This is a genomic window from Brevundimonas sp. T2-11, assembly GCF_055397675.1.
Genome location: NZ_AP027920.1, coordinates 882213 through 936548 on the forward strand (window position 1 = coordinate 882213; position 54336 = coordinate 936548).

A 54336-nucleotide genomic window follows, 5' to 3' on the forward strand; every position below is an offset into this window, starting at 1 on the left:
CGCGCTGAAGGTGGCGGAGATCGCAGCCGCCTCGCTGATCGGCTGACGCTCTTTTTCTTTCGTCATCCTCCGGCAAGCCGCGCAGCGGCGCAGACCGGGGGACCCAGCGGCGCCGAAGGCGATCCTTGCAATGTAAGCGGCGTGTGGCTGCTTCGCGCTCACGCGCGCCGCTGGGTCCCCCGGTCTCGCTCCGCTCGCCGGAGGATGACGAAAGGGAGCTCACTCATAGAAATCCGCCTCGTCGGGGATGCGGGTGAAGGCGATCTTGGCGCCGATGTAGTCGGGCAGGCCCGCCTTGGGGCCGATGCTGACCGTGTCCTTGCCATAGCGTTTGTTCAGCGCATCCAGCGCCTGCGACAGGCGCAAGGAGGGCGCATCGCCGCCCTGATCCGGGCCGATGTCGAACAGGTCGGCTTCAAAGGCGTCGCGCGCCTTCAGGCCGTGAACGCCCACGCCGACATAGCTCAACCGCCCGGCCTCCAGCTCCGGCTCGACCCGGCGCCACAGGTGGTCCAGCGCGGCCAGCAGGGCGAAGGTGTCCTGCGTCGGGGCGACGGCGCGGTTCAGGCCCGTCGTGTCCCAGCCGCGTCTGGCGCCCTTCGGCCCCATGTCGAGATGCAGGCTGATGCCTGAACCCGTCAGCCCCATCCGCCGCAGCCGCGCGCCGCACTTGACCATCAGCCGTCGCGCCACCGCCCGCGCCTTGTCCGGGGTGCGCATGGCCTGGGCCAACACATGGCTGTGGCTGATGGAGGCGGGCGGCTTGACCGGGGTCGGTTCGCTGTCGAGACCGTGCAGGCCGCGCCAGATGCGCTCGCCCTCGATGCTGTTCCAGATCGCGCGCGCCTCCTTTGCGGTCATGTTCCACAGGCCCGCCGTGTCCGTGACGCCCGCCGCCGCCAGTCGCTCGCGCATCCGCGAGCCGACGCCCGGATACTGCGACAGCGGCAGATGCAGGATGGCGCCGGGCAGTTCATGGGCGCGCAGGATGGTCAGTCCGGCGGGTTTCTTCATGCCGCAGGCCGTCTTGGCCAGAAACCGCGACGGCGCCAGGCCGACGGAGGACCGCAGGCATTCGCCCACATTCTCCATGATCCCCGCCTGAATGCGTCGGGCCAGGGCGACGGCGTTCGCCTCGCGCCGCTCCGGCCCGATCAACTGGCACGAGCATTCGTCGATGGAGCCGACCTTCCACACAGGCACATGGCGATCGATCTCCGCCATGATCTGCTTGTGGACCTCGACATAGAGGTCGGGGCGCGCCTCGGCGACGATCAGGCCGGGACACAGACGGCGCGCCTCGGCCACCTGCATCCCGGTGCGGACGCCGAAGGCCTTGCTCTCATAGCTGGCGGCGATAGCGCCGGTGTATTCGCTGATCGCGGGACGAACGATGACCGGCTTGCCGCGCCAGTCGGGGTTCTGTTGCTGCTCCACACTGGCGAAGAAGGCGTTCAGGTCGACGAACAGCCAGCGCAGGCCTGCGGCGTCATCATCGGGCTGTCGGCCGGGGCGCTCCATAATGCGAACATATCAGGAACATTAGAGTCGGGGGAGTCCGGTGATGGGGGAAAGGCCCGCCCCCACCGCGGTCATCCTCGGGGGAGGGATGGCTCAGTTCGCCGCCGCGTAGGCGTCCACTTCGGCGATGCGCGCCGCCTTGTCGGCCTCGCTCAGGAAGCTGCCTTCGAAACTGTTCCTGGCCAGCTGCGTCACCTGCTTCCGCGTCAGGCCCACGGCGTTCGCCAGCTGGATATAGTTGGCGTTCACATAGCCGCCGAAATAGGACGGGTCGTCCGAGTTCAGGGTGACGTGCAGGCCGCGGCGCAGCATCTCGGGGACGGGGTGGTCCTTCAGGTCCTTGACCACGCAGAGCTTCAGGTTGGACAGGGGGCAGACCGTCAGGGTCATCTGCTCGGCGGCCAGACGCGCGATCAGGGCCTCATCCTCCATCGAGCGGTTGCCGTGGTCCATGCGGTCGATGTGCAGCAGGTCCAGGGCCTCATGCACATAGGCGGGCGGGCCTTCCTCGCCGGCGTGGGCGCACAGCTTCAGACCCAGTTCGCGGGCGGCGGCGAAGACGCGCTGGAACTTGGACGGCGGGTGGCCGACCTCGGACGAATCCAGTCCGACGCCGATGAAGTGGTGCAGATAGGGCTTGGCCATCTCCAGCGTGGCGAAGGCTTCGTCCTCGGACAGGTGGCGAAGGAAGCTGAGGATCAGGCCCGACGTCACGCCCAGCTCGGTCCTGGCCCGGTCCATGCCCGTGATCAGGCCCTCGACCACGACAGCGAAGGGCACGCCCCGGTCGGTGTGGGTCTGGGGGTCGAAGAAGATCTCGGCGTGGCGCACATTGTCGGCGGCGGCGCGCTGGAAATAGGCGAAGGCCAGATCCTCGAAGTCCTGACGGGTCAGCAGCACGGCCGCGCCCGCGTAATAGATGTCGAGGAAGTCCTGCAGGTTCGAGAAGTCATAGGCCGCACGCACGGCCTCGACGCTGTCGTAGGGGATGGCGACGCCGTTGCGCTGCGCCAGCTCGAACATCAGTTCGGGCTCAAGCGAGCCCTCGATGTGCAGGTGCAGTTCGGCCTTGGGCAGGCCGGCGATGAAGGCGTCGAGGGACATGAGGGGAGGCTCCGTAGCGAAGCCTCCCCCTTATCACATTACATCCGCTCGGGCGTCTCGATGCCCAGCAGGCGAAGCGCCGTCTCCAGCTGGTGCAGGGTCGCGGCGGCCAGGGCCAGGCGCGAGCCCTTGGTGGCGGCGTCCGGCGCGACCAGGATCGGGCAGGCGGCGTAGAATTTCGAGAAGCTCTGCGCCAGGCGATAGGCGTGCTCGGCGATCAGGTTGGGCGAACGCTTGTCATAGGCGTCCGCCGTGGCCGCGTCGAAGGCGTCCAGCGTCAGGGCCAGGTCGCGTTCGGCGGCTTCCTCGATGACGATGGGGGCGAAGGCCACGCCCTGTTCCGCCGCCTTGCGCAGCAGGGATTTCACCCGCACGGCCTGATACAGCAGATAGGGGCCGGTCTTGCCCTCGAAGCTCATGAAGCGGTCGAGGTCGAAGACGTAGCTGGTGGTGCGGTTGTTCGACAGGTCCGAGAACTTCAGCGCGGCGACCGCCACCTTGTGGGCGATGTCCTCGAACTCGGCCTCGGGCAGATCGTCGCCCAGTTTGGCCTCGTGCAGACGCTCGCGCGCCTTGTCCGTCGCCATGTCGATCAGGTCGCGCAGTTTCAGGACGCCGCCCGCGCGGGTCTTGAAGGGCTTGCCGTCGGCGCCGTTCATGGTGCCGAAGCCCAGGTGCTCCAGCGACTTTTCGGGCGCATATCCGGCCAGATAAGCGGCGCGGAAGACCTGTTCGAAATGTTCGGCCTGACGCTCGTCGACGACGTAGAGGATCAGGTCCGGGCCGATCGCCTTCTTGCGGTCCAGGATCGTGGCCAGGTCGGTCGTGCCGTACATGGCCGAGCCTTCCGAGCTGATGACCAGCAGGGGCGGGGGCGACGGCGCTTCGATCACCGAGCCGTCGGCCAGCTTCTTCTTGCGCGTCTCGCCGTCGCGGGCGACGTGGACCACCTTGGCGCCGTCGTCCTCGACCAGCAGGCCCTTGGCCTTCAGGTCGGCGATCATCTCGTCCATCAGGGGATCGGCGTCGCTCTCGCCGTTCCACAGGTCGAAGTCGACCGACAGGTCGTCATACTCGCGCTTCAGCGCCTCGCGGCTGACGGCGACGAAGTGCGACCACAGGGCGCGATAGCCGGGGCGGCCGCCCTGCAGTTCAGCCGTCGCCTTGCGGGCGCGATCGCGGAAAGCGGGGTCTTCCTTGGCCTTGCCGGCGGCCTGCGGATAGAGGCGGTCCAGGTCGGCCAGCGTCACCGGCGTCTCGGTCGGGAAGGGGCCGTCGCCCTCGGCCATGAAGGCGTCGGCCAGACCCTCGTCGCCGCAGGCGGTGATGAGCAGGCCCATCTGGAAGCCCCAGTCGCCGAAGTGGGCGTCGCCGACGACTTCGTCGCCGCGCAGGCGGAACAGCCGCTTCAGGCTCTCGCCGATGATGGCGCTGCGCAGGTGGCCGACGTGCATGGGCTTGGCCACGTTCGGGCCGCCGTAGTCGATCACCACCTTGCGCGGCTCGACGCGCGAGGCGCCGGCCAGTTCCTTGTCCGTTGCGACCTCGGCGGCGCGCTGGGCCAGGGCCGCGTTCGACAGCTTCATGTTGATGAAGCCGGGACCGGCGACCTCGACCGACGACAGGCGCGGATCGTTGCCGAGACGCTCGGCCACCCTGGCGGCCAGTTCGCGCGGATTGGCCTTCAGCGCCTTGGCGGCGGCCAGGGCGCCGTTGGACTGGAAGTCGGCCAGGTCGGGACGGTCCGAGGCGGTGACGCGGGCCAGGGCCTTGTCCACGCCTTCGGCGGCGAAGGCGGCTCCGACCGCTTCGCTGAGAGAGGTCTTGAGATCAGTCATGATTCTTAGGGGTTCGGTTGGGTCTGGCCGGCGGTGACGCGGAAGCGGCTGCCCGAGCGGTTGAATTCGGCCATGTCCGGCGTGATTTCGAAGCCGATCAGGACCTCGAAATTATTGCCGCTGGTGGTGGCGTCGGCGCGCGGAATGACGATGGACTGGGCCTGCTGGACCGAGGCCGTGGTCTGGCCTTCGAAATTGACCGGCAGGTCGAAATATTCCTTGGCCAGAACGGCCGAGTTTCGTTCGGTCACCGCCACCCAGTAGCGATAGGTGTGGGCGTCGCCGCTGGCCTGCGCGCCCTTGCCGAGGTTGAACAGCACGTTGAAGTCCAGGCGGATGGGATCGGCTTCGCGATAGACGCAGTCGGCCGAAATGCCTTCGATCTCGCCGGTGAAGCCGACACCGGCGATCGAGGGGCGGGTGTAATCGGCCAGCTCGACATAGCGTGCGGCGTCGTAAAGCACCTTCACGTAGGGGCAGGGTCCGGCGTTGGCGCGACGGCTCAACGGCGCGATACGCATCGGGCGGGCCCGAGGTTCTTCCTGCTGCTGTTGCTGCTGGCCTTGTCCACGCTGACCGCTGCTCATCTGAGCCTGGGCGGAGGGAACAAGCACGGCTGTCATCGACAGGGCGGCCAGGGCAGTGAAGACGCGACGCATCAATTTCATTTCCGGCAAGCGAAAGGGAGCGCGCGACAGTCGGCGCCGACCGGTGCACGCTTGATGCTGATAGCGGCTAAAGCGAGGCGCGGCAAACGCGAGCACGCAACCGGTGGCGGGAAGGGGCGCGAGCGACTAGGTTCCGCCCATGAACGCGCCCGTATCGCCCTCGAGTTTTGATCGCCGTCCCCTGAATGTACGGCTCGCCACGCCGCGCGGCTTCTGCGCCGGGGTGGATCGGGCCATCCAGATCGTCGAGCGCGCCATCGAGAAGTTCGGCGCTCCTGTCTATGTGCGCCATGAAATCGTTCACAATCGTCATGTCGTCGAGCGGCTGAAGGGCATGGGGGCGGTCTTCGTCAAGGAACTGGACGAATGTCCCGATGACCGGCCCGTGGTCTTTTCGGCCCACGGCGTGCCCAAGTCGGTGCCGGCCACGGCGCGGTCGCGTGAAATGCTGTTTCTCGACGCCACCTGCCCCCTGGTGTCGAAGGTCCACGTCGAGGCCGAGCGTCATCATGCGGCGGGGCGGCACATCATCCTGATCGGCCACGCCGGCCACCCCGAGGTCGTCGGCACCATGGGCCAGTTGCCCCTCGGCGCCATCAGCCTGGTCGAGACGGTGGCGGACGCCGAGACCTTCCAGCGGCCCGGTGATCAGCCTCTGGCCTACGCCACCCAGACGACGCTGTCGGTGGATGACACGGCGGACATCCTGGCGGCGTTGAAGCGGCGCTTCCCGGAGCTGCCGGACCCGCACAAGGAAGACATCTGCTACGCCACCACCAACCGCCAGGAGGCGGTCAAGCAACTGGGCGAGGGGTGCCAACTGGTGCTGGTCGTCGGGTCGAAGAATTCGTCCAACTCGGCCCGTCTGGTCGATGTGGCGCTGAAGGCCGGGGCGAGCGACGCTCGTCTGGTCGATGACGCGGGCGATGTGGACTGGTCGTGGTTCGACGGCGTGACCACAGTGGGCGTCACAGCGGGCGCCTCGGCGCCTGAACCGCTGATCGAGGCTCTGATCGACGCCATTCGCGCCCGGTTTGACGCCGTCGTGACCGAGGATGACGGCGCGCGTGAAACCGTCTCGTTCAAGTTGCCGCGTGTCCTGACGGCCTGAGGCACGGACTTCTGTTTTCCTCCCATGGAATGGGGAGGAATGAGGCCACCCTGCTCCAAAACGAAAAGGGCGCGTCCGCCGAAACGAACGCGCCCTGATGCTCTGGCCTTGAGGCCCTGTCTTACAGGCCGGGCAACTTGAAGCGGCTGTCGCGGCGCGTCGTGATCGTGATGCCCTGCTGCCCGCCGGTCAGGGCTTGCAGGCGGGCGTGCTCGGTGCTGGCGTCGATGGTGCGCGTGCCTTGCGAATCCTGGCTGGTGGTCGGCCCCTGGGTCGCGGCGTCGTTCTTGCGCCAGAACATGACGCGGTTGGCCCAGCTTTCTTCCTTGTGGGCCAGGTCGCCGAACTCGTCGTCGACGACATAGCGGGCCAGGGGGTCGGCGCGGTCGGCGCCGGCCTGGCTGACCAGGGCCTGCTCGCCGCCGGTGCGGGTCACGGCCTGGCGTTGGCCCAGCAAAATCTGACGAGCGGCGCTTTCCGGCGCCAGTTCCTGAGGGCGGGGCTGGCCGGGCGAAGGCGGCGTCAGGCCGTATTCCGGCGGCACTGCCAGGGGCGCGCTGGCCACGGTGAGGAATTCGTCGGGCACGACCTTGGCCAGGCCGATGCTCTGCTTCATGCCGGCGCAGGCGGTCAGGCCGAGGGCGGTGGTGGCGAGAAGGGCCACGGTGGCGGCGTTACGGATACGCATAAGGTCAGCTCGGCTCCGGGAGGCGCGCCGTGTGGCGCTGGCTCGGGACGATAACGAAGAGGGGTGATTACGACTTTTCAGGGGCCACGCCAACCTTGGCGCGGCGTTCCGACAGGAAGCTGTCGAGGATCAGCAGGACGACCCCGACCGTGATGCCCGCGTCGGCGATGTTGAAAATCCACGGAAACAGGCCGGTCCCCGAAAAGTCGAGGAAGTCCACGACCCCGCCGAAGCGGATGCGGTCGAAGACATTGCCCAGTGCGCCGCCCATGACCAGACCGATGGCCGCGACCATCAGCTTGCGATCCGAGCGGGTGGCCCAGAAGGCCAGGGCGCCGGCGACCAGAATCGAGAAGGCGCTGAGAATCCAGCGCCCGGCGCCGCCGCCGAACAGGCCGAAGCTGACGCCTGTGTTCAGCACATAGGTCAGGTTGAACACCGGCGGCATGACCTCGGCGATGCGATAGCCGTCCGGAATCTGCGAAATGTGCGCCGCGTCGATGGCGTTCAGGACCATGGCCTTGGTCAACTGGTCCAGAACGATGACCACGAGGGCGAGGCCGTAGGCGGCGTAGGCGAAGCGAGAGATTTTCATGCTGAAAGCCGGTTAGCAGGAAGCAGGGCGAGGGCGAAGAGGGAAAGCGACGACGCCGCCAATGACGGGAAGGGGTCTCTGCGGCCTTTCCCCCGGCGGCGCGGCGGCTATAACCGGCATATGACCCTGCCTCACGCCCTGCCTCGCCTGTCCGCCGTCGCCGATGACTATGACATCCTGCTGTGCGACGTCTGGGGCGTCATCCACAACGGGCGCGAAAGCTGGCCCGTGGCCTGCGAGGCCCTGACGAAGTTCAACGAGAAGGGCGGCCACGTCGTCCTGATCTCCAACTCGCCGCGCCCCTCGTCGGACGTGGTGGCGCAACTGGATTCGCTGGGCGTGCCGCGCAGCGCCTGGAAGGCCTTCGTCACCTCGGGCGACGCCACTCGCGCCGAGCTGGCCCGCCGCGCGCCGGGTCCGGCCTGGATCATCGGCCCCGACCGCGACTTCGTCCTGTATGAAGGGCTGAACCTGACCAGCGCCCATGATGCGTCTGACGCCGCCTTCCTGTCGGTCACAGGCCTGTTCGACGACGCGACCGAGACGCCCGAGGACTATCGCCAGCGTCTGATTCCCGCCGTCGAGCGCGGTCTGGAACTGATCTGCGCCAACCCCGACCGCATCGTGCAGAAGGGCGACAGCATCATCTATTGCGGCGGCGCCATCGCCGACCTCTACGAGGAAATGGGCGGGCGCGTGGTCATGGCCGGCAAGCCCTTCGGCCCCATCTACGAACTGGCCCTGCGCGAGGCTCAGACCTTGATGGGCCGCCCGGTCGATCGGTCGCGCGTTCTGTGCATCGGCGACGGCGTCATCACCGACGTCCTGGGCGCCGCCGAGCAGGCGCTGGACTGCCTCTTCATCGCCCAGGGCATCCACGGCGACGCCGCCAAGGGGCCGGATGGCGCTCTCGATCCGGCGCTTGCGGGCGAATTGCTCCGGGCCGAGACGACCTTCGCCCGCTACGCCGCGCTCGAACTGGCGTGGTGAGGCTCGCCATTTCGTCGCACCTGCCGTAAAGCCCGCACATGGTCGAATACGTCACACAGCATCCGTCGGGCGGCTACATCCTCGACGAACTCCACGTCGGCATGGCTGCCGAGAAGACGGTCCACGTCACCGAGGACCGGATTCGCCTGTTTGCCGAGGCCTCGGACGATTTCAATCCGGTGCACCTGGACGAGGAGTTCGCCTCCAAGACCGCCTATCGCGGCCGCATCGCCCACGGCCTGCTCAGCGCCGCCTTCGGGTCGGCGGTGGTCGGCACCATCCTGCCGGGCGCCGGGTCCATCTATATTTCCCAGACCCTGGCCTTCCACTTCCCGGTCCGTATCGGCGACTCGGTCCGCATCGTCATCACGGTGATCGCGATGGAAGCCGACAGCGCCCGCGTCGAGCTGAAATGCGAAGGCTTTGTCGGCGACAAGCTGATCATGGACGGGGTGGCCGTCGTGCGCGTGCCGCGTCGGCGCAAGCCCTCGGCGCGCTGAGCCTCCGAGGTGGTCGAGATCATCCGCGGCTGGCGCGACCTGCCGGCCTCGCAGCGCGGGGCGGCGGTGGCCGTCGGCGCCTTTGACGGGGTGCATCGTGGCCATCAGGCGGTCATCGCCTCGGCCCGCGCCTCCGCTGACCGACTGGGCGCGCCGCTCGGCGTCGTCAGCTTCGATCCGCATCCGCGTCGCCTGTTCCAGCCCGAGGCCGCGCCCTTTCGCCTGATGACGGCGGACCAGATGGCCCGGGCGCTTGCGCCGCTCGGCGTCGACCGCCTGTATCTGATCCCCTTCGACCGCGAGATGGCGGGGATGACGGATGAAGAGTTCGCCCGTCGCGTCCTGTCCGAAGGTCTGGGAATCGCCCACGCCGCCGTCGGCTTCGACTTCACCTTCGGCAAGGGCCGCTCCGGCTCGCCCGAGGCGCTGCGGACTTATGGCGAGAGCCTGGGCTTCACCGTTTCGGTCACCGACCGCATCGACGACGCCTCGGGCCTGAAACTGTCGTCGTCCGCCGTGCGCGAGGCGCTGAAGGCCGGGGACATGGACCGCGCCGCCGCCATCCTGGGTCGCCCCTTCGCCATCCAGGGCGAGGTGATCCACGGCGACAAGCGCGGCCGCACCATCGGCGTGCCGACCGCCAATATCGCCATGGGCGACTACATGCGCCCCGCCTACGGGGTTTACGCTGTCCGCACCCGCCTGCCGGACGGGCGGGCCATCAAGGGGGTCGCCAACCTGGGCGTCCGCCCCATGTTCGAGATCGAACAGCCCTTGCTGGAAGTCTGGCTGCTGGACTTCGACGAAAGCCTCTACGGCCAGACCCTGGAGACCGAACTGGTCGCCTTCCTGCGCGGCGAGATGAAATTCGACGGCCTCGAGGCGCTGAAGGTCCAGATCGACGCGGATGCGGCGGCGGCAAGGGCCGTGCTGGGCTGAGAGGGCTCCTGTCGACCCACTTGCCGTCATTCCGGGGCGCGTAGCGAACCCGGAACCCAGACGGAAGATATATGTCTCTGCCGGGGGCCATTGGGTCTGGCGTCTGGGCCCCGGATCGTCCCTCCGGGCCGTCCAGGGTGACGGAGGAGGGGGCGGCTGACGACCCATAGCCGACATCATCTTCTCCAAGTAGGTTTGAAGGATGCGCGAAGAATCTAGTGATGCTGCTTTTGCAGCCGCCAAATCGGGACGTGGGCACCGTTGTGTTGGGACATTGGCTCTCGTGGCATTCAGCGATGATTTAGCCACACGAGGAGCGTGGATCGACATCGTCGAGACGTTCGAAATGACGGAAGAATCGGAAATTCCCCGCATCGATCTCGGCATTTATGGCGACCACGGCTGCTATGATCGCCCCGCTGCTGAGAGGCGGGAGCTGGCCGCCGAACGATTGAAGGTGATGCTCGCAGCAGCTTCCAATAGCTCGGCTGTGTTCAGCTTTACGGTTTGGCTTGATTGCGAAGATTGAAGGTCAGTTTAGGCTTGAGCGGCGCCCCTTGACGTCGCCGCCCCTCACGACAACCGGTCGCGGAACTCCGTCCAGTCGAACTCACGCACCATCCGCAGCTCGTCCGTGGCGCTGTTCCACAGGGCGATGGACGGCAGGGGGACGCCGTTGAAGGTGTTGGTCTTCACCATCGAATAGTGGGCCTGATCCAGGAAGGCGAGGCGCGTTCCGGGCACGGGGCGTTCGGCGAAGACGTAGTCGCCGATGATGTCGCCGGCCAGGCAGGACGGGCCGCCCAGACGCACGGTGACGCCGTCCTCGGGTTCTTTCAGCATGGCCGGGCGATAAGGGGCCTCGATCACGTCCGGCATGTGGCAGGTGGCCGACAGGTCGGTGATGGCGATGGGCATGCCGTTGTCGAAGACGTCGAGGATCTCGCCGATCAGGATGCCGGCGTCCAGGGCCACGGCCTCGCCCGGCTCCAGATAGGCGGTGACGTCGTAACGCTGTTGAATGTCGTTCAGGAAGTCGACCAGCTGGTCGATCTGATAGTCGGCGCGGGTCACGTGGTGGCCGCCGCCCAGATTGATCCATTTCACCCCGCCCAGCAGCGGGGCCAGCTTGGGCTCCACCGCCGCCCAGATGCGCGACAGGGGCGCGAAGTCCTGTTCGCACAGGGCGTGGATGTGAATGCCGTCGATGCCGACCATTTTTTCCGGCGTCAGCTGCGACACGGGATAGCCCAGGCGCGAGCAGGGCTGGGCCGGATCGTATTTGGCGACCTCGCCCTCGGAGTGTTCGGGGTTCAGCCGCAGGCCGATCTCGAAGGTCTCGCCAGCCGCGCGGGCCTCGGCGATCAGGTCGGAAAAGCGCGCCACCTGATCGGGCGAGTTGAAGATGACGTGGTCTGACAGGCGCAGGATCTCGGGCAGATCCTCGGCCTTGTAGGCGGGCGAATAGGTGGTCAGCTCGCCCTTGTAGAACTCACGCGCCAGCCGCGCCTCCCACAGACCGGAGGCGCAGACGCCGTCGAGGTATTCCCCGACGACGTCCGCCAGCGACCACATGGAAAAGGCCTTGAGCGCCAGCAGGACCCGGGCGTTGCCCCGGTCGCGCACGTCTTTCAGCGTGGCCAGATTGCGCCGCACCGCAGCCTCGTCCACCACGAAGGCGGGCGAGGCGACGCGGTTCAGATCAAAATGAGCAAAGGCTCCGGGATCGCCGGCCTGGGTTTCCATGTCGTCTTTTTACTCAGGTCCTAGAAAGCGAGCGGAGCGTCCAGCTCTTCCACGGTCCACGGCAGGCCATGCTTGTTCAGCATGTCCATGAAGGGATCGGGGTCCAGCTGCTCCATGTTGAAGACGCCGGCGCCCGACCACTTGCCGGTCAGCATCATGGCCGCGCCGATCATGGCCGGAACGCCCGTGGTGTAGCTGACGGCCTGGTTGCCGGTTTCGGCATAGGCGGCTTCGTGGTCGCAGATGTTCTTGACGTAGAAGGTCTTGGCGACGCCGTCCTTTTCGCCGGTGGCGATGGTGCCGATGTTCGTCTTGCCCTTGGTGATCGGACCCAGCGAGGCCGGTTCCGGCAGCAGAGCCTTCAGGAACTCGATCGGGATGATCTCGCGACCCTGGAACATCATCGGCTCGATCGAGGTCATGCCGATGTTTTCCAGCACTTCCAGGTGCTTCAGGTAGCTGTCGCCGAAGGTCATCCAGAAGCGGATGCGTTTGATTTCCGGGTAGAACTTGGCCAGCGACTCCAGTTCCTCATGGTACATGAGGTACATGTTCTTCTGACCCACGCCCTCGAAATCGAAGGCCTGTTTGTGCGACAGGGCCGGGCCCTCGACCCACTGGCCGTTTTCCCAGTGACGCGAGTTGGCGGTCACTTCGCGCAGGTTGATTTCCGGGTTGAAGTTGGTGGCGAAGGGCAGGCCCGTGTCGCCGCCGTTGCAGTCCAGGATGTCGAGCGTGTCGATCCGGTCCAGCAGGTGCTTCTTGGTGTAGGTGGCGAAGACCGAGGTCACACCGGGGTCGAAGCCCGAGCCGAGCAGCGCCATCAGGCCGGCTTCCTTGAAGCGCTCCTGATAGGCCCACTGCCACTTGTATTCGAACTTGGCTTCGTCGCGCGGCTCATAGTTGGCCGTGTCGAGGTAGTTGACGCCGGCGGCCAGGCAGGCGTCCATGATCGACAGGTCCTGATAGGGCAGGGCCAGATTGACCACCAGGGCCGGCTTCACTGACTGGATCAGGGCCGTGGTCGCGGCGACGTCGTCGGCGTCGATGGCCGCCGTGTCGATGGTCACGCCAAAGCGCGACTTCACGGATTCAGCGATGGCGTCGCACTTGGACTTCGTCCGGCTCGCCAGGGTGATATGCGAGAAGATGTCCGAGTTCATCGCCATCTTGTGGACGGCGACCGAGCTGACGCCGCCTGCGCCGATAACCAGCACCTTGCTCATGTGTGGCTTCTCCTGAGAAGTCTGAAAGGCCTTGGCGACACCGCCGCCGCTATAAAGGGCGGGGCTCTTAACACGATGATGACAGGATCGCTAACGGTCGCGTGTCGCAGGGGTTGCGGGGGTCAGCCCTCGGCCTTCTCGGCGATGGCCATCAGGGCGTTGTGCAGGGACTTGCTCTGGCCGTCGATGACGTCGGCGATGCGCCACATGGGACCTTCCTTGGCCAGCTTCAAGGTCTGGCGCTGTGTCTGGCCGTGGTTGGTGAAAGTCACCTCGGCGGAAGCGATCTTGTCGCCGTCGGGCGTCATCTTCAACGCGGTCAGGGCGAATCCGTCGGCGTCCTGACAGCCGCAGACGGGGTCGTAGTTCAGATAGGGGACCTCGTTCCGGGACTGGGCCTCGCGGAAGTCGACGCCGATCAGGGCGTTCAGGGTGCGGGTATAGAGCGGGTCGCGACCGGGGCTGATCGTCGCCTTGGCGGGATCATTGGCCAGTGGCGCGGCGGCGTCGGCGTAGAGGGCGCGGGCGAAGGCCTCGGCGTTCTGTTCGCCGGCGGCGTAGATGGCGGCGCGTCCCGTCAGGGGCGCTTCGGCGGGGGCGGGCGCCTTGTCCTCTGCCGGGGAGCAGGCCGCCGCCGTCAAGGCCAGCACCGCCGCCGTCATGATGATCCGAGCCCGCATCGCCTGTCTCCCGTCGCTAGAGTGCGCTTCGACTATGGCGCAGGCGCCGCCCGGTCTGCTAGACCGTTTCAACCATGACCGTTCGCGTGATCCGTCCGATTTCGATTAGCCGCCCGGCGTAGCGCCAGGGCCGCAGAGCCCCGCGCACGTCGGGATCGAATATCGCCGATGCCGTTCAACGGCCTTCACGCTAGACTGCGTCCGCGCCGCCTCCTCGGCGCCCGCGCACAAAGACAAAGATTACCCCATGGCCGACGCCACCAACGACACCGCTTCCGACGCTTCCTCGGGCCGCGACTATCGCGACACCGTCTTCCTGCCCGAGACGCCCTTCCCTATGCGGGGCGGCCTGCCCAAGAAGGAGCCGGAAATCCTGGAGCAGTGGGGCGACCTCTATGGCCACCTGCGCGCCACGCGTCAGGCCCAGAAGGCGCCGCTCTATGTGCTGCACGACGGCCCGCCCTACGCCAACGGCGACATCCACATCGGCCACGCCCTGAACAAGACGCTGAAGGACTTCGTGGTCCGCTCGCGCTTCCTGCTGGGCTATGATGTCGACTACGTCCCCGGCTGGGACTGCCACGGCCTGCCGATCGAGTGGAAGATCGAGGAGCAGTTCCGCGCCAAGGGCCGCCGCAAGGACGAGGTCTCGAAGGAAGAGTTCCGCACCGCCTGTCGCGAATACGCCGGCAAATACATCGACCTGCAGCGCGACCAGTTCCTGCGCCTGGGCATCACCGGCGACTTCGCCAACCGCTACGCCACCATGGACTTCACGTCCGAGGCGGCCATCGTCGCCGAGTTCCACAAGTTCAAGAACTCGGGCCAGCTGTATCGCGGCTCCAAGCCGGTCATGTGGTCGCCGGTCGAGCGCACGGCCCTGGCGGACGCCGAGGTCGAGTATCACGACCACGTCTCGCCCACGATCTGGGTCAAGTTCCCGGTGGTCGGCGCGACCGACAGCCACCCGGACGACCTGCTGTCCTTCCGCGCGGCGACGCCCTCGATCGTGATCTGGACGACCACGCCCTGGACCATTCCGGCCAACCGCGCCATCAGCTACGGCCCCGAGATCGCCTATGGCCTGTATGAGGTCACGGCGCTGGAGGAAGGCCTGGACTACGAGCCCTGGGCCAAGCCGGGCGACCGCTTCATCATCGCCGACAAGCTGGCCGAGGACGTGTTCAAGGCGGCGAAGATCAGCGGCTTCACGCGCGTCGACGCCATCAATCCGTCCGGTCTGGAATGCGCCCATCCGCTGGCGGCGCTGGACTCGGGCTACGGCTTCTCCGTGCCCCTGCTGGCGGGCGACCACGTCACCGACGACGCCGGCACCGGCTTCGTCCACACCGCGCCCGGACACGGCGCGGACGACTATGCGGTCTGGCTGGCCCATGGCCACCGCGAGGTGCCGGACACGGTCGATCCCGACGGCGCCTATTATGAGCACGTCCCCCTGTTCGCGGGCCTCAAGGTGCTGGAGACCGAGGGCAAGAAGACCGGCAAGTTCGGTCCCGCCAACGGCGCGGTGATGGAAAAGCTGATCGAGGCCGGCAATCTACTGGCGCGCGGCCGGATGGAGCACTCCTATCCGCACTCGTGGCGCTCCAAGGCCCCGATCATCTTCCGCAACACGCCGCAGTGGTTCATCCGCATGGACGAGACCCTGGACGACGACAACACCCTGCGCGATCGCGCGCTGAACGCCATCGACGCCACCGCCTTCCACCCGGCGGCGGGCAAGAACCGCATCCGCTCGATGGTCGAGGGTCGCCCCGACTGGCTGATCAGCCGCCAGCGCGCCTGGGGCACGCCCCTGGCCATGTTCGTGGACAAGCAGACCGGCCAGCCCCTGCACGACCCCGAAGTCGACGCCCGCATTGTCAAGGCCGTGGCCGAGGGCGGCGCCGACGTCTGGTTCTCGGCCCCCGACGCCGACTTCCTGGGCGCGCACGATCCCGAGCGCTTCGAGAAGGTCACGGACATCCTCGACGTCTGGTTCGACAGCGGTTCGACCCACGCCTTTACGCTGGACCCGCGCACCGCTGAGCACGGCTACACCGGCGACCGCCCGTCGCACTGGCCCGCCGACCTCTATCTGGAAGGCTCGGACCAGCACCGCGGCTGGTTCCAGTCGTCGCTGCTGGAAGGCTGCGGCACGCGCGGCCGCGCTCCGTTCAAGGCCGTCCTGACCCACGGCTTCACCCTGGACGAGAACGGCGAGAAGCAGTCCAAGTCGCGCGGCAACACCACCGATCCCCTGACGGTCATCAAGGAGTCGGGCGCCGACATCCTGCGTCTGTGGGTGGCCTTGGTCGACTATTCGGACGACCAGCGCATCGGCAAGCAGATCCTGCAGACCACGGTCGACGCCTATCGCAAGCTGCGCAACACGGTCCGCTATCTGCTGGGCGCGCTGAACGGCTTCGACGAGGCCGAGCGCCTGCCTTGCGACCAGATGCCGCCGCTGGAGCAGTTCATCCTGCACCGTCTGCACGAACTGGATGGCCAGGTGCGTCAGGCGTATGAGGAATATCGCTTCCAGGACGTGATCCGTCCGGTGCTGGAGTTCTGCTCGGGCGATCTGTCGGCGCTCTATTTCGACGTGCGCAAGGACAGCCTCTACTGCGACCGTCCCGACAGCGTCCGCCGCCGCGCCGTGCGCACGGTGATGGACGAGGTCTTCAGCCGCCTGACCGCCTGGTTGGCGCCGCTGACGCCCTTCACCATGGACGAGGCCTGGACCACCTGCTTCCCGGAAGCCGGCACCAACTGCGCCCGCGTCATCCCGGAAACGCCCGGCCAGTGGCGCAACCCGGCCGAAGCCGAGCGCTGGGCCGGGGTCAACACGGTGCTGGAAGTGGTCAACGAGGCGCTGGAAGCGGCGCGCCGCGACAAGCTGATCGGCGGGGCTCTGGACGCCTGGCCGGTGGTCACGGCTCCGGCTGAACTACTGGCCCCGTTCGACGGTCTGGACGCCGCCGAGGTGTTCCGCACCTCGGGCGCCGAGCTGGTGGCTGGCGGCGACGCCGTCACTGTCGAGGTCAAGTTGGCCGACCATCCCAAGTGCGCCCGTTCCTGGCGCCGGGTGCCGGACGTCGGCTCCGACGCCGACTTCCCCGACCTGTCGGCGCGCGACGCTGACGCCGTCCGCTGGCTGGACGCGCAGAAGGCTTAAGGATCAGGCCCCTCCGTTCCGACGGAGGGGCCTTTTTCTTGGGTATGGCCCCCCAAATACCCGCTCATCCCCGCGGAGGCGGGGATGAGCGGAAATGTCATGCCGCGTCATGAAAGATCAGCCCCAGGGTCATCCGCTTGCCCGCGCGCACGGTGCTGACGCCGTGGCGCATCTGGACGCGATAGTCGCCGCGCGTTCCAGCGACGGGCCGGTCGCGCGCGGCGAAGATGACGGCTTGGCCCTGTTTCAGCGGCACGACATGAGCCTGTGACTGGGAGCGGGGCTTCTGCTCGACCAGGACGAACTCGCCGCCCTCGAACTCGGCCGGATCGCTGAGCAGGATGGCGGCCTGAAGCGGGAAGACCAGATCGCCGTAGAGGTCCTGATGCAGCCGGTTGTAGTCGCCGGGGCCGTAGCGCAGCATCAGCGACGTAGGCCGCATCTGCCCTGCCGCGCGGCAGCGGGCGGTCAGTTCGTCTAGATTGCCTGGAAAGCTGGGCCGCTCCAGCCGCCGCGCCCAGTCGTTGGCGATGGGCGCCAGACCTTCGTAGAGCCGCGCTCGCAGCCGGGGCAGGGTATCGGGCAGGGGATTGGCGAAATACTGGTACTCGCCCTGCCCAAAGCCATGACGCTGCATGACGATGCGGCTGCGGAACCGTTCGGGCTGGTCATAGAGGGCCTGCAGGGCCTCGCAGGTCGCGGGCGTCAGCACCGGCCCGACAGTAGTCCAACCTTGGGCGTTCAGGTCAGTGGCGATACGGAGCCAGTCGAGAGTGTCGGTCATGGGCGCCATAGACAGCGACACGCGCGGCCTGTCTGGCGGCTTTCGGCTGCGGGATCAGAACCGGCGGCGCTGCTCGGCCGACTTCAGCGTCGAACGGACGAACTCGGTGGGCGGGTCGGTCTCGGCCAGGACGGCTTCCTTGATGGCGCGCGGCTCGCCGAACAGGTGGCCCTGGCCCATGCCGACATCCAGTTCGAGGACGTCGACGACCTGTTTCTCGCTCTCGACCTTCTCGGCGATCAGCTCCAGACCGTAACGGCGGGTCAGGGGGGCGAAGTCGGCGGCCTGGATGTCGGGCTGGGTCGACAGGGGCGCGGCGCCGTCCAGATCCAGCAGTTGCTCGATCAGCAGGTCGGCGGCGATCTTGATGAAGCGCACGTCCGAGCGTTGCAGGTCGGCGAAGTCCAGGTCCAGGGTCTGCACCTTGTCGATGGAGAAGCGGAAGCCCAGGTCGGCCAGCTTCGCCATGTTGCGAGCCTCTGCGGCGCCGCGCGCATCGAAGGTGGCCTGACCCAGCTCGAAGATCAGGGCGTCCTTCAGGTCGCGGTTCTGGCTGAGGAAGTCGAGGAACTGGGGGAAGAAGGTCTCGTCGCCCAGCGAGGCCAGCGAGACGTTGCAGAAGACCCCGACCTTGCGGTCCTGACGCGCCAGACGACGCACGATCTGGGCGCAGCGGAACAGCAGCAGGTTGTCGATGGCGGGCAGCAGGCCCTCGCCCTCGGCCACCGACAGGTATTCGGCGGGCATCATGACCCGGTTGGACGGGTCGCGCAGGCGGGTGAAGCTCTCGTAGAAGACGGTCCGGCGCTGGGGCAGGGTGACGACCGGCTGCAGATAGAGGTCGATGCGGTTTTCCGTCAGGGCGTCGTGGACGGTCTTGAGCAGGGTGTTCGACTGGACCTGACGACGGCCCTCATAGGTGTCGGCGGTGATCGGGGACGAGGCCAGGCGTTCGTCGATCGAGTCGCTCATCTGCTGGACCAGGCCCTCCAGCATCCGCACCTCGCCGGTCAGGGCCTCGGTTTTGGACAGGGCGCCGCTCTCTATGGCCTCGGCCAGTTCGGTCAGGGCGCCTTGCGTCGACTCCATGGCGTCGGCCAGCAGGCGGTGCGCCTCGCGGACCTTGGCGACTTCCTTGCGCAGGGCGCGGCGATCCAGAACGCCGGCGATCACGGCGTGCAGACCGACCAGAACCCCCAGGGCGCCCAGCACCCCGGCCGCGCCCGCGCCCGCGCCCAGACCGGCGCGCCAGATCGCCGCCCCGATGGTCAGGGCGATGAACAGGTAGCCGAAGAACAGAAAACCGCCGGTGATCTTGCGCATGGGGCCGGTGTCGAGCCGCCTTTCCCTTATGGAATCGGCCGAGTATCGGTCTAACTAGGGATAACGGCTAGGGTTGGGACACAGAAATCCGACCCCAAGGGAGGTTAACGCATGGAATTGTTCGATCTGAGCGGCAAGGTCGCCATCATCACCGGCTCCTCGAAGGGCATCGGCAAGGCCATCGCCGAACGGCTGGCCGAGCACGGCGCCCGCGTCGTCATCTCCTCGCGCAAGGCCGGACCGTGCGAAGAGGTCGCGGCCGCCATCAACGACAGGCACGGCGTCGGGCGCGCCATCGCCATCCCCGCCAACATCGCCTCGAAAGAAGACCTGCAGCGGCTGGTGGACGAAACCAAAGCCGCCTTCGGCCAGATCGACATCCTGGTGTGCAACGCCGCGACCAATCCCTACGCCGGGCCGATGGCGGGCATCGCCGACGATCAGTTCGAAAAGATCCTTCAGAACAACGTCATCTCCAACCACTGGCTGATCCAGATGGTCGCGCCGCAGATGCTGGAGCGCAAGGACGGGGCGATCCTGATCATCTCCTCGATCGGCGGCTTGCGGGGCAACGCCCTGATCGGCGCCTACAACATCTCCAAGGCCGCCGACATGCAGCTGGCGCGCAATCTGGCGGTCGAATACGGCCCGTCGAACGTGCGCGTTAACTGCATCGCGCCTGGGCTGGTCCAGACCGATTTCGCCAAATACCTGTGGGAGAACCCGGAACTGCTGAAGACGGTGACCGAGCCCGCCCCGCTGAAAAGGATCGGCCAGCCTGATGAAATCGCGGGCACGGCGGTCTATCTGTGCAGCCCTGCCTCGGCCTATGTGACCGGACAGACCCTGGTTGTGGACGGCGGACTGACGATTGCCTGGTGAAGACGAAGACAAGGTCGGGTTTTTCCAGGACCTGAACTGGCGACTGGAAGCCGTGGCTTTCAAGGTCCTGTTCGCCTTCCTGCGGGCGCTGGGCGTCGAAGGGGCGTCCGGTTTCGGCGGCAAGCTGCTGCGCGGACTGGGGCCGCTGACGGGCACGCACAAGACGGTGACGCGCAACCTGCGTATCGCCTTCCCCGATATGGACCCGGCTGAGCGCGACCGTCTGGCCGTGGACCAGTGGGAGCAGACCGGTCGGACCTTCGCCGAACTGGCGGTCATGGATCGCCTGACGCCGGAAAGCGGCCGGATCGACATTGTGGGGCTGGAACGGCTGCACGCCGTGCGCGACAGCGGCAAGCCGGTGGTCCTGATCTCGGGCCACCTGGCCAATTTCGAGGTCATGGCGGCGGTCATCATGGCTGCGGGCGTGCCCTGTCAGGTCACCTATCGCGCGGCCAACAACCCCTATGTCGACGCCCTGATCCGCCAGAGCCGCGAGCGTTACGGCATCAAGCTGTTCGCGCCCAAGGGCGACGGCACCCGCGAGCTGATGGCGGGGATGAAGCGCGGCGAGTCCATCGCCCTGCTGGTCGATCAGAAATACAGTCAGGGACCCGAGGTCGAGTTCTTCGGCCAGCCGGTCAACGCCTCGCCGGGCGCCGCAAGGCTGGCGCTGAAATTCGGCACGGTGATCCAGCCTCTGTCGGTGGTGCGACTGCCAGGCGTGCGCTTTCGCGTCACCGCCCATGAACCCATCGAAGTGCCGGATACGGGCGACAAGGCGGCCGATGTCGTGGCGGGCGTTCAGGCGGTCAACCGCTTCGTCGAGGACCGGGTGCGCGAGCATCCGGTGGACTGGTTCTGGGTCCACAAGCGCTGGCCGCCCAAGGTCTATGAGGCGTTGAAGGCCGCCGGGACCTAGTCGATCACGGCGTCGCTGGCCCGGCGGAATGGTCCGACATAGTTTTCCGGCTGGGTGCGGCGTCGGTCCGGGCCGAAATAGTCGCCCCCGCGAATGAAGGGCCGGGGGCGCATGATCACCGCCTCGATGCGCGCCAGAAGCGCCGGAGCGGTGACGGGCTTGGTCACGAATTCCGTCACGCCGGCGTCGCGGGCCTCGGTCACGCGACGCCGCTCGGAATGGCCGGTCATCATGATGATCGGCAGATAGGGATTGGGGCTGTCGGATGCGGTTCGCACCAACTGAGTAAAGGCCACGCCGTCAATCGGCAGCATCTTGAAGTCGACGATGGCGAGATCGGCGGGGCGCGCTTTCAGCGCCTCCAGAGCCGCGGCCCCGTCGTCAACCTCCCGCACACGGCCGACGCCCACGGATTTCAGCATGGCGGAGACGATGGCCCGCATGTTCGGGTTGTCGTCAGCGAGCAGGATGTCGAGTGATTGCAGGGCGGACATGGGATCACGACGCGATCAGCCCGGCGATCAAGAGGGTGCGCCGGGAAGCAATAGATGGAAGGGGATCAGGAATCGCGCGCGGCGGTCATGTATTCCAGCGGGCTGGCGTAGGCCTCCTGCCGTTCTACCGACCAGTAGCGCAAGGCCGCCAAGGCGATGGGCACGCCACTGACGGCGCAGGCTACGTAGGCGCCTGGGCGCAGCACGGCGAACTCGCCATCGCCGTAGTGCAGCGTGGCGGGCGAGGGTGAAACAGGAGGCGAGGCAGTCGTCATGCGCCGATGATTGGCACGGCTTTCCGCAAGTGACGAGAGGCGAATCGCCGTCCGGTGAAAGAAGGCGCTCCAAGAGGCTGAAACGCCTTCAGAACAGGTCGCCCTGTCCGGCTGACGGCGGCTTCGCGCGCGGCGTCGGCGTCGGCCTCGGCGACGGCGCCGGTGCTGCGCCGGCGCCGTCGATGGTCGCCCCCTTGGCGCCGTCGCCGAAGACGATGCGGACCGTCTGACCCGGCGACAGACCGGCGGCCGAGGCGACCATGGCGCCGGCAGTGTCCTCGATCCGGGCGAAGCCGGGCTTGGGCCGCTTGGGATCCAGCGTCGCCAGTGCGCGCGACAGGGCGGCCAGTCGGGTCTCGTCGCGGTCCAGCCGCCGCTTCATCGCCGGGCCGAAGCGGTCGGCGTAGGCCGCCAGCCGGTCGCCGCGCCGTTCGATGGCGCGATCCAGCAGCCCCTTGGACAGACGTCCGCCGACCACGGCCAACTGGCGCTCGTGGACGGCGATGTTGCGGTGCAGGCCGGAACCCAGGCGGCTGGCGGCGTGGTCGAGCCTTTGCTGCGGCAGGGCCAGCAGGTCTTCGGGCCGGGCGGGCAGGCCGCGGGCGGCGGCCCGCAGGCGGGTGCGGCGGTCCTCCAGCAGGCGCGAACCGGCCCGCGCCAGACGCGCCTCCAGATCGCTCAGGGCCCAGCGCAGGTCCGACAGCACCGGCGTCGCGATCTCGGCGGCGCCGGTCGGCGTCGGCGCGCGGCGATCGGAGACGAAGTCGATCAGGGTGGTGTCCGTCTCGTGCCCCACGGCCGAGATGATCGGGATGCGGGCCTCGGCCACGGTGCGGGCCAGGCCCTCGTCGTTGAAGCACCACAGGTCCTCGACCGAGCCGCCGCCGCGCGCGACGATCAGCAGATCGGGGCGGGGAATCGGCCCGTCCGGCGTCATCTGGTCGAAGCCGCGAATGGCGTTGACCACCTGACCGCTGGCGGCGTCGCCCTGAACCACCACGGGCCAGACGATGACGCGGCACGGCCAGCGCTCGGCGATACGATGCAGGATGTCGCGGATCACGGCGCCGGTCGGGCTGGTGATGACGCCGATGGTCGCCGGGAAGGTCGGCAGGGGCTTCTTGCGGCCCGGCTCGAACAGGCCCTCGTCGCGCAGACGCGCCTTCAGGCGCTCCAGCTGGGCCAGCAGGGCGCCGGCGCCCGCCGGCTCCATACTCTCGATCACGATCTGATAGGACGACCGGGCGGGGTAGGAGGTGATCTTGCCGGTGACGATGACTTCCAGGCCGCTTTCGGGCTGGGCGCCCAGGCCCCGGACCACGCCCTTCCAGATCACGCCGTCGATGGCCGCCTTGTCGTCCTTGAGCGTCAGATAGACGTGGCCCGAGGCGTGGCGGTTGACCTTGGAGATCTCGCCGCGCAGCCGCACATGGCCGAAGCGGTCTTCCAGCGTGCGCTTCAGCGCGAAGCTCAGCTCCGAGATCGACAGGGGCGGGTTGTTGTCGCGCGCGGCGGCCGGCGCCTCGGCGGGGCCTTCGAAAGCATAGTCGTCGTCGGAGATCATGGCGCGACCTTAGCCCGTCTTGTCGCAGGCGGGAACGGGGCGAGGGCGCGTCCGTTAGCTTGACCATGGAGCCCGCCGACCCGCCCGGAACCGATCCCGCCGAACGCACCCCGCGCGAGCGGCAGCTGTCGCGCCGTAGCAATGCGCCGTCGGTCAGTCCCTGGCTGATCGTCTTCGCGATCGTCCTGCTGGGGGCCGTGATCTATGTCCTGTCGGCTGTTCTGTAGCCCGCTAACCCTTTCCCCCGCTTGACCCGGACGGCGGGGGCGGTCATTGCGCGCATATGAACATTCTGCTCGTCGGATCCGGAGGGCGTGAACACGCCTTGGCCTGGAAGATCGCCCAGTCGCCGCTGGTCACGCGGCTCGTCGCCGCGCCCGGCAATCCCGGCATGGCGAAGCACGCCGAGCTCAAGCCCGAGATCAAGGCGACCGACGCCGAGGCCCTGACGGCCCTGGCGCGTGAGATGAAGGCGGACCTGGTCGTGGTCGGCCCCGAATCGGCTCTGGCCGAGGGGCTGGCCGATCGCCTCAACGCCGTGGGCATCCCCTGCTTCGGGCCGACGGCCAAGGCGGCGCAGCTGGAAACCTCGAAGGCGTTTTCCAAGGCCTTCCTGCAACGTCACGGCATCCCGACAGCGGGCTATGGCGTCTATGAGAACGTGGCCGAGGCCAAGACGGCGCTGGACAACTACGCCGCGCCCTATGTCATCAAGGCCGACGGCTTGGCGGCGGGCAAGGGCGTGGCCATCAGCCCCGACAAGGCCGATGCCGAGGCTGAGATCGAGCGGATGCTGGGCGGACGTTTCGGCTCGGCTGGTTCGCGCGTCGTCATCGAGGAATTCATGGACGGCGAGGAAGGCTCGCTGTTCGCCCTGTCCGACGGAAAGCAGGCTGTCCTGTTCGGCGGCGCCCAGGACCACAAGCGCGCCTTTGACGGCGACCTGGGTCCGAACACGGGCGGCATGGGCGCCTATTCCCCGGCGCCGGTCTTCACCCCGGAACTGGTGCAGCAGGCCGACGAGCGCGTGGTCCAGCCGACCATCCGCATGATGGCTGCCGAGGGCGCCCCCTATCGCGGCGTCCTCTACGCCGGGCTGATGGCGACCAGCGAAGGCCCCAAGGTGGTTGAGTTCAACGCCCGCTTCGGCGACCCGGAATGCCAGGTGCTGATGATGCGCTTCGACGGCGACATCGTGCCCCTGCTGCTGGCCTGCGCGCGTGGCGACCTGAGCAAGGCGCCCACGCCCCGGTTCAAGGACGGCGTGGTCATCACCGTGGTTCTGGCGGCCAAGGGTTATCCTGACAGTCCGCTGGAGGGCTCGGTCATCCGTGGCGCCGATCAGGACTTCGGCCCCCATGTTCAGGTCTTCCATGCGGGAACCCGCAAACGCGACGACGGCGCTCTGGTGGCGGCGGGCGGTCGCGTGCTGAATGTCTGCGCCCATGGCGCCGACATCGCCGAGGCTCGCGCCCGCGCCTATGAGGCGGTGGCCAGGATCGACTGGCCCGGCGGTTTCCACCGCACCGACATCGGCTGGCGGGCGCTGGAGCCGCGTTAAGCGGCTTGAACAGGCATGAAGCCGCGCCAGGCGGCTCGGCCTCGGCTCAGGTCATGGCGAACAGAAGCCGGCCCTCGCCCATGCGTTCGCGCAAGGGAACCAGGTCGGCGTGGGACACCGAGAAGCAGCCGTAGGATCGGCCCAGCTTGCCTTCACGCGCCAGGAAGGCCGGATCGGCGTAGTCGGCGCCGTGAATGATGATGGCGCGTTCGCGGGCGCGGCTGTTGGAATACTCCAGCCCGTCCAGAAGGACGTTCGGCCCCTGCTGCGAGCCCCAGTTGGCGCCCGCCGTGGCGTAGGCGCCGATGGACGACATGTGGCTGTCCATCTCGTTCGAGAAGCGCTGGGCGAAGCCCGAGTGCGCCGGGTCCGAGCCGCGGCCGTGGCTGGTGCGATAGGCCGTGACCCAGCCGCCTTCCAGATCCACTTCGTACAGGCGATCCTCGCCCGAGAACTTCTGGAAATCGACCAGATACATCCGGTCGCGCCTGGAAATCTTGTGGCCGTGGGTGTCCAGAGCGGCGTGGGCGCGCTCCATCAGATCCTTGCGGACCACGCCATGCGGATCGATGACGGGGCCGCTGACCCTGGTCGCGGCGACCGGTTGCGGCGTCGCGGTCGGAATCGGAACGACGGGGAGGCTGGCAGGCGCGGCGCCGGCGAGCTGGAGCTTGGTGGTCGAAGCGGCGGAGGAACATCCCGCCAACAGGGCCGAACCGCCCAGGATCAAGCCACGTCTGGAAAGCCGCATGCGACGCCCCTCGCACGATTAAACAACTGTATCGGCTTGTTTCACAAAGCCCCGTAACGACGCAACCTGAGCCTTGGCGAATGACGTCAAAGGGCTAAGGTGAAATCTGGAGTTCTGGGAGGGACCGATGAAGAAACTGGCTCTGATTGTGACCGCTGCCGTTCTGGCCGCCACCTCGGCGCAGGCGCGGCAAGCCCCTGCGGTCGCAGCCGTTTCGGCGGAACAGCCGACCACGTTCGTCCAAGTGGGGCGACTTCTGGCCGATCCGGCCAGCGGCCGGGTGCTGCGTGATAAAACTCTCGTGATCAGAGGGAACCAAGTTGTCGAAATCCGCGACGGTTTCGTCGGCGACGGCCAGGTGGTCGATCTGCGCGCCGCCTTCGTCCTGCCCGGTCTGATCGACAGCCATGTCCACCTGACCGGTCAGCAGAACCCCAACGGGCGACTGGAAAACGTCACCGAGTCGAATGCGACCCAGGCCATGATCGGCGCTCGCTACGCCCGCCGGACCCTGAACGCGGGCTTCACCACGGTGGCCGATCTGGGCGCCAGCAATGAAGCCATCTTCGCCCTGCGCGAGGCTGTGAAGCGCGGTGACGTGCCGGGACCGCGCATCATCGCGGCGGGCTCGTCGGTGTCTGTCCACGGCGGCCACGGCGACATCAACGGCTATCGCGAGGACGTCATGCACGTCCTGTCGCCGGAAAGCGTCTGCTCGGGCGTCGAGGACTGCATGCGAGCGGTGCGCCTTCAGGTCCGCAGCGGCGCCGACATCATCAAGATCACCGCCACCGGCGGCGTGCTGTCCAACACGGCGGCGGGCCTGGCCCAGCAGTTCAGCGAGGACGAACTGGCCGCCATCGTCGCCTCGGCCCACCGCATGGGGCGCCAGGTCACGGCCCACGCCCACGGCGTCGACGGCATCAACGCCTTTCTGAAGGCGGGCGGCGATTCCATCGAGCACGGCACCTATCTGGACGATGAATCCATGCGGCTGTTCAAGGCGCATAACGCCTGGCTGGTGCCGACCCTGATGGCCGGGGACTATGTGGCGCGCGTGGCGGCCGGACCGGACAACTTCTTCACCCCGGCCCAGACCGCCAAGGCGCTGGAGGCCGGGCCCAAGATGCTGGACATGGCGCGTCGCGCCCACGCGGGCGGCGTCCGCATCGCCTTCGGCACCGACTCCGGCGTCTCGGCGCACGGCGACAACGCCCAGGAGTTCGCCCTGCTGGTTCGCGCGGGACTGACCCCGCTGGAGGCCATCCAGTCCGCCACCGTCGGGGCCGCCGAGCATCTGAAGATCGCCAACGAGGCGGGGCGTCTGGCGCCCGGCATGCCCGCCGACCTGATCGCCGTCTCGGGCGATCCGCTCAGCGACGTGACCGAACTGGAGCGTGTTCGCTTCGTGATGAAGGGCGGCCAGGTCTTCCGTCAGGACTGATCGCCTTTCGTCGGGCATGGTCCGCAAGGGGTGGACGGGCTAAGAACGGCTCATGGCCCGTTCTTCCATGCTCGCCCTGACCGTCGTCCTGCTCCTGGCGGGCTGCGCCTCTGCGCCCCGTGTCGAGGTTGTCGCGCCTTCAGCCTTCGCAGCGGAGGCGGCGACCTATCGTCTGGCTGACCCGGCTTCCGACGATGCGACCCAGGCGGTGAAGCGACGCCTGGCTGAACGCGGCTGGCGTGAGACGGCGACCGCGCCCGACTGGATTATCGACGTGGCCTATGGCGTCCGCTCGCAAAAGACAGGCGCCTTCACTGACGAGGCGGCGCGCGAGGGCCAGTGGACGACCTCTCCGGTCCTGCCGCAGTGGTGGGCCAACGGCCGCAAGCTGCATGTTCTCAGCCTGACCCTGAACAAGCCCGGCGCCGCGCCTGTGGTGCGTGAAGCCAGCGCCCGGACGGTGGTCGGGGACCGCAAGGCGTCGATGGCGCTGGAGGCCCTGGCTGAAGCGGTCGTCGCTGAGCTGCCCGCCGGGCGCTGAGGCCTAGGCCTCGATCACGCGCGGCAGGACCAGCACGAAGACGGCCCCCTGAGCGTCGCCCTCATAGGCGATCCGTCCGCCGTGGCGACGGGCCACCGTGCGAACAAAGGCCAGACCCAGGCCTGAACCGCGGTCATCGGCGTCGCCGTGGCCGAAGGGCTGGAACAGACGGCGTTTCGCCTCGTCCGAGAGGCCCGGTCCCTGATCGCGGATGCGGACGATGCAGACCGTTCGCCCCTCTTCCTCGCCGGTTTCCAGAGTGCAGGCGATGACGCCGCCGGCGGGCCCGTATTTCAGGGCGTTGTCCAGCAGATTGGTCAGCAGGCGCCGCAGCAGGGCCGGATCACCCTGGACCAGGTATTCGTCATCGCCCTCAGGTGTTTGGATCACCACGCCACGGGCCGAGGCCTGGGGCCACAGGGTGTCGGCAGCGTCCATCAGCACCTGCCCCAGATCAAGGACAAGGCTGCGATAGGGCTGGGTTTCCGCGCGGGCCAGCTGGACATAGCCTTCGGCCAGATCCAGCGTCTGGCGGGCGTAGTCGCCGATACGACGCTCAAAGGCGGGATCGGCGCGGTCCTGACGGCCTTCCAGAAGGGTCAGGATCGAGACCTGGGGCGCGCGCATGTCGTGGCTGAGCAGTTGCAGGGCCTGCTCTCTCTGACGCTCGGCGACGCGAACCCCGGTCATGTCGGCGAAACGGACGATGTGTCCCTGTATTCGTCCTTCGGCGTCGGTCAGGCCGGCCGCCGCGACCTTCAGCACCTGACCGGCCGGCGTCAGAATGTCGTCCAGTTCGTGGGCGTCGTCGGCGACGAAGCGCCGCCAGGACGGCTCGCCAAGACTCAGGAAGAGGTCCGCCAGATGCGCCGTCGTTTCTTGCCGGTCGTTTTTCAGTGCAGGGCCGAACAGGGCCAGGGCCCGGTCGTTGGAGACCAGAACCCGCCCGTCGGGGGCGGCGACGACGGTGGCGTCGGGCAGGCTGCGCAGGGCGTCGGCGATGAAGCGGTCCAGATCCCGCAACTGGCGCAGCGCGGCGCGCAGGGTGTCGACCTGTCGGGCCACCACGTCGCCTTGACGCGCGGTCGCGGCGACGGGGGCCAGCCCGGCGATCGGGATGGGGGCCGTCTCGCGACGGAAGGTCTCGACCTCGCTCTGCATATAGGCCGATGCGGCGGCCAGGCGTCGCCAGCTCCACAGCGGATAGGCCAGGGCCAGGCCCGCGACGGCGGCGGCTGGCGGAAACCACAGACCCGCCGTCAGGAAGACGACCGCCGTCAGCCCCAGCGTCAGGACGATCAGGCTCGCGCCCAGCACCATGTTGACCGCGGGGCGCAAGATCAGGAAGCCGCCCACCAGCAGGCCCAGAGGCGTCAGGGACAGGAGCAGCACCCAGACCGGGGAAACCGTGCGAGGACCGCCGCCCTCCAGAAGGGTCTGCAACAGGGCGGCCTGGATCTCGACGCCGGGGCTCAGCTCGCCGTGCGGGGCGGCCGGGGTGGCGTAACGGTCGCCCAGTCCGGGGGCCGTGGCGCCGACCAGAACCAGCCGGTCTTTCAGGAAATCGGCCGGAACCTCGCCGTTCAGCACATCGACGAAGGACAGGGTGCGAAACCGGCCCGGCGGCCCACGATAGGCGATGGCCTCGGGCGCGGCGGCGATCAGGGCGTCGCCGGCCTCGGATTCGACAGGCGCAGAGGGCGGCGCGGCGCCGCCGGCCTCCGCCAGGGGCAGGATCAGTTGCGCCCATGCGTGCGCTCCTGCTTGCATGTAGAGCGGCGCCCGGCGCACGACGCCGTCGCCGTCGATGATCATGTTGACGTGGCCGAGCCCGGCCGCCGCGCTGGCCAGTTCGGGCGAGGGGTCGCTGACCTGCCAGGGCGCGCCGTTCTGGCCGGGGGCGTCGACCAGCAGCGGCAGACGAACCCTGCCGGCGCGGGCCACGGCGGCGGCCAGTGCGGGGTCGCCGGCCTCGGGCTCGGTGAACAGGACGTCGTAGGCCACGGCGCGGGAACCGGCTTCGGTCAGCCGATCGATCAGGGCGGCGTGAAACTCGCGTGGCCAGGGCCAGCGGCCCAGGGCGTTCAGGCTGCGGTCGTCGATGGCGACGATGACGACGGATTCGTCGGCCGGCCCGTCCTGAAGACGGATCAGGGCGTCGTACATCAGGTTGTCCGCGCGATCGGCTGTGGGGCTCAGGGCCAGCCAGCCGACCAGGACGGCGGTCAGAGCTGCAACCAGTCCCCATTCGATCAGGGCGCGCCGACCGGTCAGGCGCGCTCCCAGCCAGCGCCGCGCCTTCATCTTCTAGCGCCCGATGCGCAGTTGCTGCGGTTCCGACCAGACTTGCAGGAGGCGGCCGAAGCGATGGCGCGACCCCTGGACCCGCCATGTGTAGACCCCTGGCGGCAGGTCGCTGAGGGTGAAGGCTTGCTCGGATACGCCGGGCTGATCAATCAGGGGCGCGCCATCCGGTTGGCCGTCGGCGCCTTCGCGCGACAGTTGGAAGCGGAAGCGGGCCTCGCCTTCGCCTTCAGCCTCCCAACGGAAGCGGTAGAAGCGGCGTTTGTCGCGCGCCTCGTTGCTGACCGCCAGCCCGCCGACGCCGTTGCGCGCGCGAATGAAGCTGTAGGTCGTGCTGCGCCCCTCCATCCCTTCGACGGACAGGGCGCTGAGACGCAGGAAATAGGCGCCGTCGGACAGTTCGGGATAGGTCAGACGCCTTGCGTCAGGGGCGCTGTCCGTTTCGGCGAAGGCGTCGATCATGCCGGCGTCCGTCGCCAGCCGTCCGCGATAGATCGAGGCGCCGTCCAGAGGCGTCAGGGCGAAGTCGATGACCGGGCCTGACTGCACGGCGTCCGGGTCGATCAGCGCCGGCGCGGGCAACAGCGGGAGCAACCGGGTGTCGGTCGCCCCGCTGGAGACGCCTTGATCGGCCAGGGCGACGGCTTCGCTGAGACCGTCGCTGGAATCGACCTCGACCACGCCCTCGATGACCTCGGTGGCGGAGCGGTCGGCGTCGTCATTGAACGAGACGCGGAAATCGGTGCCGCGCACGGCTGAAACCGAGACCGGGGTGCGCACTACGAAACCACCGGGGCGACGGCGCGGCGTGACGCGGGATTCGGCGCGTCCGGCCTCGACGGTCAGGGCGTGGTCGACGGCGCCGTTCAGGGCGTAACGGCGCAGGCGGCTAAGGCGCACCCGGCTGTTGGAAGGAACGACGACATGGCTGCCGTCCGACAGGGCCAGGCGGACGAAGGCGTTGGCGCCCGTGGTGAGGACGGCGTCTTCAAGGACGGTCTGGCCCTGAAGCGGCGGTGCAGCCCGCCCGCCCTGGGTCAGGACTACCGCGCCTCGGAAGCCGGCGATGCGCGCCTGATCGGGATCGGCGCGCAGCAGCGAGACAGGAATGGCCAGGGTGCGTCCAATCGCCATGCGGCGCGGATTCGCCACATGATTGTCGCGCTGAACCCGGCGATAGTCGGCGGGCCGGTTCAGGTAGGCGACCGCCAGATCAATCAGGGTGTCGCCGGGTCGCACGACGTAGTCCAGGGTCTCGACCGGCGATGCCGGCCTCGGTTGGGCCATGGCGGGCGCGGCCGCGAGCAGGGTCGCCGTAAGGCCGACGATGGCCGCCCGGTGTCCATTCATGGCTTCGCCTCTTATGCGTCCTCGCCCAGGGATTGGACGACTTCGCCGCCGATCGGATCAGCGTCAACCCGCTCCAGCCGGTATCCGTAGCTGTAGATGGGGGTCAGGCGGAAGCCCTGTTCTGGTCTCAGATCCAGCTTGGTGCGGATGCGCGAGATGTGCATGTCCAAGGATCGGCTGTTCAGATTGGGCTCGTTGCCCCAGACCGTCTCGAGGATATAGGTCCGCGACAGGGCGCGATGCAGGTTGCGGAACAACAGTTGCGCCAGGGAGAATTCCTTGGCGGTCAGGGCCACCGTCTTGCCGTTGCGGGTGACCGATCCTGCCGCATCATGGAAGGCGATGTCGCCGTAGCTTTCAGGGCCTGCGGCGGTATGGGCGTAGGCGCGGCGCATTAAGGCCTTGATGCGCGCCTCCAGAACCACGGGCGACAAGGGTTTGGGCAAATAGTCGTCGGCGCCGGCGTTCAACCCGGCGACAATGTCTTCGTCCTCGGCGCGGCTGGTGACCAGCAGCATGGGGGGCGGCGGTTTCAGATTGGTTCGCGCCCAGGCCAGCACCTCCAGGCCTGAACGGTCAGGCAGGTTCCAGTCCACAATCAGAAGATCAAAAGTGTCCTTGCGCAGGGCCGAGATCAGGGCCTGGGCCCGCGAGAAGAGGGTCGGACGATAGCCAGCCGCCGTGGCCACGCCGGAAATGGCTTCCAACTGGACGGGGTCGTCGTCGAGAACTGCGATCTTCATACTACTGAGCGCTCCGAGAGAACGCCCATCCATAACGCTTAAGGTCTGGCTTGGGGCCGAAGACCAAGGTCAGGATTGTAAAATCTCGTCACTTCAGAAAGAATTTGCCCTGAGAATGTGAGTTGAGAGGCAGGAATGGCTGAACCTTCCCATGAAGGAAGGTTTGGAATCCTGCTTCATCCGTCAGCCGCGCCACGACGGGCCAGGCCAGGATTCGGTCGCGCCAGGCGGGCGGCAGGCGCACCCAGTCCTTTTCCGTCGTCACCAGACCGGCCTCGAACAGGTTCGCCCGATCGGTCAGCAGGGCGAAGTCGCGTTCCGACAGTTCGGCGTGGTCGGGGAAGGGGATGAAGTCCTTCAGATCGCAACCGGCGGCGATCAGCGAGCGCTCGACCTTCCACGGCTTGGCGATGCCGGCGAAACCGACCTGGGGGCCGGGCGGCGGGGCGGCGGCGGGCTCTAGCCGGGCGATGAAGACGGGCAGGTCGCCGAAGGTTTCGACCAGCTCCGGGTCCGCTTCCGGCAGATCGGCGGGCAACAGGATGATGACCGCGTCGGCGCGGGCCAGGCCCGCCTTCAGCGGCTCGCGCATCGGGCCGGACGGAAAGACGGAGCCGTCGCCGAAGGGCCACTCGTCGCCGCGCGTCTCGCCGTCGACGACGATCAGGCTGAGGGTCTTCTTCAGCGCCGGGTTCTGATGGGCGTCGTCCAGCACCAGGGCCTGAGCGCCCGCCGCCACGGCGGCCTTGGCCCCAGCGACGCGGTCGCGGGCGATCCAGGCGGGGGCGTCGGCGGCCAGCATCAGGGGCTCGTCGCCCACGTCGGCGGCGGTGTGGACGGCCAGATCGACCTGAACCGGGCCCTCCAGCATCCCGCCGTAACCGCGCGACAGGGCGGCGGCCTTGATCCCTTGCGCGTGCAGCAGGCGCAGGACCTCGCGGGCGATCGGCGTCTTGCCCGACCCGCCGACCGTCAGATTGCCGATGGAGATGACCGGGGCGCCGGGATCGACCGGCGCAGCGCGGGCGATGCGTCGGGCGGTGACGCCGCTCCAGATCCACGAGGCGGGCTTCAGCAGCATCCGCGCGACGGGGGCGTGGCGACGGTCGCGGCTGTACCACCAGCGGGGCGTGTTCAGCTTCATCGACGGCCTCGCGACGGGGCGGCGGGCAGGTGGGCCTGAAGCGCCAGCCACAGGCGGTCCAGCCCGGCGGCGGCCTCGGCGGCGGCGCGGCGGCCGCGCTCGCCCATGTCGCGCGCGGCGTCGGGGTCTGCCAGCAGCGGGCCGACGATCCCCGGCAGTTCGGCGGGAGACAGCACCGAGACCAGGCCGCCGGAGTTCTTCAACATCCGCGTCACCGCATTCCAGTTGCTGGCGTCGGGGCCGGTGACGACCGGCTTGGCCAGACGCGCAGGCTCCAGCGGGTTATGCCCGCCGACGGCGCCGCCGCCCAGCGCGGGGGCGAACGAGCCGCCCATGACCACCACGTCGGCCAGCCGCATGAACAGGCCCAGTTCGCCGAGGGTGTCGGCCAGATAGATGTCGGTCTCATCCGTCACCGGCTGGCGCAAGCTGCGCCGCGCGAAGCTGTAGCCGTCCTGGGTCAGGGAGCGGGCGATCTCGTCGGCGCGGTCCGGATGGCGCGGCACGACGATCAGGAACAGGCGGTCGGCCAGATGGTCCAGCGCCCCGACAATGGCCATTTCCTCGTGCTCGTGGGTGCTGGCGGCGACCACGACGGGGCGGTCGTCGATCAGGGCCGACAGGCGACCGAACTCGCCCTTGTCATAGGGCAGGGGTTCGCCGGACAGCTTCAAATTGACCTGACCATCGACGCGGGCGCCGAGCGCCGTCAGCCGGTCGGCGCTGGCCTGATCCTGGGGCCAGACATGGGTGAAACAGGCCGTCAGGGCGCGCGCCATGCCGGGGGCCTTCTTCCAGCCCTCGGCGGTCTTGGTGGTGATGCGAGCGCTGACCAGGGCCAGGGCGACGCCGCGCTTCTTGGCGGCCGTCAGCAGGTTGGGCCACAGCTCGCTCTCGACGAAGACGCCGATGGTGGGCCGCCAGTGGTCGAGGAAGGCGGCGACGGCGCCGGGGCTGTCCACCGGGGCGAACTGGTGGATGACGCCGGCGGGCAGGCGCTGGGCCAGAATCTGCGCCGAGGTCAGCGTCCCGGTGGTGACCAGAACCGTCACGTCGGGGCGGTCCTTGCGGATGCGTTCGGCCAGCGGCAGGATGGACAGGGCTTCGCCGACGCTGACGCCGTGAATCCAGATCAGGGGCCCGGCGGGGCGCGCTGTGCCGGCCAGGCCCAGGCGTTCGTCGACCCTTTGCGGGTCTTCCTTGCCTTGCTTGACGCGGGCGTCGAGCAGACGAGGGGCCAGGGGCTCGATCAGGCGGGTCAGCAGGCCATAGGCGATCAGGGCGGGGCTGAAGATCACGGTCTAGACGCGCTCCAGCCCGGTGACGGCGTCGGCGCGGGCCTCGACGGCGGTCAGGCGCGCGGTCCAGTCAGCGACGACCTGGTCCATCTCGGCGCCCTCGGGATACCAGGCCTTGTCCCAGACGATGGCGCCACGGCCGAAGGGCAGGGGGACGATCGCCTTATCCCAGCTGTTCAGCCGGATGGCGGGCTTGCACGACAGGCCGATGAACAGAACCGGCGCGCCTGAAATCCGGGCCATCAGCGGCAGGCCCTCGGCCATCTGACGCGCCGGACCGCGCGGTCCGTCGGGGGTCAGGGCCAGACCGCCGACCTTGAGTTGCTTCAGGCCGTCGCGCAGGGCCTGGGTGCCGCCCTTGGCCTGCTTGGCCTTGTCCTTGTTGCTGGACGAGCCGCGCACGGCGGGGATGCCGAGGCGGCCCACGGCGCGGGCGAAGAACTCGCCGTCGGCGCTCAGCGACACCAGCCCCTTGACCGGCTGGGCTCGCTTCATCGGCCAGCAGGCGGCGGCGAGCGCCAGTCGCGAGTGCCAGAAGGCGCAAAGGACGCCGCCGCCCTCGGTCCAGACCTCCTCGGCGACCTGTTCGTTCTCGTGTTCCCAGCGGATGGTGGCGTAGCAGAACCGCATCCATTCCGAGAGGATCCAGGCCATGGAGGTCTGGATGATCGGATTGCGCAGCGGCCTCATGCGCCGGTCTCATCCGGCAGGGTCATGGGCAGGGCGGACGCGACGAGCGGCGCGGCGCCGTCCAGCGACTGTTGCCGGGCCAGACGGGCGTAGAGGCCGCCCTGCTTGACCAGGGCCGCGTGCGCGCCCTGTTCGACGACGCGGCCGGCCTCGATCACATAGATGCGGTCGGCGTTCTGCACCGTCGACAGGCGGTGGGCGATCATCAGGGTGGCGCGGCCGTGCATCAGCCGCTCCAGCGCCGCCTGGACCAGGGCCTCGCTTTCGGTGTCGAGCGCACTGGTCGCCTCGTCCAGCAACAGGATCGGCGCGTCCTTGAGGAAGGCGCGGGCGATGGCGATGCGCTGGCGCTGGCCGCCGGACAACCGCATCCCGGCCTCGCCGACGCGGGTGGCGTAGCCCTCGGGCAGGGCGGTGAGGAAGTCATGGGCGGCGGCGGAACGGGCGGCCTCGATGATCTGCTCGGCGGTCGCGCCTTTGCGGCCATAGGCGATGTTGGCGGCGATGGTGTCGTCGAACAGGAAGGGTTCCTGCGTCACCAGGGCGATATGGTCGCGCAGGGACTGCAGCTTCAGTTCGCGGATGTCGCGGCCGTTGACGGTCACGGCCCCCGCGGTGACGTCATAGAAGCGCGGCAGCAGCGACAGGATGGTGGACTTGCCGCCGCCCGACGGGCCGACCAGGGCGATGGTCTCGCCCGGCGCGACGTGCAGGCTGACGTCCGACAGGGTCGGGGCGGCGCCGTCCTCGCTGGCGTGATAGGCGAAGGAGACGTGGTCCAGGGCGACGGTGACCGGGCCGGTCTCCAGTTCGATGGCGTCGCTCGCCTCGCGGATTTCAGGCTCGATATCCAGGGCGGTGAACAGGCGCCGGGCGGCGGTTAGGCCTTCGCTGAGGACGGTGGTCAGGTTGGTGACCTGCCGCAGGGCCTGTCCGGCCAGCAGCAGCATGCCGATGAAGGAGGCGAAGGCACCGACCGTCATTTCGCCCTGGCTGGCGCTCCACCCGGCATAGGCCATGACGGCGGCGACGATGCTGTAGGCGACGATGTCGCTGGCGGGACCGGAGAAGGCGCGGCTGTCGGCGCCCTTGATGATGTGACGTTGACGCCGGGCGATGACCTCGCCGACCCGCGCCTCCTCGGCGGCCTCGCGGTTCTCGATCTTGATGACGCGGACGCCGTCGAGGTTCTCCATCAGGGCGCTGGACAGAGCCTCGGTCTCGACCATGGCGCCCCGGGCGGCCTTGCGTGACTTCTTGCCGAAGCGGCGGATGATCCAGCTGACCACCGGCACGCCCAGCAGGACGATTAGCGTCAGCGGCAGGTCGATGAAGCCCATGGCGACGATGACGCCCAGAAGCATCAGGGCGTTCTGGGTGTAGTTAACCACACCCGAGGTGAAGGCCTCGCGCACCAGGTTGGCGTCAAACAGCACGGACGAGACGAAGGTCCCTGAGTGCTGGCCGCGCAGGCGCGACAGGTCGGCCCGGATCATGCCCGAGAAGAGCTGCTTCTGGATGTCGCCGACAATGCCGTGGCCGAGGCGGTTCACCAGCGCCGCCTGGGCCGCCATGGCCAGAGACCGGACGATGGCCACCACGATGATGAACAGGGGGATGAGGATCAGCACCTTGTCCGACGGGATGCTGACCAGGCCCCACACCTTCACCGGGCCTTCATGCCGGGTGAACAGCAGGTCGATGGCCGGCTCGAGGAATTTGAGCAACAGGGCGGTCAGGCCGCCGGAAACCGCCGCGCAGAGCATGGAGGCGAAGAAGGCCGGCTTGTGCCGGGACAGGTAGTCACGCCAGATCCGGCCCAGAAGCGGCCGCAAGGGTTCGCGAGTGTCGGAGGCGGGCGCGGGAACGGTCATTGGCTCTCGGTCGAACGGCTTGGGCGCCAAGTCAAGCCATGCGGCGCAGCCTGTGGGTGACGTGGGACGGTTTCACCGCTATCTGCGGCCTATGCAGGGATATGATCTGACCACGGGGATGGGCCGATTCAAGACGCATTGGTCCTATTTCTGGAAGGATCACGCCTTCCTGCGCACGGCCTTCACCAACGCCCACTGGCTGGGGCCGGATCTGGTGCGCACCAATCAGCCGTCGCCGGGCCAGCTGGCCTATTGGCGAAGGCGCGGGATCAGGACGGTCATCAACCTGCGCGGCCGGCGCGACGAGGCCTATTACTGGCTGGAAAAGGACGCCTGCGAGCGGCTGGGCCTGATCCTGATCGACGCGCCGCTGGATTCGCGCGATCCGCCGGGCCGCGACCGCATCGACCGGGCGCGCGACCTGTTCAAGACCATCGAATATCCGGCTCTGATCCACTGCAAGTCGGGCGCGGACCGGGCGGGGATGATGGCCGTGCTGTATCGCCACTTCCATCTGGGCGAGCCGATCTCGGCGGCCCTGTCGGAACTGGGCAAGCGCACCCTGCACAGCCGCGAGGGCCTGACGGGCGTGCTGGACTATACGCTCGAGAAATATGTCGCCGAGGTCGAGCCGACCGGCGTCAGCTTCCAGGACTGGATCGCCAGCGACGCCTATGATCCCAAGGCGATCCGCGCCGAGTTCAAGGCCGGCTGGTGGGGCAAGCTGGTCGTCGACCGCCTGCTGAAGCGCGAATAGGGCCTAGCCCCAGGGACCACGCTTGGGGCCGTTCTGGGCCGTTTCGGCGTCGCGTCGCGCCTTGCGGTCGGCTTCCCACTGGCGGAACCAGCGGGCGCAGTTGCGTTCGCGGCCCAGCACGATCAGCCAGAGGGCCAGGACGCTGATCAGGGAGATGATCCCGAACAGCTGTTGTCCGTCGAGAGTCTGGCCGAACAGGGTCACGGTCGCGGCTCCGGATTGCGGGACGGATGATGATGCCCGGATTCGGCCGGAGTGATGGGGTCGTTCCAGGCGGTGTCCTGATCTTCGCCAGGGCGGGGCGTGTGCGCCGGCCCCTTCTTCACGACCCAGACGACAGCGACCACGGCCAGGATCACCAGCAGCAGGACGATCAGGGTGGGCGTCATGATGAGCACCTCTTCAGAAACGCCAAAGGCGGCTGACGGGAAAGCGCGTCAGCCGCCTGTGCGGTTCCGTAAACCTCGCCGTGAGGCGAAGGCGGCGGATCAGACGTCCGAGCGCGGGTCGATCAGCTTGTGCGCGTGCAGGATGAAGTAGCGCATGTGGGCGTTGTCGACGGTGGCCTGGGCGCGGGCCTTCCAGGCCTGCTTGGCTTCGTCATAGCTGCCATAGGCGCCGACGAACTCGACCTGGGCCAGGTCGCGGAAGACGGGCTCGGCCGGGTGGCGCATTTCGCCGCCGATGACGAGGTGAAGCAGCTGGGGATCGTGGGCGTCAGCCATGGAGAGGGGGTTCCATTGCGAGAGAGGGGAGATCAGATCGCCAGCGGGATAGGCGCTGTGCGCCTCACGATCAACGGGTGAAGGGCCGGCGCGGCGCAGATCAGGCTGGTTTGGCGCGGATCCGGGCGATTAAATCGCCACGGACGGCCCATATGGTCGCTGACGCGGGCTCCGGCCTCCTCGGCGATCAGGGCGCCGGCGCAGACGTCCCAGTCCCACTTGGGGCTGATGGCGATGGCCGCATCGAAGGCTCCGGCGGCGACCAGGGCCATGCGATAGGCCAGGGCGTTGCGCTTGGTGAAGCGCATTTCGGGCCAGGGCTCGGCCCATTCGCGCGCCTCCATCAGGCGGGCGTCGGCCAGAAGCTCGGCGTCTTCCAGGGTGTCGGTGTCCGAGGCGCTGATCGGTCGGCCCTGCAGTCGGGCGCCGCCGCCGAGTGTGGCCTCGAACATCTCGCCCAGCATGGGGGCGTGGATGACGGCGGCGACGGGGCGGCCGTCCTCGACCACGGCGATGGGGACGCACCACCACGGCTTGTTCTTCATATAGGCGACGGTGCCGTCGATGGGGTCGACGACGAAGATGCGCTTCTTCGTCAGGCGCTCGGCGCTGTCGGCCGTCTCCTCGGACAGCCAGCCATAGTCAGGGCGGGCGGTCAGCAGGGCGTCCTTGAGCAGCTGATCCACCGCCAGATCGGCGCTGGTGACGGGCGAGCCGCCGTCCTTGGACCAGACCTTCAGGCCCGCCTCGCGATGCTCCAGCGCCAGCTTGCCCGCAGCCAGGGCGGCGTCGCGGATCAGTTCGAGGTCGGACAGAAGGTCGGTCATTTGCCGGCGATGGCCACCGCGTCGAACATCAGGGAGGGGCTGTTGAAGGAACCCCGGAACTCCAGATCCGATCCGCGCACCAGCCGGGCGTAGAGGTCAATCAGATTGCCCGCCACGGTCACTTCGCTGACCGGATAGGCGATCTGCCCATTCTCGAACCAGAAACCGGACACCCCCGCCGACCAGTCGCCGTTGTTGGCGTTCAGCGACGGGCCGAACATGGAGGTGATCAGCAGGCCCGACCCGGCCTCGGCCATCAGGCCCGCCTTGTCGTGCTCGCCCGGCGCCAGATGCAGGTTGTGGGTCGAGACGCCGGACGGTCCCGCCAGCCCGCGCGAGGCGTGACCGGTCGAGGCCATCCCAAGTTGGGCGGCGGCGGCGGTGTTCAGCAGCCAGGTGGTGATGACGCCGTCCTCGACGATGTTGCGCCGTTCGACCGCCACGCCCTCGTCGTCGAACGGGGTCGAGCCGAGGCCGCGCAGGCGGAAGGGGTCGTCGATCATGTCGACGCCTTCGGGCAGGACGCGCTGGCCTAGCTTGTCCTTCAGGAAGGAACTGCCGCGCGCGATGGCCGGGCCGGAGATGGCGCCCAGCAGCGGCGACAGGACCTGGGTGGCGATACGGTTCTCGAAGATGACCGGGGCGGTGGTCGAGGCGATCTTGCGCGGGCCGACTCGAGCCACGGCGCGTTCGCCCGCCTTCAGGCCGATCTCGGCGGCGCCGGGCAGGTCGGACAGGTGGCGCACAGCGCGGCTTTCGCCGCCGCGCTCCATGGCCCCGTCCTTCTCGGCGATGACGCCGACACCCAGCGAGAAGGCGCTGCCCCGATGGCGGCCGTCGAAACCGTGTGAGGTGACCAGCCGCCATTCGCTGGCCGACCAGGAGGCGTGGCCGCCTTCAGACTTGGATACGCCCGTGACGGCGAGGGCGGCGGCCTCGGCCTCGGCGGCGGCGGCCTCCAGGGCCTCGGCGGTGCGTTCGGACGGGTCGAACAGGTCGAGGTCGGCGTGCGGCCCCTGCGCCAGCCGGTCCTGCGGCGCCAGCGAGGCATAGGGGTCTTCGGGCGCCAGCTTCGCCATGGCCACGGCGCGCTCAACCAGACGGGCGCGGGTGGCGTCGGACAGGTCGGAGGCGGAGACCGTGGCCTGACGCCGGCCGATGAAGACGCGCAACCCTAAGTCGCGGGCCTCCTCGCGCTCGACCTCTTCCAGCCCGGCGTTGCGCACGCCGACGGACAGGGAGGCGCGATGGGCGGAAACCGCCTCGGCGGCGTCGGCGCCGGCCTTCAGCGCGGCGGCGACCAGATCGGACAGGATGTCGGGGGAGGGCGTCTTATCGGACATGCCCCGATATGGCGGAGGGACGTCTAGGCTGCAACCGTTGTAACCCTCTCCGTCGGGAGAGGGCTTGAGCGCACGAGAGCCGGAGGCGATCGTTCTTGCGCGAAAGGGTGAGGGGCTTGTCCTGTCAGTCGGCGAAGCCGTGGTGCGGCGGCTTACGCCTACTTCAACCGCGAACCCTCACCCTTGGCCAAACGCTGCGCTCTTGGAGGCTCAATCCCTCTCCCATCGGGAGAGGGAGACTTTTAGATTACCGACCAGGCGATCAGGCTGACGGCGGCGACCAGAAGCGCCAGCCAGGTCAGGACCATGCCCGTCACCCGGCCCAGCGAGGGGCCTTTCTGGAACAGCAGGCCCAGGGCGTGGATGACCCGACCCGCGAACAGCACTCCGCCGACGCCGTGGATCAGCAGGGGCGGCGCTCCGACGAAGGCCAGCAGAATCAGGCCGCACATGCCGGCCGGGATGTATTCCGCCGCATTGCCGAAGGCGCGGACGGCGGGCGTCATCTCGGGATTTCCGCCGTCGCCGAACTCGATCAGGTGCCGACGACGGCGGCTGACCACGACGCTGGACAGAACCAGCAGCAACAGGATCAGCAGCCCGCCCCACAGGGTCGCGGCCTGAATCGAAGGAACCATGCTCAGTTCTCCCGTCCGACCGGATAGAGGCGGAAGCGCTGATCATAGAAGGGCGTGCGCTCGTAGAACCAGGCCAGGCGCGCGTCGCCGTCGGCGGCGAAGGCGGGATCGGCGGCCAGCCTGGCCTCGAACTCGGCCATCAACGCGGGATCGGCGGCCAGCATCTTCTCGGCCAGGGGCGCGATGGCGTAGGCCTCGATGTATTCGACACGGTTCAGCACCTCGGGGAACATGCCCCAGGCGAAGAAGCTTTCCGACGACTGCGGCTCCAGCAGCAGGATGGCGACGTCGCCCATCGGCTGATCGGTCGGCACACGCACCGAACCGACGGGGAAGGTCCAGTCCCTGGCCTCGGCGCGGACTTCGTCGACCGTGATCGGCACATGGCCTTCATTGGTGCGGCCGGAGACCCTGGGATCGATCAGGCGCAGCATGTCGACGGCGACCGTGCGCGGGGCGTCCAGGGTCTCCATCTGCACGCCGTGGATCTTCAGTCGCTCGATGATGTCGGCGCGATAGGACGGCACCCAGTAGGCGGTCGGGCGCTTCAGCGTCAGGGTCGGGTGCGAACCGAAGTAGGGCACCTGCCACAGCTCGGGGTCCGGCTGACCCAGCCAGCGCAGTTCCGGGCGGCCCGAGGCGGCGCTTTGATAGGTGTCGTAGAGGATGCCCTTGAAGGGGCGGATGCGCGTCGGCTGGTCGTCGCCGTCGAAGTTGGCGGGCAGTTCGGCGGGACGCAGGGCGCGGTCGGCGGTGATGGCGGCGCGCAGGGTCTGCGACTTCTCGGCCAGCAGCTTCAGCGCTTCTTCGAGGAAGACATAGGTGCCCAGAACGCGCTGCTCGTGCGGTTTCAGGCTATGGTTTTCGATCAGGATGGTCGGGACGTGGGCGGCCGAGCCCCAGCCGTTGGAATAGCGCTCGCCCAGACCGCCGTCGTTCATGCCCTTCTTCGGGTCGCGGTCGTCGATGGCGAAGACCAGCTCGCCGGGGATGTGGCCCCGGGCTTCCAGCGCGGCGTTCATCTCGGGCTTGAAGGCGTCGTCCAGCCACTTTGCGATGGCCGGGCTGCGGCTCCAGACGCCGTCCTCGCCGTTGTAGCCGTAGGTGACGTCGTACTGATAATCGATGCCGTCGGTGACGTGGATGTCGACGTAGAGGTCGGGCTTGTACTTGTGGATCAGGCCCATGACGGCCTGCATCTCGGTCTGATCCAGCTTCATGAAGTCGCGGTTCAGGTTCTGGTTGGTCGCCGTGTGACGCCAGCCCTGATTGCGCGGTCCGCGCTGGTTGGGGCGAGAGTAAGGGCTGGTCCGCTCGTGTCCGTCCACGCTCAGGATCGGGATCAGGATCAGGTTGGCCCGGTCCAGCAGGCCGTCCTTGCCGTAGAAGGCCATGTCGCGCAGCAGCATCATGCCCGCGTCCTTGCCGTCGATCTCGCCCGGGTGAATGCCGGCCTGTGCCAGCAGCACGGGCTTGTTCGGGTCCAGCGTGGCGCCGTCCTTCGACGCGATGACGGCGTAGATGGGGCGGCCTTCCGGCGAGACGCCGAACTGCTCGATGCGGATCAGGTCGCTGGCCGCGTCCAGCCGGTCGAACCAGGCGCGGGTGTCGGCGTAGGAGGGCGAAAAGTCATGCGCCGCATCGGCCTCGAACGCCGTGACCCAGGGATCCGAGGAGTCGCGCAGAAGAGCCCTGGACGCTCCGTTCCACGCGGGCGCGGGCGGCAGGAAGGCCTGATCCCAGGGGGCGACGTTGGAGACGGAGGTCGGGGTCTGGGACATGGCGGGGCTCACGCAGGCGACAAGGGCGGCTACGGCCGCCGCAACGAAGTAATCAGGGCGCATGGCTCTTCGTGGGCTGATCGTCATCGTCTGGCAAGTCTCCGGCAATGTTCTCAGCTCGCGCCGAAGACGGGGCCCCAGGCCGCCAGCGCCGCCGCCGACCGGGCCATCTGCCACAGGCTGTAAAGCAGGACGACGGCCAGAGCCCCGACCGCGACGCGCCGCCAGGGCGCGAAGGCCGCCGTCGCCGTCCCCACCACGAAAACGGCCACTCCGGCCCACAGGCTCACCGAACCGGCCACCTTGGCGAAGCCGGGATCGACCTGCCCCAGGATGATCACCATCACGGCCACGATCAGGTTGGCCCCCATGATGCAGCCGAACACCAGCTTGCGGTGAGCCCAGAAGTGGGCGTCCAGATCGACCCGTTCATGCGTCCCCTCGGCCGAGACGCGCGGGAAGGTGACGCTGGCCGCCACATAGAAGGTCGCGGCGATGCTCAGGCTGACCAGCAGGAGGAAGGTGTTGAACGGCGCCCCGCGGAAGATGACCCAGGCCTGGTTCCAGAAGGTGGCGATGTCGATGGCGACGAACAGGGCCAGGGCGGGGGTCAGCCAGCCGAACCGGATGCGCTCGCGTTCGTGCAACACTCGCGCGAAACCGCCGACCAGTTCCGCCACCGACAGACCCAGCAGCAGGCCGTAAAAGCTGAAAAAGAACTCGAACGCGCTCAAAATCGCCCCCCGGCGCCGACTGACGGCTCAGCCTATTTCCAGATCGGCGTCTTGTCGCCCGGCAATCCCAGACTGTCCCAGATGGCGTTGACGCGCTCGACCACGGCCTCGTCCATGCGGATTTCCTCGCCCCATTCGCGCTTGGTCTCGGGCTCCCACTTGTCGGTGGCGTCCAGACCGATCTTGGAGCCCAGACCGCTCTCGGGGCTGGCGAAGTCCAGATAGTCGATGGGGGTGTTCTCGATGACCGTGATGTCGCGCGCCGGGTCCATCTTGGTCGAGACGGCCCACATGACGTCCTTCCAGTCGCGGGCGTTGATGTCGTCGTCCACGACAATGATCCACTTGGTGTACATGAACTGCCGCAGATAGCTCCAGCAGCCCATCATCACCCGCTTGGCGTGGCCCGGATAGGCCTTCTTCATCGACACCACGGCGATGCGATAGCTGCACCCCTCGGGCGGCAGCCAGAAGTCGGTGATCTCGGGGAACTGCTGGCGGATTAGCGGGATGAAGACCTCGTTCAGCGCCTCGCCCAGCACACTCGGCTCGTCCGGCGGACGGCCGGTGAAGGTGGTCAGATAGATGGGGTCCTTGCGCATGGTGATGGCGCTGACCTGGAAGACCGGGAATTTCTCGACCGAGTTGTAGTAGCCGGTGTGGTCGCCATAGGGGCCCTCGTCCTCGAACTCGTCCAGCAGGACGTGGCCTTCCAGCACGATCTCGGCGTTGGCGGGGACCATCAGGGGCACGGTCTTGCACGGCACCAGTTCGGCCTTGGAGCCGCGCATCAGACCCGCGAACTGATACTCCGACAGGGTTTCCGGCACCGGGGTCACGGCGGCCAGAATGGTGCCGGGATCGGCGCCGAGCACGACGGCGCAGGGCAGGGGCTCGCGCTTGCCCGCCTTCTTGTGCCGGGCATAGTGCTGGGCGCCGCCGCGATGGGCCAGCCAGCGCATGATGGCCTTGTCCTTGCCCAGGACCTGCATCCGGTAGATGCCCAGGTTGAAGTCGTCCTCGCGGTCGTCCGACGGCCCCTTGGTCACGACCAGACCCCAGGTGATCAGCGGCGCAGGCTCGCCCGGCCAGCAGCCCTGGATAGGGAGCGCGGTCAGGTCGATCTGGTCGCCCTTCAGCACCACCTCCTGCACCGGGGCCTTCTTCACCGTCTTGGGCCGCATGGACATGACGGTCTGGGCCAGAGGCAGCATCTCCATGGCGTCGCCGAGACCACGCGGCGGCGTCGGATTGCGCAGGAAGGCCAGCAGCTCGCCGACTTCTCTCAACTCACCGGCGGTAGTGCGCGCCTTGCCCTCCAGCGTCACGCCCATGGCCACCCGCTTCACCGTGCCGAACAGGTTGGCCAGGCAGGGAATGGGGCTGATCGAGCCGTCGGGCATGACCGGCTTCTCGAACAGGACCGCCGGGCCGCCGTTGCGTAGCAGCCGGGTCTGGATCTCGGTCATCTCCAGATGGGTGGAGACGGGCTCCGACACGCGGACCAGTTCGCCGTCGGCTTCGAGGGTGGCGATGAAATCGCGCAGGGACTTGTAGGCCATGCGCTGACGCTTAGGCGGCAATCGTGCGTCTGTCACGCCGTCCGAAGGTGCGATCGATCGCCACGACGACCAAGCCCACGATCAGGAAGAAGACCAGCAGGCCCGCGAAATAGATCATGGCCTTACCCAACCCCAACTGATCCGCGTCCACGAACCAGTAGGGCCACCAGCCGCTCAGCTCGCCGTGCAGCAGGGTCCAGCCGCCATAGACCAGGACCACCGCCAGCCACCGGGCCGGATCGACCCAGCGCAGCCGGCCCTTGGGCGTGAAGACCAGCCAGTCGACGGCGAAGGCGATGGGCATGACGTAGTGCAGCAGATTGTTGGCGACCAGCGACCAGCCCTGCGGGTTCCAGGTCGGGGCCAGCAGGAAGTGATAAACCACTCCGACCACCACGATATACATGGTCACCGCCGCCCGGACGCTTTCGCTGAGCGACCAGCGCCCCAGCCGGCTGTTCGGCGCCACGGCCGACGCCGTCAGGGCCAGCGCCACCAGAATGTTCGACAGGATGGTGAAATAGCTGAAGAAGTTCAGCGTCAGCTCGCCCGCGCCGGTGTGCGGATCGCCTTTCAGAATCAGCCCGTATTGCAGACCGAGCGCATACCAGCCGATGAGGGCGGCGATGGCGCGATAGGGCCGCGCCATCAGTAGCCCGGCGTATCCGACACCAGCGCCCACACCGGCAGATGCAGGGCGCGGGTGGCGGCGTCGAGGCCGGCGGAATCCAGGTGCTCGCGCCCTGCCTCGATGCGGCGCAGGGCCTCGGGTGTCAGGTCGAGGGCGGCGGCCAGATCGTCCGGCGTCACCCCCCTCTGGTCGCGCCAGCGCCGGATGCGGGCGCCGATGACGGCGTCCATCGGATCAATCCCCGGAAAGCCCAGAACCGAACCCATGGCGTCCTCCCTGACGCGAGCGTTCTATGACGCCGTTAGGTCAGGCATCCTGATCCCATTGGAAGGCCTCGTCCAGCCAGTCGCCCAGACGGCCGTCAGGGCGGGCCAGGGCGTGGATCCGGGCCATTTCGTCCGCCGACAGCTCGAAGTCGAAGATGTCGAAGCTCTCGCCGGCGCGCTCGACCTTTGTGGTGCGGGGAATGGCGATGACGCCCTGCTGGATGAACCAGCGCAGGGTGACCTGGCCATTGGTCTTGCCGTGCGCCTTGGCGATCTCGCCGATCACGGCGTCGTCCGCGATCTTGCCCTGGGCCAGCGGCGACCAGGCGGTGATGGACGACCCCAGCTCGCGGGCCGTCTCGATCAGGGTCTTTTGCGACAGATAGGGGTGATACTCGACCTGATTGGTCACCAGGGGCGCGCTCGACAGGGCCGCCGCCTCGCGGAACTGGGCCGAGGGGAAGTTCGACAGGCCGATATGCCGAGCGAAACCCTTGTCCAGCGCCTCGTTCAGGGCGTCGATCGTCTCCTTGAGCGACGGCGTCGGCTTGGGCCAGTGCAGCAGCAGCAGATCCGGCGTCAGACCCAGGCTGATGGCGGACTCTTCAGCCTGACGCAGCAGGGCGTCGCGATGGAAATGCTCGACCCAGATCTTGGTGGTCACGAAGATCTCGTCGCGCGCCACGATCCCCTCGGCCACGGCGTCGGCGATGCCGTCGCCCACGGCCTTTTCGTTCTTGTAGATCCAGGCCGTGTCGATGTGGCGATAGCCGATGCGCAGGGCCTCAAGCACCATGCGCCGCGCCTCGTCTGGCTCCAGCATCCAGGTGCCGAAGCCCAGAAGCGGAATCTCCACGCCCGAGGCGATGACGGTCGGCTGGTCGGAATAGGGCATGGGGAGGCTCCGATATTAAGGAGCGCTCGATATAGGCGCCCGATCAGGCGTCGCCATTGTCCAGCCAGTGGAGAATCCGGTCCCACAGCGGCTCCATCCCCTTTCGGAAGGCGCCCTCGTGGCCGATGCGCCGTGCGCCGAAGTCGCCGGGCGCGTGGACGCCGATATCGGAGGGGGCGTTGGGATAGACCGTCAGCAGGTCGCGCGCCGTATTGGGCGTGGCGATGGGATCGTCGGTGAAGATCCACGAGCGGATCGGCGCGGTCACGGCCTCATAGTGGTGGGGCCGCAGCGTCGTCTCCAGTTCGCGCGAGAAATATTCCCGCTTCAGGCACCAGCGCCGCCAAGTGGTGAAGACCCCGCGCGGCAGGTCCGTCCCGCCCCACAGGCCGCCGCCCTTGATATAGCCGTGTCGCAGCAGGCTGAACGGCCCGAAGCCCAGCCAGAAGAAGAGCTCCAGCGGATTGTAGGACCGGTGATGCCCGCCCCACCATCCGGTCCCGACAGAGACGAAGGCGTGGCGCTCGATGCGGTCCTGATTGTGCATGAAGCCCAGGAAGTGCCCGCCGACGCTGTGGCCGACATGGACCACGCGCAGGCCCGGCGCCGCCGCGATCAGGGCGTCCAGGGCGGCGGGCATGTCCAGCCGGCCCCAGTCGGGGTAGTCCATCGCCATGGCCTTCAGGTCGTCGGGCCGCGACCCGGCGATGCCCCGGAAATCATAGGTCAGCACCGCCGCGCCTCGCCCGGCCAGATGCCGGGCGAACCGCTCGTAGAAGCCCTTGGGAAAGCCCGTACCGGACGAGACGAGCACGGCCATGCGCGGCTCGGCGGCCGACACCAGCCGCATCGACAGCGGATAGCCGTCGGCGGCCGGAGCGGTGAAGTCGCGGGTCACGAGTTCGGTCATAGGGTCCGTCCTGTTTGGAAACGAACTCTAGGCGATTGACGCGGCGTCAGGTCAAGCCGTCGCGGCGACATCAAGCGCGGCGTTGACCGGCGCCGGCTTGCGCTGCATCCGGAAGGTCCCCGACCAGTCGCCATGGATCACCCAGCGTCCGGCGACGCTGTTCCCGTCCGTCGATATTGAGCCGATATAGTCGATGGAATGGGTCTGGCCGCCGCCGTCAGGGAACTTGGTGAAGACCAGCTGACGGTCGAGATGATGACCCTCCAGCCGCGCCGGGATCGGCGGCGCACCGGGAAGGCCGAGGGCGTCGGGCTCCAGTGTGGAGCCTGTGACCTCTCCGCCAGCATCACGAATCTGCGCCTCGAACGGCGTCGGCGGCAGGTCGTCGTAAGGATTGAACTCCGCGTCCACCGGATAGAAGTAGACACCGGTCCAGCGCCCGGAGAGATCGGTCATGTCCGGTTCTCAATAGGCCAGGGCGGCGCCGTCCTTGCGCATTTCGGTCGCCGCGCCGTAGGTCCAGCGGCCCTGTTCGTTGATCTGCTTCATCACGTTCTGATAGCCGCCGAAGCCGCCGTCGGGCGGGCCGAGGTCCCAGCCCATGGCGGTCAGTTGCTGCCTGGTCGCTTCAGGCACGCCCGATTCCAGGTGCAGCTTGCCGACGCCCTCGGCCGGCTGGCCGGTCGGCTCGGACGAGCCGTAATGCTGCCAGCGCGGGCTGTCGCCGGCCTGCTGCGGGTCCAGGCCGTAGTCGACCATGTTGATGATGATCTGGGCCTGACCCTGGGGCTGCATGCCGCCGCCCATGACGCCGTAGGCCATCCATGGCTCGCCGTCCTTGCAGGCGAAGCCGGGGATGATGGTGTGGAAGGGCCGTTTGCCCGGCGCATAGACATTGGGATGGCCGTCGCTCAGGGCGAACAGCTCGCCCCGGTCCTGGAACATGAAGCCCAGGGTGCCGCCGTCCGGGCCGTCGGGCGTCAGGCCTGAACCCATGCCGCGATAGTTGGACTGGATCCAGCTGACCATCATCCCGTCCTTGTCGGCCACGCTGAAGTAGGTGGTGTCGCCCTGGGTCGGGGCGTCGCCGGGGAAGACGCGGTCCATGACGCGGTTCGGGTTGATCAGTTTCGCCCGTTCGGCGGCGTAGGCCTTGGAGTTCAGCCAGGCGGTCGGGGCCTTGGCGAAGCGTTCGTCGGCGAAGTAGCGGGCGCGGTCTTCGAACGCCAGGCGCTTGGCTTCGGCCTGGATGTGAATGGAAGCGGCGGACTGGAAGCCCATGGCCTTGAGGTCGAACTGCTCGCAGATGTTCAGGATCTGGTTGGTCGACAGCCCCTGGGTGTTGGGCCCCAGAGAATAGACCTCGACCCCGCGATAGGTGGTCATCAGCGGCTCGACCCATTCGGTGCGGTGAGCGGCCAGATCGGCGCGGGTCATCCAGCCGCCGATCCGCCTGAAGTAGCGCTCGATGTGGTCGGCGATGGCGCCGTCATAGAAGGCGTCGCGCCCGCCCTCCGCAATCATGCGGTAGGTGCGCCCCAGATCGGGGTTGGCGAAGACTTCGCCCGTCTTCGGGGGGCGACCGCCGGTCAGCCAGACCTTCTTGCGGTTGTCGTTCTCCTCGATCTGGGATGCGGCGCGGTCGAAGCCGGCCATGTTGCGCTCCAGATACCAGGCGATGACCTCCGGCACCGGCACGCCCTGTTCGCACAGCTCGGCGACGGGGATCAGGACGTCCTTCCACGGCAGCTTGCCGTAGCGCTGATGCGCGCTCCACCAGGCGTCGACCGTGCCGGGCACGTTGACGGTGACGGCGCCGTATCTGGGCAGGTAGCCGTCCACGGCCTTTAACCGGGCCGTTTCCAGCGACAGCCCGCGCGGGCTGGCGCCCGAGCCGTTGAAACCGACCACCTTCTTCTGGGCCGGATCCCACATCAGGCCAAAGGCGTCGCCGCCGATGCCGTTGGCGGTGGGTTCAAGGAAACCGAGGGCCGCATTGATGGCGATGGCGGCGTCGATGGCCGAACCGCCGCGACGCAGGGTGTCCAGTCCGATCAGGGTGGCGGCGGGGTGGGCCGTGGCGGCGGCGCCGTTGGCGCCCCAGACGGTCGAACGGCCGACGAACTTGGGCCCCGTCACGCGGTCGCCGATGCCCACCCCGGCATAGGGATCAGCCGGTTGGGGCGGGGGGGCGGTTGTCGTCGCGGCGGGGGCTGTTGTCTGGGCGACGACCGAGCCGGCTCCGGCCAGAAGGGCGCCGGCGGGCAGGGTGGACAGGAAGGTGCGGCGACGCATGACGAAATCCCCCGATAACTGACGATCGCATCAAGGACCGGCCTTGCCCCGGGGGCAAGCGCGCGATGCGGTTCGGGGTGCGAATTCGGGCAAAGAAAAAGGGCCGCCCCGAAGGAGCGGCCCTGATTCATGAGAGCGGAGGCTAAGCCCTACTCGATGTCTTCGTTCAGCAGGCCGACCTTGTAGAAGCCGTTTTCCTGAAGCTTGTTCATGACTTCCATGAACTGGTTGTACTTCACTTCCGGCTGGGCGCGGACGAAGACGCGCTCTTCGCGGCAGTCGGTCGTCACGTCTTGCGCGGCGCAAACGTCGGCCGGCAGCTTGGCGATCGAAGTTTCCTGCTCGGCGATGTAGATGCTGCCCGACTCCTGGATCGTGATGTACACGGGGTCCTTGGGCTTTTCGTTCGTGCTCGACGGCGTCGCCGGCGGCAGGTCGAGCTTGATTGACACGGTGGCCAGAGGCGCGGCGACCATGAAGATGATCAGCAGCACCAGCATGATGTCGACGAACGGGGTGACGTTGATCTCCGCGTTCTGTTCGATCGTTTTGCCGCCCTGGCCCGAGGGACCGGAAAGTTTAGAGCCCATACGCCGTCGTCTCCATCATGGCCCGCGTTCTTCGGCGAGCAGCACTCAAAGGTATGGATCGTCTCTTGGCGTCCCGAGCCGGGCTTGTAAAGCCGTCTTGCATGACGAATTCGCGTCAGCCGGCAATAAGATTGCATAACCGGCCGTTTCGCAGCTGCGAAACGACCGGTTCAAACCCTTTGGACTCAGTGCGCTTTCTTAGCCTCGCGCCAGCTTCAGGAAACGGTCGGTCAGGGCCTGATCGTCCTTGAAGGCGCCGGTGAAACGGGTGGTGATGGTGGTGACGTGGCGGTGATGAACGCCGCGCGTGGTCATGCACTGGTGCGCCGCATCGACCAGGACGGCCACGCCGCGCGGCTGCAGGTGCGATTCGATGGCCTCGATGATGTCGTTGGTCAGGGTCTCCTGGTTTTGCAGGCGACGGGCGAAGATCTCGACCACGCGCGCCAGCTTGGAGATGCCCACGACCTTCTCGCCCGGCAGGTAGGCGACATAGGCCTTGCCGAGGAAGGGGGCCATGTGGTGCTCGCAGTGGCTCTCGATCTCGATGTCGCGCAGGATGACCATGTCGTCATAGCCGGTCACGTCTTCGAAGGTGCGCGACAGCTCCTTGCCCGCGTCGGCGTCGTAGCCGTCGAACCATTCGCCATAGGCGTCGACCACGCGCTTGGGCGTGTCGATCAGGCCGGGGCGCGAGGGATCGTCGCCGGCCCAGGCGATCAGGGTGCGGACAGCGTCCAGCGCCTGTTCGCGGCTGGGGCGCTTGGGGGCTTCCTCGTTGGCGACGAGAACGGGCTTGGCGGGCGTGGTGCTCATGAATCTGTCCAACGGCGGCGGGGGAGGGTCCGCTGCGGCTTACCTTTTACCAATGGGCGCAGGATGTGTAATCAGGCCGCTATATGGGACACGTCGTCCGTCCCGCAAGAAAACTCGCAAAAGACTGTCGCCCATGCCGTTGCACATCCACGACACCCTCCGCCGTGAAAAGCGCGCCTTTGCGCCGCGCGATCCGAACCGGGTGACGCTCTATGTCTGCGGCCCGACGGTCTATGACTACGCCCATATCGGCAATGCGCGCCCGCCGGTGGTGTTCGACGTCCTGGTGCGGCTGCTGCGCCGGACCTACGGGGCGGACAAGGTCGTCTACGCCCGCAACGTCACCGACGTGGACGACAAGATCAACGCCAAGGCCGCGAAGGAAGGCGTGCCGATCGGCGAGATCACGGCCCGCTACGAGGCGGCCTATCTGGCCGATATGGGTCTGCTGAACGTCAGCCCGCCCGACATCGCCCCGCATGTCACCGACTACATCGACGCCATCACGGCCCAGATCCAGGCCATCATCGACGCCGGCAACGCCTACGCGGCTGAGGGTCACGTCCTGTTCGACGTCTCCAGCTATCCTTCCTATGGCGCACTGTCGGGCCGCAATCTGGACGACATGATCGCCGGCGCCCGCGTCGAGGTGGCGCCCTACAAGAAGAACCCGCACGACTTCGTCCTGTGGAAGCCGTCCAAGGCGGATGAGCCGTCCTGGCCGTCGCCGTGGGGTGCAGGGCGTCCCGGCTGGCACATCGAATGCTCGGCCATGATCGAGCAGACGCTGGGCCTGCCCATCGACATCCACGGCGGCGGCATCGACCTGGTCTTCCCGCACCATGAGAACGAGATCGCCCAGGGCGTCTGCGCCCACGGCCACGCCCACGGCGATCAGGCCCACGACGAATACGCTCGTTACTGGATGCACAACGGCTTCCTGACCGTGGACGCCGAGAAGATGTCCAAGTCGATCGGCAACGTCCTGTTGCTGCACGATCTGGTGAAGGCCATGCCGGGCGAGGTGGTGCGCTGGGCCCTGCTGAGCGCCCACTATCGCCAGCCGCTCGACTGGAACCAGACCCTGCTGGAGCAGAGCCGCAAGAACCTCGACCGTCTCTACGGCGTCCTGCGCGACGCCGACGCCCGGTTGGGCGATTTCGATCTCTCCACGCTGGAAGAGGCGGAGATGGAGCTGGCCGAGAACGCACTGGACCCGGTGCTGGACGCGCTGGAGGACGACCTCAACACGCCGGGCGCCATCGCCCAACTGTTTGGTCTGGGCAACGCCTTGCGCGACCTGCTGAACGACGCCGAGGCCGACATCAACGACGTGGCCATGGCCCGCTGGTCGCTGCAGGAGGCCGCCGGCCTGCTGGGCGTTCTGGCCCTGACGCCCGACGACTGGTTCGAGGGCGGCGATCCTGCGCTGAAGGCCGAGGTCGAGAGCCTGCTGGAACAACGCGCCGCCGCCCGCGCCGAAAAGAACTGGGGCGAGGCGGACCGTATTCGCGACCGCCTGAACGAACTGAACGTCGTCGTCATGGACGGCCCGCAAGGCGCCACCTGGCGCGTGAAGGGGTAATCCTTGAGGGAACCCTCTCCCGGCGGGAGAGGGAGAAGCCTACCGCGCCCGCCGGATCAACTCGTCGGCCAGGACGTCCGTCAGATAGCCGTCCGCCACCCGCCCGTTGGCCTGCTGCCAGCGGCGGAGCGCCGCGCGGGTGTTGGAGCCGATGACGCCGTCGACGCCCTGGGTGTCGAATCCCATGCGCGTCAGGGCTGTCTGGGCGCCGACGCGCTGTTCGCGGGTCAGGGGGCCGTCGTTGGGCCAGGCCACGGTCAGCGGCGGCTTGCCCTGCACTCCGTCGGCGATCAGGCCGATGGCGAGGGCGTAGCTGACCGAGTTGTTGTAGCGACGGATCACATAGTGGTTGGGCAGGGCCAGGAAGGCCGGTCCCTTGGCGCCCTGGGGCAACAGGATGGTCGCGCCCTCGGAGGCTTCCTCGCTGTTCGGCGCCGAGCCGTTGGCCAGGCGGACCCCACGGCCTGCCCAATAGGCCCAGTTGTGCTTGGGACCCTCGGCTTCGCTGTAGTCGAAGTTGGCCGGCAGGACGACTTCATAGGCCCAGCCCTGACCGCGCTTCCATCCGGCCTGGGCCAGCAGATTGGCGGCCGAGGCCAGGGCGTCGGCGTCCGAGCCCCATATGTCCACCTTGCCGTCGCCGTTCTGATCGACGCCCAGCTTCAGGTAGTTGTCGGGCATGAACTGGGTCTGGCCCATGGCGCCCGCCCAACTGCCCTTCAGGCCCGCGCGGTCGCGGCGGCCGTCCACGATGATATCCAGGGCGTTCTTCAACTGGTCCTCGGCCCAGGCTCGACGGCGGCCGTCATAGGCCAGGGTCGCCAGCGAGCGCACCACGTCGAAATCGCCCTGGACCTGACCGAAGGCGCTCTCCTGGGCCCAGACGCCGAGCAGGATTTCGGTCGGCACGCCGAATCTCTGGGTCACCTCCCACGGCACGCGGTCGACGCGCTGACGGGCCATGCCGATTCGGGCGGGGGCGGTGGCGCTCTGGATATAGGCGCCGGCCGGACGTGAGAATTCGGGCTGGTTGCGATCCAGGCGGATGACGCTGGCGTTGGGCGTGACGCCGTTCAGTTCGCGCGAGTATTCCCACTTCCGTGTCCCGCCCAGGCGATCGATGAAGCTCTTCTTCCACGCTTCGAAGCTGGCCTGGTCATAGGCGTCGGACAGGTCCGTGGCGGCGGGCGGCGGCGCCGGCGCGGGCGTCGCGGGCGCGGGCTCCACGACGGCGGGCGGCGCGGGCTGCGGCT

At 67.8% G+C, this 54336-nt stretch carries 55 protein-coding genes (2 of these 55 running past the window's edge); 15 read left to right on the forward strand and 40 right to left on the reverse strand.

All coding sequences use genetic code 11. The features are described 5' to 3' along the window. Positions 1 to 46, forward strand: partial view of a bifunctional nicotinamidase/pyrazinamidase gene (gene pncA, locus ACZ5XO_RS04350; RefSeq protein ID WP_464164091.1) — the 3' portion only. The gene continues 587 nt to the left of window position 1, outside the view; only the last 46 of its 633 coding nucleotides appear in the window; its start codon lies beyond the left edge, outside the window; it ends in the stop codon at positions 44 to 46. Between the two features lie 173 nt (positions 47 to 219). Here pncA and ACZ5XO_RS04355 read toward each other — a convergent pair whose 3' ends face one another. From ACZ5XO_RS04355 to ACZ5XO_RS04370, 4 genes are all read right to left on the reverse strand, one after another. Beyond that, complete coding sequence (locus ACZ5XO_RS04355; protein ID WP_464164092.1) at positions 220 to 1521, reverse strand: Y-family DNA polymerase; 1302 nt, start codon at positions 1519 to 1521, stop codon at positions 220 to 222. A 93-nt stretch (positions 1522 to 1614) separates the two neighbouring features. Further along, on the reverse strand, positions 1615 to 2625 hold the full coding sequence (locus ACZ5XO_RS04360; protein ID WP_464164093.1) for an adenosine deaminase: 1011 nt from the start codon (positions 2623 to 2625) through the stop codon (positions 1615 to 1617). 38 nt (positions 2626 to 2663) lie between these two features. Next, positions 2664 to 4463, reverse strand: a complete 1800-nt coding sequence (argS, locus tag ACZ5XO_RS04365) for an arginine--tRNA ligase (protein WP_464164094.1) — start codon at positions 4461 to 4463, stop codon at positions 2664 to 2666. A gap of 5 nt (positions 4464 to 4468) precedes the next feature. Next, complete coding sequence (locus ACZ5XO_RS04370; RefSeq protein WP_464164095.1) at positions 4469 to 5122, reverse strand: Tat pathway signal sequence domain protein; 654 nt, start codon at positions 5120 to 5122, stop codon at positions 4469 to 4471. 148 nt (positions 5123 to 5270) lie between these two features. Here ACZ5XO_RS04370 and ispH point away from each other — a divergent pair, with 148 nt between their 5' ends. Further along, positions 5271 to 6242 carry a 4-hydroxy-3-methylbut-2-enyl diphosphate reductase gene (gene ispH / locus ACZ5XO_RS04375; protein WP_464164096.1) on the forward strand — a complete coding sequence of 324 codons (972 nt, stop codon included), beginning with the start codon at positions 5271 to 5273 and terminating at the stop codon, positions 6240 to 6242. A 121-nt stretch (positions 6243 to 6363) separates the two neighbouring features. On the opposite strand, the gene ACZ5XO_RS04380 is transcribed toward ispH, so the two are convergent. Next, the gene (locus ACZ5XO_RS04380) at positions 6364 to 6930 is read right to left on the reverse strand and encodes a DUF3035 domain-containing protein (protein WP_464164097.1); all 567 of its coding nucleotides are present in this window, start codon (positions 6928 to 6930) and stop codon (positions 6364 to 6366) included. A gap of 67 nt (positions 6931 to 6997) precedes the next feature. Continuing rightward, positions 6998 to 7525, reverse strand: a complete 528-nt coding sequence (gene lspA / locus ACZ5XO_RS04385) for a signal peptidase II (protein WP_464164098.1) — start codon at positions 7523 to 7525, stop codon at positions 6998 to 7000. A gap of 120 nt (positions 7526 to 7645) precedes the next feature. Here lspA and ACZ5XO_RS04390 point away from each other — a divergent pair, with 120 nt between their 5' ends. From ACZ5XO_RS04390 to ACZ5XO_RS04405, 4 genes are all read left to right on the forward strand, one after another. Beyond that, positions 7646 to 8515 (forward strand): TIGR01459 family HAD-type hydrolase, encoded by an 870-nt coding sequence (locus ACZ5XO_RS04390; RefSeq protein ID WP_464164099.1) that lies wholly within the window; start codon positions 7646 to 7648, stop codon positions 8513 to 8515. Positions 8516 to 8553: 38 nt separating this feature from the next. Beyond that, positions 8554 to 9015: a MaoC family dehydratase gene (locus tag ACZ5XO_RS04395; protein WP_464164100.1), complete on the forward strand. Its 462-nt coding sequence runs from the start codon at positions 8554 to 8556 to the stop codon at positions 9013 to 9015. Positions 9016 to 9024: 9 nt separating this feature from the next. Next, positions 9025 to 9954 (forward strand): bifunctional riboflavin kinase/FAD synthetase, encoded by a 930-nt coding sequence (locus ACZ5XO_RS04400; protein ID WP_464164101.1) that lies wholly within the window; start codon positions 9025 to 9027, stop codon positions 9952 to 9954. 202 nt (positions 9955 to 10156) lie between these two features. Continuing rightward, on the forward strand, positions 10157 to 10483 hold the full coding sequence (locus tag ACZ5XO_RS04405) for a hypothetical protein (RefSeq protein WP_464164102.1): 327 nt from the start codon (positions 10157 to 10159) through the stop codon (positions 10481 to 10483). Positions 10484 to 10527: 44 nt separating this feature from the next. Here the strand turns inward: ACZ5XO_RS04405 and ACZ5XO_RS04410 are convergent, their stop codons facing one another. From ACZ5XO_RS04410 to ACZ5XO_RS04420, 3 genes are all read right to left on the reverse strand, one after another. Next, positions 10528 to 11700 (reverse strand): carboxynorspermidine decarboxylase, encoded by a 1173-nt coding sequence (locus ACZ5XO_RS04410; RefSeq protein ID WP_464164103.1) that lies wholly within the window; start codon positions 11698 to 11700, stop codon positions 10528 to 10530. A gap of 20 nt (positions 11701 to 11720) precedes the next feature. After that, entirely contained in the window at positions 11721 to 12926 is a 1206-nt protein-coding gene (locus ACZ5XO_RS04415; protein WP_464164104.1) for a saccharopine dehydrogenase family protein, read from the reverse strand. A 122-nt stretch (positions 12927 to 13048) separates the two neighbouring features. Beyond that, positions 13049 to 13606, reverse strand: coding sequence for a DUF3828 domain-containing protein (locus ACZ5XO_RS04420; protein ID WP_464164105.1), 558 nt, complete (start codon positions 13604 to 13606; stop codon positions 13049 to 13051). 247 nt (positions 13607 to 13853) lie between these two features. Between ACZ5XO_RS04420 and ileS the strand changes: the two genes are divergently transcribed. Then, complete coding sequence (gene ileS / locus ACZ5XO_RS04425; protein WP_464164106.1) at positions 13854 to 16784, forward strand: isoleucine--tRNA ligase; 2931 nt, start codon at positions 13854 to 13856, stop codon at positions 16782 to 16784. Positions 16785 to 16881: 97 nt separating this feature from the next. Here ileS and ACZ5XO_RS04430 read toward each other — a convergent pair whose 3' ends face one another. Next, complete coding sequence (locus ACZ5XO_RS04430; RefSeq protein WP_464164107.1) at positions 16882 to 17568, reverse strand: 2OG-Fe(II) oxygenase; 687 nt, start codon at positions 17566 to 17568, stop codon at positions 16882 to 16884. 54 nt (positions 17569 to 17622) lie between these two features. Beyond that, positions 17623 to 18891: a flagella assembly cyclic-di-GMP phosphodiesterase TipF gene (gene tipF / locus ACZ5XO_RS04435; protein ID WP_464164108.1), complete on the reverse strand. Its 1269-nt coding sequence runs from the start codon at positions 18889 to 18891 to the stop codon at positions 17623 to 17625. A 111-nt stretch (positions 18892 to 19002) separates the two neighbouring features. Between tipF and ACZ5XO_RS04440 the strand changes: the two genes are divergently transcribed. Further along, positions 19003 to 19773, forward strand: coding sequence for an SDR family NAD(P)-dependent oxidoreductase (locus tag ACZ5XO_RS04440; protein ID WP_464164109.1), 771 nt, complete (start codon positions 19003 to 19005; stop codon positions 19771 to 19773). Continuing rightward, entirely contained in the window at positions 19763 to 20695 is a 933-nt protein-coding gene (locus ACZ5XO_RS04445) for a lysophospholipid acyltransferase family protein (protein ID WP_464164110.1), read from the forward strand. The genes ACZ5XO_RS04440 and ACZ5XO_RS04445 overlap by 11 nt, the downstream gene beginning before the upstream one ends. Here ACZ5XO_RS04445 and ACZ5XO_RS04450 read toward each other — a convergent pair. From ACZ5XO_RS04450 to xseA, 3 genes are all read right to left on the reverse strand, one after another. Next, complete coding sequence (locus tag ACZ5XO_RS04450) at positions 20692 to 21189, reverse strand: response regulator (RefSeq protein ID WP_464164111.1); 498 nt, start codon at positions 21187 to 21189, stop codon at positions 20692 to 20694. The two genes, ACZ5XO_RS04445 and ACZ5XO_RS04450, sit on opposite strands and share 4 nt — an antisense overlap. A 65-nt stretch (positions 21190 to 21254) precedes the next feature. Continuing rightward, entirely contained in the window at positions 21255 to 21464 is a 210-nt protein-coding gene (locus ACZ5XO_RS04455; protein WP_464164112.1) for a DUF2093 domain-containing protein, read from the reverse strand. Positions 21465 to 21552: 88 nt separating this feature from the next. Next, entirely contained in the window at positions 21553 to 23028 is a 1476-nt protein-coding gene (xseA, locus tag ACZ5XO_RS04460; RefSeq protein ID WP_464164113.1) for an exodeoxyribonuclease VII large subunit, read from the reverse strand. A gap of 65 nt (positions 23029 to 23093) precedes the next feature. Here xseA and ACZ5XO_RS04465 point away from each other — a divergent pair, with 65 nt between their 5' ends. Together ACZ5XO_RS04465 and purD are read left to right on the forward strand one after the other, a co-directional pair. Then, positions 23094 to 23255, forward strand: coding sequence for a hypothetical protein (locus ACZ5XO_RS04465; protein ID WP_464164114.1), 162 nt, complete (start codon positions 23094 to 23096; stop codon positions 23253 to 23255). Between the two features lie 56 nt (positions 23256 to 23311). Further along, positions 23312 to 24589, forward strand: a complete 1278-nt coding sequence (gene purD, locus ACZ5XO_RS04470; protein WP_464164115.1) for a phosphoribosylamine--glycine ligase — start codon at positions 23312 to 23314, stop codon at positions 24587 to 24589. Positions 24590 to 24635: 46 nt separating this feature from the next. On the opposite strand, the gene ACZ5XO_RS04475 is transcribed toward purD, so the two are convergent. Continuing rightward, positions 24636 to 25340, reverse strand: a complete 705-nt coding sequence (locus ACZ5XO_RS04475; protein ID WP_464164116.1) for a murein L,D-transpeptidase catalytic domain-containing protein — start codon at positions 25338 to 25340, stop codon at positions 24636 to 24638. Positions 25341 to 25467: 127 nt separating this feature from the next. On the opposite strand from ACZ5XO_RS04475, the gene ACZ5XO_RS04480 reads away from it, so the two are divergent. Together ACZ5XO_RS04480 and ACZ5XO_RS04485 are read left to right on the forward strand one after the other, a co-directional pair. After that, positions 25468 to 26784 (forward strand): metal-dependent hydrolase family protein, encoded by a 1317-nt coding sequence (locus ACZ5XO_RS04480; RefSeq protein WP_464164117.1) that lies wholly within the window; start codon positions 25468 to 25470, stop codon positions 26782 to 26784. Positions 26785 to 26836: 52 nt separating this feature from the next. Further along, positions 26837 to 27325, forward strand: coding sequence for a hypothetical protein (locus ACZ5XO_RS04485; RefSeq protein ID WP_464164118.1), 489 nt, complete (start codon positions 26837 to 26839; stop codon positions 27323 to 27325). A 3-nt stretch (positions 27326 to 27328) separates the two neighbouring features. Here ACZ5XO_RS04485 and ACZ5XO_RS04490 read toward each other — a convergent pair whose 3' ends face one another. From ACZ5XO_RS04490 to ACZ5XO_RS04520, 7 genes are all read right to left on the reverse strand, one after another. Continuing rightward, on the reverse strand, positions 27329 to 29629 hold the full coding sequence (locus ACZ5XO_RS04490; RefSeq protein ID WP_464164119.1) for a CHASE2 domain-containing protein: 2301 nt from the start codon (positions 29627 to 29629) through the stop codon (positions 27329 to 27331). A 3-nt stretch (positions 29630 to 29632) separates the two neighbouring features. Then, a complete protein-coding gene (locus ACZ5XO_RS04495; RefSeq protein WP_464164120.1) occupies positions 29633 to 30979 on the reverse strand; it encodes a FecR family protein in 1347 nt (448 codons plus the stop codon). Positions 30980 to 30990: 11 nt separating this feature from the next. Then, positions 30991 to 31722 (reverse strand): response regulator transcription factor, encoded by a 732-nt coding sequence (locus tag ACZ5XO_RS04500; protein ID WP_464164121.1) that lies wholly within the window; start codon positions 31720 to 31722, stop codon positions 30991 to 30993. Positions 31723 to 31810: 88 nt separating this feature from the next. Beyond that, positions 31811 to 32866: a tetraacyldisaccharide 4'-kinase gene (gene lpxK / locus ACZ5XO_RS04505; protein ID WP_464164122.1), complete on the reverse strand. Its 1056-nt coding sequence runs from the start codon at positions 32864 to 32866 to the stop codon at positions 31811 to 31813. Beyond that, positions 32863 to 34164 (reverse strand): 3-deoxy-D-manno-octulosonic acid transferase, encoded by a 1302-nt coding sequence (locus ACZ5XO_RS04510; RefSeq protein WP_464164123.1) that lies wholly within the window; start codon positions 34162 to 34164, stop codon positions 32863 to 32865. The genes lpxK and ACZ5XO_RS04510 overlap by 4 nt, the downstream gene beginning before the upstream one ends. A gap of 3 nt (positions 34165 to 34167) precedes the next feature. Continuing rightward, a complete protein-coding gene (locus ACZ5XO_RS04515) occupies positions 34168 to 34854 on the reverse strand; it encodes a lysophospholipid acyltransferase family protein (RefSeq protein ID WP_464164124.1) in 687 nt (228 codons plus the stop codon). Continuing rightward, a complete protein-coding gene (locus tag ACZ5XO_RS04520) occupies positions 34851 to 36728 on the reverse strand; it encodes an ABC transporter ATP-binding protein (protein WP_464164125.1) in 1878 nt (625 codons plus the stop codon). Before ACZ5XO_RS04520 ends, ACZ5XO_RS04515 begins: the two co-directional genes overlap by 4 nt. A 91-nt stretch (positions 36729 to 36819) precedes the next feature. Here ACZ5XO_RS04520 and ACZ5XO_RS04525 point away from each other — a divergent pair, with 91 nt between their 5' ends. After that, positions 36820 to 37485, forward strand: a complete 666-nt coding sequence (locus ACZ5XO_RS04525) for a fused DSP-PTPase phosphatase/NAD kinase-like protein (protein WP_464164126.1) — start codon at positions 36820 to 36822, stop codon at positions 37483 to 37485. Positions 37486 to 37488: 3 nt separating this feature from the next. Here the strand turns inward: ACZ5XO_RS04525 and ACZ5XO_RS04530 are convergent, their stop codons facing one another. The 17 genes from ACZ5XO_RS04530 to folE form a co-directional block, all read right to left on the reverse strand. After that, entirely contained in the window at positions 37489 to 37689 is a 201-nt protein-coding gene (locus tag ACZ5XO_RS04530; protein WP_464164127.1) for a hypothetical protein, read from the reverse strand. Then, positions 37686 to 37874 carry a hypothetical protein gene (locus tag ACZ5XO_RS04535; RefSeq protein ID WP_207822829.1) on the reverse strand — a complete coding sequence of 63 codons (189 nt, stop codon included), beginning with the start codon at positions 37872 to 37874 and terminating at the stop codon, positions 37686 to 37688. The genes ACZ5XO_RS04530 and ACZ5XO_RS04535 overlap by 4 nt, the downstream gene beginning before the upstream one ends. A 99-nt stretch (positions 37875 to 37973) precedes the next feature. Beyond that, positions 37974 to 38210 carry a DUF4170 domain-containing protein gene (locus ACZ5XO_RS04540; RefSeq protein WP_464164128.1) on the reverse strand — a complete coding sequence of 79 codons (237 nt, stop codon included), beginning with the start codon at positions 38208 to 38210 and terminating at the stop codon, positions 37974 to 37976. Positions 38211 to 38242: 32 nt separating this feature from the next. Then, a complete protein-coding gene (locus ACZ5XO_RS04545; protein ID WP_464164129.1) occupies positions 38243 to 39037 on the reverse strand; it encodes a 3'(2'),5'-bisphosphate nucleotidase CysQ in 795 nt (264 codons plus the stop codon). Next, positions 39034 to 40380 (reverse strand): TldD/PmbA family protein, encoded by a 1347-nt coding sequence (locus ACZ5XO_RS04550; protein WP_464164130.1) that lies wholly within the window; start codon positions 40378 to 40380, stop codon positions 39034 to 39036. Before ACZ5XO_RS04550 ends, ACZ5XO_RS04545 begins: the two co-directional genes overlap by 4 nt. 242 nt (positions 40381 to 40622) lie before the next feature. After that, positions 40623 to 41024 carry an MAPEG family protein gene (locus ACZ5XO_RS04555; protein WP_464164854.1) on the reverse strand — a complete coding sequence of 134 codons (402 nt, stop codon included), beginning with the start codon at positions 41022 to 41024 and terminating at the stop codon, positions 40623 to 40625. Beyond that, positions 41021 to 42799 (reverse strand): M14 family metallopeptidase, encoded by a 1779-nt coding sequence (locus tag ACZ5XO_RS04560; protein ID WP_464164131.1) that lies wholly within the window; start codon positions 42797 to 42799, stop codon positions 41021 to 41023. Before ACZ5XO_RS04560 ends, ACZ5XO_RS04555 begins: the two co-directional genes overlap by 4 nt. Positions 42800 to 42912: 113 nt before the next feature. Then, a complete protein-coding gene (locus ACZ5XO_RS04565) occupies positions 42913 to 43533 on the reverse strand; it encodes a hypothetical protein (protein WP_464164132.1) in 621 nt (206 codons plus the stop codon). A 32-nt stretch (positions 43534 to 43565) separates the two neighbouring features. After that, a complete protein-coding gene (locus tag ACZ5XO_RS04570) occupies positions 43566 to 45095 on the reverse strand; it encodes a UbiD family decarboxylase (RefSeq protein WP_464164133.1) in 1530 nt (509 codons plus the stop codon). A 10-nt stretch (positions 45096 to 45105) separates the two neighbouring features. Continuing rightward, positions 45106 to 45744 (reverse strand): Pr6Pr family membrane protein, encoded by a 639-nt coding sequence (locus ACZ5XO_RS04575; RefSeq protein ID WP_464164134.1) that lies wholly within the window; start codon positions 45742 to 45744, stop codon positions 45106 to 45108. Beyond that, on the reverse strand, positions 45744 to 45992 hold the full coding sequence (locus tag ACZ5XO_RS04580) for a helix-turn-helix domain-containing protein (protein ID WP_464164135.1): 249 nt from the start codon (positions 45990 to 45992) through the stop codon (positions 45744 to 45746). Before ACZ5XO_RS04580 ends, ACZ5XO_RS04575 begins: the two co-directional genes overlap by 1 nt. A gap of 40 nt (positions 45993 to 46032) precedes the next feature. Further along, positions 46033 to 46887 carry an aldo/keto reductase gene (locus tag ACZ5XO_RS04585; RefSeq protein ID WP_464164136.1) on the reverse strand — a complete coding sequence of 285 codons (855 nt, stop codon included), beginning with the start codon at positions 46885 to 46887 and terminating at the stop codon, positions 46033 to 46035. Between the two features lie 43 nt (positions 46888 to 46930). Continuing rightward, on the reverse strand, positions 46931 to 47797 hold the full coding sequence (locus tag ACZ5XO_RS04590) for an alpha/beta hydrolase family protein (RefSeq protein WP_464164137.1): 867 nt from the start codon (positions 47795 to 47797) through the stop codon (positions 46931 to 46933). 51 nt (positions 47798 to 47848) lie between these two features. Further along, positions 47849 to 48253, reverse strand: a complete 405-nt coding sequence (locus ACZ5XO_RS04595; protein ID WP_464164138.1) for a hypothetical protein — start codon at positions 48251 to 48253, stop codon at positions 47849 to 47851. A 9-nt stretch (positions 48254 to 48262) separates the two neighbouring features. After that, positions 48263 to 50092: a gamma-glutamyltransferase family protein gene (locus ACZ5XO_RS04600; protein ID WP_464164139.1), complete on the reverse strand. Its 1830-nt coding sequence runs from the start codon at positions 50090 to 50092 to the stop codon at positions 48263 to 48265. 149 nt (positions 50093 to 50241) lie between these two features. Beyond that, positions 50242 to 50682: a biopolymer transporter ExbD gene (locus tag ACZ5XO_RS04605; protein WP_464164140.1), complete on the reverse strand. Its 441-nt coding sequence runs from the start codon at positions 50680 to 50682 to the stop codon at positions 50242 to 50244. Positions 50683 to 50880: 198 nt separating this feature from the next. Further along, on the reverse strand, positions 50881 to 51498 hold the full coding sequence (folE, locus tag ACZ5XO_RS04610) for a GTP cyclohydrolase I FolE (protein WP_464164141.1): 618 nt from the start codon (positions 51496 to 51498) through the stop codon (positions 50881 to 50883). A gap of 133 nt (positions 51499 to 51631) precedes the next feature. Between folE and cysS the strand changes: the two genes are divergently transcribed. After that, complete coding sequence (gene cysS, locus ACZ5XO_RS04615; protein WP_464164142.1) at positions 51632 to 53083, forward strand: cysteine--tRNA ligase; 1452 nt, start codon at positions 51632 to 51634, stop codon at positions 53081 to 53083. Between the two features lie 39 nt (positions 53084 to 53122). Here the strand turns inward: cysS and ACZ5XO_RS04620 are convergent, their stop codons facing one another. After that, positions 53123 to 54336, reverse strand: the 3' portion of a protein-coding gene (locus tag ACZ5XO_RS04620; RefSeq protein ID WP_464164143.1) for a lytic murein transglycosylase. It continues 73 nt past the right edge of the window; only the last 1214 of its 1287 coding nucleotides appear in the window; its start codon lies off the right edge, out of view; the stop codon is at positions 53123 to 53125.

Coding starts and splice junctions, on each gene's coding strand:
- ACZ5XO_RS04355 (WP_464164092.1), bottom strand. CDS start 1,521: ATGGAGCGCCCCGGCCGACAGCCCGATGATGACGCCGCAGGCCTGCGC.
- ACZ5XO_RS04360 (WP_464164093.1), bottom strand. CDS start 2,625: ATGTCCCTCGACGCCTTCATCGCCGGCCTGCCCAAGGCCGAACTGCAC.
- argS (WP_464164094.1), bottom strand. CDS start 4,463: ATGACTGATCTCAAGACCTCTCTCAGCGAAGCGGTCGGAGCCGCCTTC.
- ACZ5XO_RS04370 (WP_464164095.1), bottom strand. CDS start 5,122: ATGCGTCGCGTCTTCACTGCCCTGGCCGCCCTGTCGATGACAGCCGTG.
- ispH (WP_464164096.1), top strand. CDS start 5,271: ATGAACGCGCCCGTATCGCCCTCGAGTTTTGATCGCCGTCCCCTGAAT.
- ACZ5XO_RS04380 (WP_464164097.1), bottom strand. CDS start 6,930: ATGCGTATCCGTAACGCCGCCACCGTGGCCCTTCTCGCCACCACCGCC.
- lspA (WP_464164098.1), bottom strand. CDS start 7,525: ATGAAAATCTCTCGCTTCGCCTACGCCGCCTACGGCCTCGCCCTCGTG.
- ACZ5XO_RS04390 (WP_464164099.1), top strand. CDS start 7,646: ATGACCCTGCCTCACGCCCTGCCTCGCCTGTCCGCCGTCGCCGATGAC.
- ACZ5XO_RS04395 (WP_464164100.1), top strand. CDS start 8,554: ATGGTCGAATACGTCACACAGCATCCGTCGGGCGGCTACATCCTCGAC.
- ACZ5XO_RS04405 (WP_464164102.1), top strand. CDS start 10,157: ATGCGCGAAGAATCTAGTGATGCTGCTTTTGCAGCCGCCAAATCGGGA.
- ACZ5XO_RS04410 (WP_464164103.1), bottom strand. CDS start 11,700: ATGGAAACCCAGGCCGGCGATCCCGGAGCCTTTGCTCATTTTGATCTG.
- ACZ5XO_RS04415 (WP_464164104.1), bottom strand. CDS start 12,926: ATGAGCAAGGTGCTGGTTATCGGCGCAGGCGGCGTCAGCTCGGTCGCC.
- ACZ5XO_RS04420 (WP_464164105.1), bottom strand. CDS start 13,606: ATGCGGGCTCGGATCATCATGACGGCGGCGGTGCTGGCCTTGACGGCG.
- ileS (WP_464164106.1), top strand. CDS start 13,854: ATGGCCGACGCCACCAACGACACCGCTTCCGACGCTTCCTCGGGCCGC.
- ACZ5XO_RS04430 (WP_464164107.1), bottom strand. CDS start 17,568: ATGACCGACACTCTCGACTGGCTCCGTATCGCCACTGACCTGAACGCC.
- tipF (WP_464164108.1), bottom strand. CDS start 18,891: ATGCGCAAGATCACCGGCGGTTTTCTGTTCTTCGGCTACCTGTTCATC.
- ACZ5XO_RS04440 (WP_464164109.1), top strand. CDS start 19,003: ATGGAATTGTTCGATCTGAGCGGCAAGGTCGCCATCATCACCGGCTCC.
- ACZ5XO_RS04450 (WP_464164111.1), bottom strand. CDS start 21,189: ATGTCCGCCCTGCAATCACTCGACATCCTGCTCGCTGACGACAACCCG.
- ACZ5XO_RS04455 (WP_464164112.1), bottom strand. CDS start 21,464: ATGACGACTGCCTCGCCTCCTGTTTCACCCTCGCCCGCCACGCTGCAC.
- xseA (WP_464164113.1), bottom strand. CDS start 23,028: ATGATCTCCGACGACGACTATGCTTTCGAAGGCCCCGCCGAGGCGCCG.
- ACZ5XO_RS04465 (WP_464164114.1), top strand. CDS start 23,094: ATGGAGCCCGCCGACCCGCCCGGAACCGATCCCGCCGAACGCACCCCG.
- purD (WP_464164115.1), top strand. CDS start 23,312: ATGAACATTCTGCTCGTCGGATCCGGAGGGCGTGAACACGCCTTGGCC.
- ACZ5XO_RS04475 (WP_464164116.1), bottom strand. CDS start 25,340: ATGCGGCTTTCCAGACGTGGCTTGATCCTGGGCGGTTCGGCCCTGTTG.
- ACZ5XO_RS04480 (WP_464164117.1), top strand. CDS start 25,468: ATGAAGAAACTGGCTCTGATTGTGACCGCTGCCGTTCTGGCCGCCACC.
- ACZ5XO_RS04485 (WP_464164118.1), top strand. CDS start 26,837: ATGGCCCGTTCTTCCATGCTCGCCCTGACCGTCGTCCTGCTCCTGGCG.
- ACZ5XO_RS04490 (WP_464164119.1), bottom strand. CDS start 29,629: ATGAAGGCGCGGCGCTGGCTGGGAGCGCGCCTGACCGGTCGGCGCGCC.
- ACZ5XO_RS04495 (WP_464164120.1), bottom strand. CDS start 30,979: ATGAATGGACACCGGGCGGCCATCGTCGGCCTTACGGCGACCCTGCTC.
- ACZ5XO_RS04500 (WP_464164121.1), bottom strand. CDS start 31,722: ATGAAGATCGCAGTTCTCGACGACGACCCCGTCCAGTTGGAAGCCATT.
- lpxK (WP_464164122.1), bottom strand. CDS start 32,866: ATGAAGCTGAACACGCCCCGCTGGTGGTACAGCCGCGACCGTCGCCAC.
- ACZ5XO_RS04515 (WP_464164124.1), bottom strand. CDS start 34,854: ATGAGGCCGCTGCGCAATCCGATCATCCAGACCTCCATGGCCTGGATC.
- ACZ5XO_RS04520 (WP_464164125.1), bottom strand. CDS start 36,728: ATGACCGTTCCCGCGCCCGCCTCCGACACTCGCGAACCCTTGCGGCCG.
- ACZ5XO_RS04525 (WP_464164126.1), top strand. CDS start 36,820: ATGCAGGGATATGATCTGACCACGGGGATGGGCCGATTCAAGACGCAT.
- ACZ5XO_RS04535 (WP_207822829.1), bottom strand. CDS start 37,874: ATGACGCCCACCCTGATCGTCCTGCTGCTGGTGATCCTGGCCGTGGTC.
- ACZ5XO_RS04540 (WP_464164128.1), bottom strand. CDS start 38,210: ATGGCTGACGCCCACGATCCCCAGCTGCTTCACCTCGTCATCGGCGGC.
- ACZ5XO_RS04545 (WP_464164129.1), bottom strand. CDS start 39,037: ATGACCGACCTTCTGTCCGACCTCGAACTGATCCGCGACGCCGCCCTG.
- ACZ5XO_RS04550 (WP_464164130.1), bottom strand. CDS start 40,380: ATGTCCGATAAGACGCCCTCCCCCGACATCCTGTCCGATCTGGTCGCC.
- ACZ5XO_RS04560 (WP_464164131.1), bottom strand. CDS start 42,799: ATGTCCCAGACCCCGACCTCCGTCTCCAACGTCGCCCCCTGGGATCAG.
- ACZ5XO_RS04570 (WP_464164133.1), bottom strand. CDS start 45,095: ATGGCCTACAAGTCCCTGCGCGATTTCATCGCCACCCTCGAAGCCGAC.
- ACZ5XO_RS04575 (WP_464164134.1), bottom strand. CDS start 45,744: ATGGCGCGGCCCTATCGCGCCATCGCCGCCCTCATCGGCTGGTATGCG.
- ACZ5XO_RS04580 (WP_464164135.1), bottom strand. CDS start 45,992: ATGGGTTCGGTTCTGGGCTTTCCGGGGATTGATCCGATGGACGCCGTC.
- ACZ5XO_RS04585 (WP_464164136.1), bottom strand. CDS start 46,887: ATGCCCTATTCCGACCAGCCGACCGTCATCGCCTCGGGCGTGGAGATT.
- ACZ5XO_RS04590 (WP_464164137.1), bottom strand. CDS start 47,797: ATGACCGAACTCGTGACCCGCGACTTCACCGCTCCGGCCGCCGACGGC.
- ACZ5XO_RS04595 (WP_464164138.1), bottom strand. CDS start 48,253: ATGACCGATCTCTCCGGGCGCTGGACCGGTGTCTACTTCTATCCGGTG.
- ACZ5XO_RS04600 (WP_464164139.1), bottom strand. CDS start 50,092: ATGCGTCGCCGCACCTTCCTGTCCACCCTGCCCGCCGGCGCCCTTCTG.
- ACZ5XO_RS04605 (WP_464164140.1), bottom strand. CDS start 50,682: ATGGGCTCTAAACTTTCCGGTCCCTCGGGCCAGGGCGGCAAAACGATC.
- folE (WP_464164141.1), bottom strand. CDS start 51,498: ATGAGCACCACGCCCGCCAAGCCCGTTCTCGTCGCCAACGAGGAAGCC.
- cysS (WP_464164142.1), top strand. CDS start 51,632: ATGCCGTTGCACATCCACGACACCCTCCGCCGTGAAAAGCGCGCCTTT.